Source organism: Stenotrophomonas sp. JC08 (assembly GCF_052180205.1).
In the GTDB taxonomy this organism is placed as follows: Bacteria; Pseudomonadota; Gammaproteobacteria; order Xanthomonadales; family Xanthomonadaceae; genus Stenotrophomonas.
In genome coordinates, this window is the sequence record NZ_CP197473.1 from 2434580 (window position 1) to 2491244 (window position 56665).

The window sequence follows — 56665 nt, forward strand, 5'->3', positions numbered from 1 at the left end:
GGTCACGTCGACATCGCCGAAATCCGGAATCAGCTCGACGGTGGCAACGAAGTCGAACTCGCCCTCGCCCGCCTTGTCGATGCGCGGATTGCCGGCGATACGCAGCTCATGCTCGCGCAACGCCGCATCGAAAGTTTCCCGCAGCAGGCCTTCCACCGCCTCGGCGCGCACCTGCGGTCCGAAACGCTGTTCGATCACCTTGGCCGGCACCTTGCCCGGGCGGAAGCCCTTGATGCGCGCGGTGCGAGCGATCTCACCCAGACGGCCGTTGATGTGGGTCTGCAGGCGCTCCTCCGGCAGGGAGAAGGTCAGGCGGCGTTCCAGATTGCCGGTGGATTCGATCGAAGCTTGCATGTGGACTCCTGCCACCGGCGGCATCTTGGCCCCGGCTCGATGTGGTTGAAACGGATTATGAGTGGCGCACGTATCCACGCCAGCCCGTTAGTTTCGCCGATTCCGGCGAGCGCTTCCAGCCCACCGCAATGACCGCAATGCCGGAGGGGCATCGGGAAAGAAGACCGGACACATCCAAAGATGGTGCGAAAGGGGGGACTCGAACCCCCACGCCTTGCGGCACTGGAACCTAAATCCAGGGCGTCTACCAATTCCGCCACTTTCGCGCTGCCGATTCAGGCCGGCATTGTTGCAGGAGCCGCCTCAAAGCGGAAGGCCGCATCACAGCCTCCGCACTGGCCGGCAATGAAAAAGCCGCCAGATTGCTCTGGCGGCTTTTCAGTTTGGTGGGCCGTCAAGGATTCGAACCTTGGACCAATTGATTAAGAGTCAACTGCTCTACCAACTGAGCTAACGGCCCTGAAACTGGAGGTGTACAAGCTTTCGCCTGCAACACCGGTCGCACTGGATGCGGCTCCCTCACTTGAAGGGAAAACAGCCACCTGGCTGGCAGATGGCTGTCTTGTTGGTGGGCCGTCAAGGATTCGAACCTTGGACCAATTGATTAAGAGTCAACTGCTCTACCAACTGAGCTAACGGCCCCGAAAATCAGGGAGCGAATGTTACCGCACCCTTGTCTTTTTTGAAACCCCGAATTTGATATCGGCGCCTCATAAACCAGTGGGGTGGCTGAGGGGATTCGAACCCCCGACCACCGGAATCACAATCCGGTACTCTAACCAACTGAGCTACAGCCACCACTGAAAAACCGCCTACCGCTTGCGCCGATTGGCGCGCCCGACAGGAATCGAACCTGTAACCGCCGGCTTAGAAGGCCGGTGCTCTATCCAGTTGAGCTACGGGCGCTCTGACCGGATTGTCGCATTCCAACGCATGCCAGGGCATGTGATGGTCGGGGTAGAGGGATTCGAACCCCCGACATCCTGCTCCCAAAGCAGGCGCGCTACCAGACTGCGCTATACCCCGGCGGTGAATCTCCCGGGTTATCCCCGAAAGGCCGGCTATTGTGGGAACTGCGGCGCCATCTGTCAACGGCAAATTGCAAATTGTCCAATGCGGATATGCTTGCAACGCCTTCCATCCTTCCCGAAGCGGAGCAGTACATGCGTAGCGGCAACCCGGCCCTGTCCGAATCCACCTTCCTCGATCTTGGCAACGGCAGCGTGGTGTCACGCGGCGCCGATGCGATGAGCATCAACGGCACGGTCAACAAGACCGGCCTGCTATTGCTGCTGGCGGTGCTGACCGCGGCATTCGCATGGAACAACACCCTTACCAGCACCGGTGAACTGGCGCCGGCGGCGATGTTCTACCTGTGGGGCGGACTGATCGCCGGCCTGATCCTGTCGCTGGTGACGATCTTCAAGAAGACCTGGGCACCGGTCAGCGCGCCGCTGTACGCACTGGCTGAAGGTTTCTTCCTCGGCGCGATCTCGGCCGTATATGAAGCCCGCTTCGACGGCATCGTGTTCCAGGCGGTGATCCTGACGTTCGGCACGCTGTTCGCACTGCTGTTCGCCTATCGCAGCGGCCTGATCAAGGCCACCGAGAACTTCAAGCTCGGCGTGGTCGCGGCCACCGGCGGCATTGCGCTGGTGTATCTGGCCACGATCGTGCTGGGCCTGTTCAACATCCAGATTCCCTTCATCCATGAATCGGGCCTGATCGGCATCGGCTTCAGTCTGTTCGTGGTGGTGATCGCGGCACTGAATCTGGTGCTGGACTTCGACTTCATCGAAAGCGGCGTGGAAGCGGGTGCACCGAAATACATGGAGTGGTATGCCGCGTTCGGCCTGATGGTCACGCTGGTGTGGCTGTATCTGGAGTTCCTGCGCCTGCTGTCCAAGCTGCAGTCACGCGACTGAAAGCGACGGCAACAGGCAGCATCCGGGGCGCCGCAAGGCGCCCTTTTTTTGTCCGGCATGCCCCAAGGGCGGCAGACCTGCGGCACGTACTGTCCGCCCCGGCTGCGATGCCTTACTTCCACGTCACGGCGATGTCACGGCGCTGCCAGAAGGGCCGCTGCAACGCCCGGCGCACAGGCCGCCTGAAACAGAAACGGAGCGCCGAAGCGCTCCGTTTCCACAACCACAGTCTGCAGTCCGGCCGATCAGACGCGGCTGGCGATCGCCTTGGCGAACTCCATGGTGCTGCCGGTGCCGCCCAGATCGCCGGTCAGCGAATCCTTGGCCTCCATGGTCGCAACGATCGCCTTGCGCAGGCGCTCGGCATTCTGCGGCTGGCCGATATGGTCCAGCATCTGCGCCGCGCCCAGCAGCAGCGCGCACGGATTGGCCTTGCCCTGGCCGGCGATGTCCGGGGCGGTGCCGTGGACGGCTTCGAAGATCGCCACGTCGGCACCGATATTGGCACCCGGGGCCAGACCCAGGCCGCCGACCAGACCGGCGCAAAGGTCGGAAATGATGTCACCGAACAGGTTGGTGGTGACGATCACGTCGAACTGTTCCGGACGCATCACCAGCTGCATGCAGGCGTTGTCGACGATCATTTCCTGGAATTCGATTTCCGGGTACTTGGCGGCCACTTCGCGCGCCACGTCCAGGAACAGGCCCGAGGTCGACTTGATGATGTTGGCCTTGTGCACGGCGGTGACCTTCTTGCGGCCGGTGCTCTTGGCCAGCTCGAAGGCGTAGCGCACGATGCGCTCGGAGCCCTTGCGGGTGATGCGGGTGCCGGAGAACGCGGTCTCGCCGTCAGCCGACACTTCCTGGCCTTCGGCCAAGTAGGCGCCTTCGGTGTTCTCGCGCACGGTGATCACGTCGATGTCGTCGTAGCGCGCCTTGGTGTTCGGGAACGAGATCGCCGGACGCACGTTGGCGTACAGGTCGAACTGGCGGCGCAGGGCGACGTTGATCGAGCTGAAACCACCACCGACCGGCGTGGTCAGCGGGCTCTTCAGCGCGACCTTGTTCTTCTTGATCGATTCCAGCGTGGCGGCCGGCATCAGCTCGCCATGCTTTTCCAGCGCGGCCAAGCCGGCGTCGGCGTATTCGTAGGTCAGGCCGGCGTTCAGTGCATCAAGCACGAACAACGTGGCATCCATGATTTCCGGGCCGATACCATCGCCGCGGATAACGGTGATTGTCTGCGTCATTTTGGATATTCCAAACAGGGAGGAGAGGGGAAAACGCCATCCGGCTGCCCGGATACCGGCGCTATTGAAAAGGTTTCAGTCCGCAATTATGCCCGATCCCCTCCCCCGCCCCCAACTGGACCAAGGTCTGGTTCAGCTGTGATCGTGCCCGGCCGGTGCCTGGACGGCGCCGTTTTCGAGCTGATCGAGGAAGTCCACCGCCCGCCGCAGGTGCGGGATGACGATGGAGCCACCGACCACCAGCCCGACCGAGAAGGTTTCGAAAAACTCCTCACGGTTGACCCCGGCCTCCTTGCACTGGGCCACGTGGTAGCTGATGCAGTCGTCACAGCGCAGCACCAGCGAGGCCACCAGACCGAGCAGCTCCTTGGTCTTCACATCCAGCGCGCCGGCCTGGTAGGTCTGGGTATCCAGCGCGAAGAAGCGCCGTACCACCTGGTTGGGCTCGGCCAGGATGCGCTGGTTCATGCGCTGGCGGAACTCGGTGAATTCCGCCAACCGGTCGTTTTTTTCTTGTCCGCTCATGATCGTACTTCCCCTGGAAACGACTACCTTCCTTGGCGTCGCAGGTCCGGCTTCGGATGGCCCGGCCCGACCATCCCTGGCCGGGCATGCACCGTTGCAGGCGGCAGTGCCGCCTTAGCGCAACAGCTCATCCAGTTTGCCGGCGCGGTGCAGCGCCATCATGTCGTCGTAGCCGCCGACATGGACGTCGCCGACGAATATCTGCGGCACGCTGGTGCGACGCGTGAGCGTCATCATCTTCTCGCGCGCGGCCGGGTCCAGATCGATACGCACCTCGGTCCAGGTCTGGCCCTTGCTCTGCAGGAAGTTCTTGGCGGCCACGCAGTACGGGCACACGGCGGTGGAGTAGATGGTGATGGCAGCAGCGCCAGTGGCGGCATCCGGGGTCGAAAGGCTCACTCGGGAAACTCCTCGCATGGAATATTGTCTGCATATGGTAGCGGGCATGCGGATTTTCGATGTCACCGATGGAACACACCGGATTAACCTGCGCTTCACACCCGTCCGCCCCTTCCCCGCCATCCTCCATCCAGCCTTACCGGAGTTACCGCTTGCGCCCGTTGCTGCTTGCCACCGCCCTGACCCTGGCCATCGCCCTGCCCGTCGCTGCCCAGGACACCAAGCTGCCGGATATCGGCTCCTCGGCCGGCGAGCTGCTCACCCCCGCCCGCCAGGCCGAATACGGCGGCATGATGCTGCGCGAGCTGCGCAACTACGGTTACCTGCTGGATGATCCGCTGATCGATGACTGGCTGCAGACCATGGGCAGCGGCCTCGGTGCCAACAGTGCGCAGCCGCGGCAGACCTTCACCTTCTTCATGCTCAAGGACCGGCAGATCAACGCCTTCGCCACCTTGGGCGGCTACATCGGCATGAATGCCGGGCTGGTGCTGACCGCCGAGCGCGAGGACGAGGTGGCCGCGGTGCTGTCACACGAAATCGCCCACGTCACCCAGCAGCACGTGCTGCGCGGGGTCGAACGTGCCCAGCGCGACCAGATCCCGATCCTGCTGGGCATGCTCGCCGCGGTGGTGGCCGCGCAACAGGCCGGCGGCAATTCCGCCAGCGACGCGACGATGGCGGCCATCACCTCCGGCATGGGGCTGATGCAGCAGCGGCAGATCAACTTCACCCGCTCCAACGAATCGGAAGCCGACCGCCTGGGCATCCGCACCCTGGCCCACAGCGGCTATGACGTGGATGCGATGGCCGGTTTCTTCGAGCGCATGTCCGCGGCGATGCGCGGCAACGAGGGCGGCTACAGCACGCCGGATTTCCTGCGCACCCACCCGGTCAACATCACCCGCATCAGCGAAGCCAAATCCCGCGCCGAGCAGATGAAGAAGGACACCGTCCTGCTCACCACGACGACTCCCGGCGGCGTGCGCCAGGAGCGGGTGGACCCGACCCAGCCGGATATCCGCGATCCGCTGGCCACCGGCAACCCCCTGCTGCCCGGCGGGCTGCAGCTGTCGTTGCCACCCGCCGGCATGGCCCGGGGCGGAACCGGCCAGTTCGACTGGGCGCGCGAGCGCCTGCGCGTGCTCAGCGCGACAACACCCTCGGAGCTGGTGCACGAGTACGAAGGCCTGCGCCGCAGCCAGAAGGACGGCCTGAACGATCCGCAGCGCTACGGCGTGGCCATCGCCCGGCTGCGCGACGGCGGCGACAGCACCCGCCTGGCACTGGCCGACCTGCAGCAGCTGCAGCGTGAATATCCGGACAACCTGTGGGTGAACCTGGCACTGGCCGAAGCGGAATCGCGCAGCGGCATGCGCGGCGAGGCCAACCAGCGCTTCGAGGCGCTGCTGCAGCGGCTGCCGCGCAATCGCGCCGTGGCCCTGACCTACGCGCAGGCGCTCAACGAGCAGGGCGGCGAAGCGGCCGGCAAGCGTGCACAGGCCATGCTGCGGCCGTTGCTGGCGCGTTCCGGCGACGACCCGGTGTTCCAGCGCCTGTTCGCCCGCGCCTGCGAGCTGGCCGGCGACCCGGCCCGCGCCAGCGAGGCCTATGCCGAGGCCGCCTACCTGAACGGTCGCCCGGAACAGGCGCTGATCCAGTTCAACAACCTGCTCAAGCAGCCCGGGCTGGATTACGTCAGCCGGGCACGCATAGATGCCCGCATCGAGTCGATCATGCCCACCGTGCTGGAAATGCGCCGGCTGGGCGTGCGCGATCCGGACATGTCACGCAACTGAGCCCGCCCGCCAGCGCGCGGCGGTGTCACAAAGGCGTCATCAAACCGTAGTCTACTGGGCACACTCCAGTCTGATGGGCGCTACGGTAGATACTCGTGCAGAAACGTATCCTGATCGTCGATGATGAACCCGCGATCCGCGACATGGTCGCCTTCGCCCTGCGCAAGGGCGACTATGAACCCGTGCATGCCGGTGACGCGCTGGAAGCGCAGACCGCCATCGCCGACCGGGTACCGGACATGATCCTGCTGGACTGGATGCTGCCCGGCACCAGCGGCCTGGAGCTGGCACGACGCTGGCGCAAGGAGAACCTGACCCGCGAGGTGCCGATCATCATGCTCACCGCGCGCGGCGAGGAGAACGACCGCGTGGGCGGGCTGGAGGCCGGCGTCGACGACTATGTGGTCAAGCCGTTCTCGGCGCGCGAGCTGCTGGCACGCATCCGCGCGGTGATGCGCCGCACCCGCGACGACGACGAGGATGGCAGCGTCGCGGTGGGGCCGATCCGCATCGACGGCGCCGCCCACCGCGTGTTCGCCGGCGACACCCCGGTGTCGATCGGGCCGACCGAATACCGCCTGTTGCACTTCTTCATGACCCACCCCGAGCGGGTCTACAGCCGCTCGCAGTTGCTCGACCATGTCTGGGGTGGCAGCGTGTATGTGGAGGAGCGCACCATCGACGTGCATATCCGCCGCCTGCGCAAGACGCTGGAACCGTTCGGCGCGGAGAACATGGTGCAGACCGTGCGCGGCGCCGGTTACCGCTTCTCGGCTTCGACCTGAACCGGCGGATACCGCACGCGGCATTCACCCGACGGATCCTCCGCATCACCCGAGAACGCAATGCCCCGCCAATTCCGCTCCGCTTGGTTGAAGACGCTGGCCACCCTGGCCGCGCTGCTGTTGCTGGCCGGGTTGATCGGCGCCCTGCTGGACCATACCGGCCTGGCATTGGCACTGGCCGCGCTGGGCATCCTGGTCTGGCACTACTGGCGCCTGCGGCGGGTGCTGCTGCACCTGACCGCGCGCCGCCGCTGGGAAACCTCCCCGGGCAACGGCGTCTGGAACGAGCTGGACCGCCTGCTCTACCGCAACCAGCAGGAGATGCGCGCACGCAAGCGCCGGCTGGTGGAGATGCTGCGCAGCTACCGTGCCGCCGCCACCGCGCTGCCCGATGCGGTGGTGGTGGTGGACCGCAACACCCAGCGCGTGCAGTGGTTCAACGAAGCGGCCACCACGTTGCTGGGCCTGCGCCACCCGGCCGATATGGATGCGCCGCTGGTCGAGCGCCTGCAGCCGCTGCCGCTGGCGCACTGGCTGGCGGGCGGACGCAACGCCGAACCGATCCTGGATGCGAACTCGCCGGTCGACCCGGGCATCCGCCTGCACCTGCGGCTGATTCCCTATTCGGACCACCACTGGCTGCTGGTCGCCCGCGACGTCACCAAGCTGCTGCATCTGGAACAGGTCCGCCGCGACTTCGTCGCCAATGTCTCGCATGAGCTGCGCACCCCGTTGACCGTGGTACACGGCTATCTGGACATGATGGAGCCGGAGGACTTCCCCGACACCGGGCCGATGCTGGTGGAGATGCGCAAGCAGTCACAGCGCATGGCACAGCTAGTGGAAGACCTGCTGACGCTGTCGCGGCTGGAATCGCAGCAGCATACCGAGCTGGAAGCCGTGGGCATGGCCTCGATGCTGGCTTCGCTGCGGCGCGAAGCCGAGGCCCACAGCCAGGGCCGCCACACCATCACCGTCGAGGATCGCGCCGATCTGGATCTGGCCGGTTCCAACAAGGAACTGCACAGCGCCTTCTCCAACCTGCTGACCAATGCGGTGCGCTACACCCCGGCGGGTGGTCGCATCCACCTCGTTTTCGAGCGTGAAGGCAACGGTGCGGTATTGTCGGTGACCGACAGCGGCTACGGCATTCCCGCCACGCACCTGCCGCGCCTCACCGAGCGCTTCTACCGTGTCTCCAGCAGCCGCTCACGTGAGAGCGGTGGTACCGGTCTGGGCCTGTCCATCGTCAAGCACATCCTCGGCCTGCACCAGGCACGCCTGGAAATCCGCAGCGAAGTCGGCATCGGCAGCACGTTTTCCTGCCATTTCGACGCCGGGCATGTGCGCCCGCGTGCTCCCCTCCTTTCGATCTCGTCCAGCGAAGACTCCCCGGCATGACCCCTTCAACGCCCTCCGTTCCGTCCCCGTGCAGCAGCCCCGATCCGCTGCGTGATCCGACGCTGTACATCAACCGGGAGCTGTCGCAGCTGGACTTCAACTTCCGCGTGCTGGCACAGGCGATGGACGAGCAGGTGCCGCTGCTGGAACGGCTGCGCTTCCTGTGCATCTCCTGCACCAACCTGGACGAGTTCTTCGAGATCCGTGCCGCGGCCGTGCGCCACGCGCAGGAATTCGGCCTGCCGCCGGCCCCGGACGGCCTGAGCCCGCAGGAAATCCTGGCGGCCATCCATGTCCGCGCCGCCGAGCTGGTGGACCTGCAGTACCGCTGCTGGAACGAGACCCTGCGCTCGGCACTGGCCGATGCCGGTGTCGGCATCCTGTCCTCCTCGAACTGGACAACCCGCCAGCGCCGCTGGCTGCGGGCGTACTTCCGCAGCGAGATCATGCCGGTACTGTCGCCGCTGGGGCTGGACCCGTCGCATCCGTTCCCGAAGATCCTCAACAAATCGCTGAACATCGTCGTCGTGCTAAAGGGCACCGACGCCTTCGGCCGCACCGGCCACCTGGCACTGGTGCGCGCGCCGCGTTCGCTGTCACGCATCATCCAGCTGCCGCGCGCACTGGGCGGCTCGCACGATTTCGTACTGCTCTCGGCGGTGCTGTCGACCTTCGTCGAGGAGCTGTTCCCCGGCATGGAGGTGCTCGGCGCCTACCAGTTCCGCGTCACCCGCAATTCCGAGCTGGTGGTGGACGAGGAGGAAGTGGAGAACCTGGCGCTGGCGCTGCGTGATGAGCTGGCCGACCGTGGCTACCGGCCGGCGGTGCGGCTGGAGATCGCCCACGACTGCCCCAAGCCGATCGTGCAGACACTGCTGCAGAACTTCGGCCTGTCCGAGAACGCGGCCTACCGTATCGACGGCTCGGTCAACCTCAACCGCGTGATCCAGGTCTATGACCTGGTGCAGCGGCCGGACCTGAAATACCCGCCGATGACCCCGCGCGTGCTCAAGACCGCCGAGGGCATTTTCGAGCGCGCCGCGCGCAGCGACATCCTGCTGCACCACCCGTTCGATTCGTTCAGCACCGTGCTGGAGCTGATCCGCGAAGCGGCGACCGACCCGAACGTGCTGGCGATCAAGCAGACGCTGTACCGCACCGGCAAGGACTCGGGGATCGTCGAAGCGCTGATCCTGGCCGCGCGCAACGGCAAGGACGTGACCGTGGTGGTGGAGCTGCGCGCACGCTTCGACGAGGAGGCCAACCTCGGTCTGGCCGACCGCCTGCAGGATGCCGGCGTGCAGGTGGTCTACGGCGTGGTCGGCTACAAGACCCACGCCAAGATGCTGCTGATCGTGCGCCGTGAAGGCCGCAAGCTGCGCCGCTACGTGCACCTGGGCACCGGCAACTACCACAGCGGTACCGCGCGCGCGTACACCGACCTGAGCCTGATCACCGCCGATCCGGACATCGGCAACGATGTGCACCTGCTGTTCCAGCAGCTGTCCGGGCTGGCGCCGAAGATGAAGCTCAAGCGCCTGCTGCAATCGCCCTTCACCCTGCACCCGGGCCTGCTCAAGCGCATCGAACGCGAAACCCGGCTCGCCCGTGAAGGCAAGCCGGCGCGCATCATCGCCAAGATGAACGCACTCAACGAACCCCAGATGATCCGCACCCTCTACGCCGCCTCGCAGGCAGGCGTGCAGATCGACCTGATCGTGCGCGGCGCCTGCACCCTGCGCCCCGGCGTGGAGGGCGTATCGGACAACATCCGCGTGCGCTCGATCGTCGGCCGCTTCCTCGAGCACAGCCGCGTCTACTGGTTCGGCAACAACGGCGCGCCGGAGCTGTTCTGCGCCAGCGCCGACTGGTTGGAGCGCAACCTGCTGCGCCGTGTGGAGACCTGCTTCCCGATCCTCTCACCCGACATCGCCCAGCGGGTACAGCGCGAAACCCTGCAGAACTATCTGGATGACAACCTCAACGCCTGGGAGTTGCAGGCCGACGGCCGCTACCACAAGTGCACGCCGCAACCGGGCCAGCCGCCGCACTCTGCGCAGCAGGCACTGCTCGACGCTCTGTGAGAAGCGCTGAAATGGGAATGAACCGGGCCCGCTGGCCGTACCCGGGCGGGCTCCCGGCAAGCGGGTGCGCCACAAGCCGTTGAGCTGCCCTGGCAGGCCTGCCGGCTGTTCCTCTTCGGCCTGTGATGGACGCCAGCCCGCCCGTTCCCCCTCCTTGCCCGCGCCTGCCCTTACAATTCCGCCATGCCATTGTCCTCAACGACACTTCCGCCCCTGCAGGAAGGCGACCTGCTGGCCGCCATCGACCTGGGCTCCAACAGCTTCCATATGGTGATCGCCCGTTATGTGCTGGGGCAGTTGCGTGTGGTCGACCGCCTGCGTGAAAGCGTGCGCATGGCCGATGGTCTGGATGGCAGGGGCGGCCTCAGCGCCGACGCCCGGCAACGCGCACTGGAGTGTCTGGCGCGCTTCGGCCAGCGCATCCGCGACATCCCGCCGCTGCGGGTGCGCGCGCTGGCCACCAATACCGTGCGTCAGCTGCGCTCGCCGCTGGCCTTCCTGATGCCGGCGGAAACCGCGCTGGGTCATCCTATCGAAGTGGTCAGCGGACGCGAGGAAGCGCGCCTGATCTATCTGGGGGTCGCCCATGCGCAACCTCCGCATCCGGGCCAGCAACGGCTGGTGATCGACATCGGCGGCGGCTCCAGCGAGTTCATCATCGGCCGCGGTTTTGAAACCCTTGAACGGGAAAGCCTGCAGGCCGGCTGCATCGCCAGCACCCACCGTTTTTTCCCTGATGGAAAACTGAGCCGCAAGCGCTGGAAGGATGCATTGACCGAGATCGGTGCCGATTTCCAGCCGATCGCCGTCAAGTACCGCACCCTCGGCTGGAACGAGGCGCTGGGCTCGTCCGGCACGCACAAGGCCATCAGCGACATCTGCGCGGCGATGAAGCTGAGCAAGGGCGCGATCACCGCCGAGGCCCTGCCGCAACTGCGCGATGCGCTGCTGCGCGCCAAGCACATCGACGATATCGACCTGCCCACGCTGTCCAACGAGCGCCGCCCGATCTTCGCCGGCGGCGTGCTGGTGCTGGAAGCCGCCTTCCAGGCGCTGGGCCTGCAGAAGCTGCACGTCAGCAAGGCGGCGATGCGCGAAGGCATCCTCTACGACATCGTCGGCCGTGCCAGCGAGAACGACATGCGCGATGAATCGGTCGCCGCGCTGATGCACCGCTACGGCATCGACCCGGTGCAGGCCGGCCGCGTCAGTGCCACCGCCCAGCGCCTGTTCGAGCAGGTGATGGGTGGATGGAACCTGGACCCGGACGATGCGCAGATGCTGGGATGGGCCGCGCACCTGCATGAGATCGGCCTGGCCATCGCCCACAGCGGCTATCACACCCATGGCAGCTATGTTCTGGCCAACTCGGACATCGCCGGCTTCTCGCGGCAGGAGCAGCAGTTCCTGGCGGCACTGGTTCGCACCCACCGCCGCAACGTCCCCAAGACCGTGTTCGACGTGCTGCCCGACCGCCTGCTGACGACCGCGCGCCGTCTGGCGGCGCTGCTGCGCATCGCCGTGCTGCTGCACCGTGCCCACGAGTCCGACCCGATCCCGACGCTGGAACTGGCCGCCGATGGCAACCAGCTCAGCCTGATCCTGGACCAGGCCTACATCGATGCACGGCCACTGTTGCGCGCCGACCTGGCCGGCGAAGTGGACGGCATGACCGGGCTGGGCATCCGCTTCCACCCGTTCGTCACCTGAGAGTCCGGCTGCTGTCACACCGGCGGCATCCGGGCGACACGTTTCCGCCATGAAGCGCCGGCATCCTCCGGGTAAAACCGGGAGGCTGCCATGCGCTTTGCCATCGTCACCGAGACCTATCCGCCGGAAGTCAACGGCGTTGCCCTGACCGTCCAGGGGCTGGAACAGGGATTGCGCAACCGCGGCCATGCGGTGGAGCTGGTGCGTCCACGCCGGCACGCGGAGCAGGCGCTCGGGCACGAACTGCTGGTGCGTGGTGCCGCCCTGCCACGCTATCCCGGCCTGCGCTTCGGCCTGCCCGCACCGCTCACCCTGGCACGGCAGTGGCAGCGGCAGCGTCCGGATGCGGTCTACATCGCCACCGAAGGGCCGCTGGGCTGGTCGGCGCTGCGCTGTGCGCAGCGGCTGGGCATTCCCGTCGCCACGGGACTGCATACCCGGTTTGATGAATACCTGCCCGATTACGGCGCCGCACGCCTGCAGCCGGCGGCACTGGCGTGGATGCGACGCTTCCACAACCGGGGCCAGGCCACGCTGGTGCCGACCCGCGAGCTGCAACAGTTCCTGCAGCACAAGGGATTTGCCAGGGTGCGCCTGCTGGCACGCGCGGTGGATACCGGCCAGTTCGCTCCCCGGCGGCGCGACCCGCATCTGCGCCGGCAGTGGGGCATCGGCGACGACGGGCTGGCGGTGATCCATGTCGGCCGTATTGCCGCTGAAAAGAACCTGGAGCTGGCGGTCAGGGCCTTCCGCCGGCTGAAGCAGCTACGGCCCACGGCCCGCTTCATCTGGGTCGGCGATGGTCCGCTGCGCGGGAAACTGGCGCGCGACAATCCCGATTTCCTGTTCTGCGGCATCCAGCGCGGCGAGGCGCTGGCCCGCCACTTCGCCAGCAGCGACCTGTTCCTGTTTCCCAGCCGCAGCGAGACCTTCGGCAACGTCACCCTGGAAGCCATGGCCAGCGGCGTGGCGACCGTGGCCTTCAACTACGGCGCCGCACGCGAGCACCTGCGCAGCGGCCGGAGCGGGATCGCGGTGGACAGCGATGCGGCCTTCATCGGCGCCGCCCTGCAGCTGGCCGCCGACAATGAATTGCGTGCCCTGCTCGGCGCCAATGCCTGCCGCGCGGTGCAGCACCTGCAACCGGCGCAGGTGATATTGGAATTCGAAGCGCTGCTGCAAACGCTGGCCAGCCGGACCGGGGAGCATGACGATGCAGCGGCCTGACGGCATCGCCGCACGCGAGGTCCGCTGGTGCCGACGGGCCAACCGCTATGGTCGGCGGCGCGGCATCCGCTGGCTGTTCTCGGTGTTGAGCCGGCTCGGTGATGGCGTGTTCTGGTATCTGCTGATGGGTGCGCTGGTGGTGGCCGATGGCATGCACGGCCTGCAGGCGTCGATCCACATGGCCGCGACCGGGGTGGTCGCACTGACGCTGTACAAAACCCTCAAGCGCTGGACCCGGCGTCCGCGTCCATTCGCCGCCGACCTGCGCATCCGCGCCTGGGTGGCACCGCTGGACGAGTACAGCTTCCCCTCCGGGCACACCCTGCATGCGGTGTCCTTCACCGTGGTGGCGATGGCGTACTACCCGTGGCTGGCGCCCCTGCTGCTGCCCTTCACTGCGGGAGTGGTGCTGTCACGGGTGGTGCTGGGCCTGCACTACCCCAGCGATGTGCTGGCGGCGACCGGCATCGGCCTGCTACTGGGCGTGGCCTCCCTGCAGCTGTGGCCATGGCCGGCCTGATCCCCGGGGCTTGCACTACGCTGCGGCCCGCGTCCTACAATGCCGCGCATGACAACGCTGTTTATCTCCGACCTGCACCTGGACCCGAGCCGTCCTGCCATCACCGCGCTGTTCCTGGACTTCCTTCGCAACCAGGCTCGCCACGCCGAGGCGCTGTATATCCTCGGTGATCTGTTCGAAGCCTGGATTGGAGATGACACCCCCTCCAGCGCCGCCGATGACGTGGCCGCTGCATTGCACGAGCTGCATGAAAGCGGCGTGCCGGTGTTCTTCATCCGTGGCAACCGCGATTTCCTGGTCGGCGATGACTACGCCGCCCGCGCCGGCATGCGCATCCTGCCCGACCCGGCAGTGATCGAGCTGTACGGCAAGCCGGTGCTGTTGCAGCACGGCGACCTGCTGTGCACCGACGACACCGCCTACCAGGCATTCCGCACGCAGACCCGCGATCCGGCATTCCAAGCGCAGTTCCTGGCACAGCCACTGGAAGCCCGCATCGCCTTCGCCCAGCAGGCGCGGGCCGCCAGCCAGGCGCACCAGTCGGAGATGAAGAAGGACGACCAGGCCACCTTCGAGACCATCACCGATGTGGCACCGGCCGAAGTCGTCGCCACCTTCCAGCGTTATGGTGTGGACACCATGATCCACGGGCACACCCACCGCCCGGCGATCCACAGCGTGGACACCGGCACACGTACCTGTACCCGTATCGTGCTGGGGGACTGGTACGAACAGGGTTCGGTGCTGCGCGTGGATGCGGACGGCTTCACGCTGGACACGCTGGGCTGAGCCCCGGCTGCTTGTGGCCGATTGCTGGAACGGCAGCCTCACGGCTGCCGTTGCGGTTTCAGGGCGCCTCCACCGGCAGTGCCGGATCACGCGCACAGCCCCTGAGGGTTTCCGCCCCCAGTACAAATTCGGCGGTGTACGGATGGGTCAGGTCGGACATGCCGTCGGAGCAGGGCTCACGCTTGAGGGTCAGGCGGAACGCGTTTCCGCCTTCACCGCCCTGTACGCGCAGCAGGCCGTCATGCAGCTCGCGCACGCCCACGAAGTGGCGCGGGTTCTGCTGGGTGTCCGGCGTGGTGTAGGCCAGTGCCGCGCCATCCACGCGCACGCCCCAGAACGGCTCGGTGCCCGCGGCCTGCAGGACGGCGGGATAGTCATCGACGGCGGCGACCTCTGCGGCAGGTGCCGGTGATGTCTCCGCCGATGCGGCCGGCTCCACGGCCTGCGGCTTGCAGGCCACCAGCCCCAGCATCGGCAACAGCAGCAGGACAGCGGAATATTTCATGGCAACGCTCGTCATCGGATCGGGACGCCAGCCTATCGCGATATGCCGCATCGTCCCAACAGGCATGCACAACCCATCAAGATCCGCCGGCCGGGCACGGACAAGGCCCGCCTCCGGCCAAGCGCGACTCAACCGGCCTGTTCGACCAGGTTGGCCAGCTCGTCCTCGTCGAAACCGGCCAGCAGGCGCGCTTCGATATTGAACGGGCCGTGCAGGTAGCCGCCGGCGTATTCGCGCAACAGCTCCTTGAAGCGGGCCCGCGGCTCGACACCGACGCGCTCGCAATACCAGCGGTACCAGCGCGAACCGGCGGCGACGTGCGCCACTTCCTCGCGCAGGATCACCTCCAGCACGTCGGCGGTGGCCTCATCGCCGAGCGAACGCAGCTTGGCGATCATCGCCGGGGTCACATCCAGCCCGCGCGCTTCAAGCACGCGCGGCACCAGCGCCATGCGCGCCAGCCCGTCGTGCGCGGTCTTCTCGCACATTTCCCACAGGCCGTTGTGCGCGGGGAAATCGGCGTAGTCATGGCCATGGGCCAGCAGCCGCTCACGCAGCAGCAGGAAGTGGCGCGACTCGTCGTCCGCGCAGCTCACCCAGTCGGCGTAAAAGCTGCCCGGCAGGCCACGGAAGCGGTACACCGCGTCCCAGGCCAGGTCGATCGCGTTGAGTTCGATATGGGCGATGGCGTGGATGAAGGCCGCGCGTCCTTCCGCTGAACCGAGCCCGCGCCGCGGCAGCTCGCGTGGATGCACCAGCACCAGCTGCGGTGGCCGCCCCGGCATACGGATCGGCTGCGGATCAGGCGCCTGCGCCGGCAGTTTCAGCCCCCCGGCACGGAAACGCGCGGCGAAATGCTGGGTCAACGCGACCTTGCGCAGCGGGTCGGCCTCGGCCAGACACAACTGCGCGGCCTGCAGCAGATCATCCGCCGCAGGCAGTTCCGCGGCCGTGGCACCACCGGTCGGCATGGATCAGGCGCGGCGCTGGGTCTTGGCGTCGTCCGAGCGCAGCTGCTGGATGCGCTCGAAGTAGCCCGGCTCGATGCCGGTGACGTATTCGCCGTTGAAGCAGGACGAGTCGAAGGACTTCAGCTCCGGGTTGCCTTCGCGCACCGCCGCTTCCAGATCTTCCAGGTCCTGATACACCAGCCAGTCGCAGCCCAGGTGCCGTTCGATGTCCTCGATGCTGCGCTCGTGCGCGATCAGCTCTTCGGCGGCCGGCATGTCGATGCCGTAGATGTTCGGGTAACGCACCGGCGGCGCGGCGCTGGCCAGGTACACCTTGCGCGCCCCGGCGTCACGCGCCATCTGCACGATCTGCTGGCTGGTGGTGCCACGCACGATCGAGTCGTCGACCAGCAGCACCACGCGGTTGCGGAATTCCAGATGGATCGGGTTGAGCTTGCGGCGCACCGATTTCACCCGTTCGCCCTGCCCCGGCATGATGAAGGTGCGGCCGACGTAGCGGTTCTTGACGAAGCCTTCGCGGTACTTCACGCCGAGCACGTTGGACATCTCCAGCGCGGCATCGCGCGAGGTGTCGGGTATCGGGATGATGGTGTCGATGTCGTGGTCCGGGCGCAGGCGCAGGATCTTCTCGCCCAGCTTCTGGCCCATGCGCATGCGTGCCTTGTGCACGGAGACATTGTCGATCATCGAATCCGGGCGTGCGAAATACACGTACTCGAAGATGCACGGAGTCTGCTGCGTGGTGGTCGCGCAGACCTCGGAAAACAGCTCGCCGCGCTCGGTGATCACCAGCGCCTCGCCCGGGGCGACATCGCGCACGCGCTCGTAACCGAGCACGTCCAGCGCCACCGACTCGGAGGCGACGATGTACTCGTCCCCTTCAACATGGCTGCGCTTGCCCAGCACCAGCGGGCGGATGCCGTGCGGATCGCGGAACGCCACCAGTCCCAGCCCCAGCACCACGCTGACCACCGCATAGCCGCCCTGGCAGCGGCGGTGCACACCGGCCACCGCACGGATCGCCGCTTCCGGAGTCAGCATGCGCTGCGCGTCCAGCTCGTAGGCGAACACGTTCAGCAGCACTTCGCTGTCCGAATCGGTGTTGATGTTGCGGCGGTCGGCCTCGAACACCTGCTTGCGCAGGGCTTCGGTGTTGATCAGGTTGCCGTTGTGCGCCAGCGCGATGCCGTAAGGTGAGTTGACGTAGAACGGCTGCGCCTCGTCGGTGCCTTCCGAACCGGCGGTCGGGTAACGCACATGGGCGATGCCGACGCGGCCCTGCAGCACTTCCATGCGGCGCTCGTCGAACACGTCGCGCACCAGCCCGTTGGCCTTTTCCACGCGCAGGCGGGTGCCGTGTGCGGTGGCGATGCCGGCCGCGTCCTGGCCACGATGCTGGAGGACGGTCAGGCCGTCATAGAGCTGCCCGGCGACGTTCTGGTTGCCGACGATTCCGACGATGCCACACATGTTGCGCGATCTCCGCTGGGCGCTGTGGCCCGGTTAACGTGAAGGGGGCCGTGCCTGGCCGGGAGCCTCGACCCGTACCGGATCGGGGTGACCCGGGCGCACCTGCGCCGGATCGATATTGGAAGGCAGCGCCTTCGCCGGGTCCTGGTCGCCTGCATCAGGTGATTGACCACCGGCACCCAGCGCCCGGGTCACCACTTTCGACAGTCCGCCGCCCTTCATCATCTCGTTCAAGGCGGCATTATCGCCTGCCATGGGCAGCTTGCCCAAGTCCAACGACGCATTTTTATCGCCGCCGGCCGCCGGCAAGCCAGCCGGATCCGTCTCCGGGATGGAGAAATCCGGCAGCTGCCCGCGCATCCAGCTGGCCCCCGGCAGCAGCAGCGGCAACACCCGCGACTGCTGCCATGCCACCTCGCGCGGCAGCGGCGTGAACCCCATCAGCAGGATCAGCACGCAGCAGAAAAAGGTGCCACGCAGCACGCCCAGAGCGAGCCCCAGGCTGCGGTCGGCTCCGGTCAGACGGGTAGCCTGGATGGCGCCGCGCAGCAACATGCCGGCTAGCAGCATGGCCACCAGCACACCGACGAACACCATCACATAGCCGCCCAGATAATCGGTCATCGACGGCTGCACACCTTCGGCCAGCCAGTGCGCGGCGTGATCACCGAACTGGAACGCGGCCCAGCCCGACAGCAGCCACGACAGCGTGCCGATGACCGTGCCGACGAAGCCTTTCATCACTCCGAACAGCGCCGACACGCCGATCACCGACAGCAACAGGATGTCGATCATCTGCGACCCGCACGGCGCAGCGCGCCTGGCACCCGGCAGGTCGGTTCAACGCCCATCAGGGGTGCGGGCGGACCATGCCGGCAATGCCGATACGGGCGGCGACCTGGGCCTTGAGCTGCTCGGCGTCGGCGCGGCTGGCCACCGGCCCGACCCGCACGCGGCTGAGCACGCCGTTGTCGGTACGCACCTGTTCGACGAAGGCACTGAAACCGGCCGCGCGCACCTTGTCACGCAGCGCATTGGCATCGGCGGTCTGCGCGAACGCGCCCAGCTGCACCGCAAACCCCACCGAACTGGCGGCAGGCGCAGCCGGCTTGGGCGCCGGGGCCGGAGCGGGCGTGGCGGCGACCGGTTTGGCCGGCGCGGGCTTGGGCGCTTCCGGCTTCGGCTCGGGCTTCGGTGCTGCCGCCACCGGCTTGGCCGGGGCCGGCGGCAACGCTTCGGTGCGCACCGGCTGTGTGGCAGGAACACTGGCGACGGGGGCCGGTGCCGGCGCGGCGGCATCGGCATTGAGCACCACTACCTGCGCGTTGACGTCACTGCGCACCTTGCCCGCCTCCAGACGTACCAGCTCGGCCTGCGCGCGGTCCATGTAGGGGCCGATGCGCACCCGCCATGCCGGACGGCCATTGATGGTGTCGGGCTGGCGGAAACCGGGCAGGTTGGATTTGAGCAGATGCGCGATCACCGCATCGGCATCGGCCTCGCTGGCATAGGCGCCGAAGTTCACCGCGTAATCACCGGCAGCGGCGGCCGGTGGCAAGGCACTGCCGGTGGCTGCCGCAGCGGCGTTTTCAGGCTGCGCCGCCGGCATGCCCAGCGCACCACCTGCCGGAAGCGAGGGTGTCACCAGTGGCAATTCGCGGGTTTCGAACTGGCCTTCAGCCGGGGCGGCCGGTGCCCTCAGGGGCACGTCCTGCACGCCGCTGTCCGGCGCCGGCCCTTTCACCAGCATCGGCAGGAAAATCACGGCCAATGCCACCAGAACGATGGCCCCAATCAGTCGCTGTTTCAGAGGAGTTTCCACAGATGGCGTGCAAGCGGCTTGGCGGAATGTTCCGCGATTATAGGCGTCCTGTCCGCGTCCCGTTTTCAAACTGCTGAATGGAGCAGCGGCAATGCCTCGGCCACGGTGTGGAAGGAACCGAACACCAGCACGCGGTCCCCCGGGCGTGCCTGCGCCAGAGCCGCATCCAGTGCCTGCTCCACGTCCGCCGAGAGTGACGCGGCCGCCGCCGCGGTGTCCTGCAGGCGATCACGCAGCTGCGCGGCGCTCTGCCCGCGCACACCGTCCAGGCCGGCCAGGAACCACGCCTGCACCTCGTCCTGCAACGCCGTGACAACGCCCGACGCATCCTTGTCCGACAACGCCGCATAGACCGCCAGGGTGCGGCCGCTGGCCGGCCGGGCCTTGAGCGCGGCAAGCAGTGCGGCGGCGGCCTGCGGGTTGTGGCCCACATCCACCAGCACCTCCACACCGTCGCGCTGGAACGGCTGCAGGCGCCCGCTCACCCGCGCGGCAGCCACGCCCTGCGCCCACGCGGCCAGCGGCACGTCGCGGTCCAGCGCGCGCAGCGCGGCGATGGCGGCAGCGGCATTGGTCCGCTGCACCGGCGCCCACAGCGCCGGCTGCGGCAGGTCGATCCGGCAGGACACATCACGCCAGCACCAGCTTTCGTCATCGATCACGTCGGCGAAGAAGTCGCTGCCGAAGCGGATGGCGTTGGCGCCCAGCACATAGGCACGGCGCAGCACGCTCGATGGCGGATCGATCTCGCCGAGGATCACCGGCTTCCAGCCACGGATGATGCCGGCCTTCTCCGTGCCGATGGTTTCGCGGTCGCTGCCCAGCCAGTCGGCGTGGTCGATGTCCACCGTGGTGATCACCGACACATCGGCATCGACGATGTTGACCGCATCCAGCCGCCCGCCCAGGCCGACTTCCAGCACCACCAGGTCCAACCCGGCCTGTGCGAACACCCACAGCGCACACAGCGTGCCGTACTCGAAATAGGTCAGCGGCGTGTCGCCACGCGCGTCCTCGACCGCATTGAAGCCGGCCACCAGGCTGGCGTCATCGGCATCGACGCCGTTGATGCGCACGCGCTCGTTGTAGGCCAGCAGGTGCGGCGAAGTGTAGGCACCGACCGTCCAGCCGGCGGCACGGGCGATGGATTCGATGAAGGCCACCGTCGAGCCCTTGCCGTTGGTGCCGCCGACCACGATGCTGCGTTCGGCCGGCTGCCCCAGCCCCATGCGCCCGGCGACCTCACGCACACGCTCCAGCCCCATCGCGATGTGCTGCGGGTGCTGCTGTTCGATATGGGCGAGCCACTGCTCGAGCGTGGCGGGACGTGCGGAAGACATGCGAAGGACTCTCGGAGCTCGTGCGGGATGCCGGCCATCGGGCAGGCGGCGCGGGGCGCGCAGGAAAGGGGCAATGATACAGCCCGTCGTCCGCCCCGACCCGCCGTCGACACCGCGCCATCAACGCCCTGCAGGTATCCGCGATCCCGCCTGCTGGCGGTCAGGGCGTGGGCGCATCCACCGGCAGCGGCTGCTGCGTGGTGCGGTTTGCGCGCAGCTGTGCCAGCGAATGCCGGCAGACCTCCAGATCGCGCCCGCACAGCACGCTGCTGACCACAAACCGGTGCTGCCCGTTGTCGACCAGGCGATTGCGCACCAGCATCGTGCCGTCGAGCTGGAACAGGCTCAGACCTTCCTCGTCGCGCAGCCAGAAATTGACCAGATCGCCATAGCGACGGAACACCGCCTGCGGACCGATCACCGCGATCGCCTCGGAAATCTGCATGAAACCGATCGGCACCGGATCGGCCAGGAAACCCGCCACCCCCGCCGCGTCATCGCCCAGCCCGGCGGGCACCTGGCCGGTGCTGCGCTCGGCGAAGAACGGGTCCTGCACGCGGATACCGGTACGTGCCGGCACCGGCTCAGGCAAGGGGTCGAATACGAACGGCAGGCGGTAGCGGGGCTGCCCCCGGTACTGCGGCGCCACTACCCAGCCGCGCGCGGCCTGCAGCGCAACCGCATCCAATGCCACCACGCCCGAGGACCGCTCCACACGCGCATCGTGCACCCGGCCGCAGGCATCGGTCTCGATGATCACGTTGACGGTGTAATCCAGCAGCCGCCACAGCTCCTCCATCGGATAAAACGGCGCACGGTTGCTGGTCGCGGAGAACGGCGGGCACTCCGCCGCCATTCCCTGTTGCGCGTGGGCCGCCGACGGCAACGCCAGCAGCAAGGCCATCAGCCCGCCGGCGCGGGTGACGACACGGCGCATTACAGCGCGCGGTGCTTGGCTTCGCCGAAGAACGGAGTGTGGTGGGCGCAGTCGTTCAGGCGCACCACTTCCAGGTGCTCCACGTCCGGGCCTTCCAGCAGGTTCAGCGTGGTCGGTGCCTGGCGGAAGCTCCACAGCCTGGCGATCGGCAGGCCGAGGATCCTGCACAGGATCACCCGGTTGACCGCGTCATGGGCGACCACCAGCAGCGTGTCGTCTTCGCCGAGTCCTTCGGCGGCGGCGGTGAGCCCGCGCCAGCTGCGGTCCAGCACCTGCCGCAGCGATTCGCCGCCGGGCATCAGCACGGTGTCCGGTTCCTCACGCCAGGCACGCAGGCGCGCCGGGTCCTTGTCGTTGATCTCGCTGGCCAACAGGCCTTCCCATTCGCCATGGGCGATTTCCTGCAGGTCCGGATCGGTCAGCAGCATCGCTTCGCGGGCACTGCCGAGGGCGGCCTTGGCGGTGGCCTGCGCACGGCTTAGCGGCGAGGCGACGGCGCGGGTGATCTGCATGTCCGCCAGCCGTTCACCCAGCGCCTTGGCTTGGGCTTCGCCCACCGGCGAAAGGGGAATGTCGATCTGGCCCTGGTAGCGGCCTTCGGCGTTCCACGGCGTTTCGCCGTGACGGGCAAGCAGGATGCGCATGCAGCATTTCCATTGGAATGTGGGGAGCCGCCGGATGGACCGGGCGGGACGCGCATCATAGCCCGAGCCGGCGCTGAAGCCCGGCTCGGTTTCCTGCGTTACGAAGTTCTGTCTCCGGGAAGCCACGGCAGCGCCGTGACGGCAGGCACAAGCGCATCTTTCCGCGTGCCATGCCCGTCGCACCCGCCCATGTCATGGCGTGTTCCATGCGAGCGGTTCACCGGGCGGCGGCAGGCGTTACCATTCCGGCCTTCCGTTGATTATCTGGAATGACGTCCGCATGAGGGCCCGCACCTCCTTCGCCCCCGCAGCGGCATGAACACCCTCGCGTTTTCCCGCACCTGTGCACCTTCGCCGTGGAGCGAGCGCCTGCAGCCGTGGGCGGCAGCGTTGGCGAGCGCATTGCTGCACGTGCTGATGGTGCTGCTCCTGCTGCACTCGCAACCGCCACAGGTGAGCACGCCGCAAGGGGCCTCCAGCGGTGGCCGGGTCAAGGTGGATTTCGTCGGCGAACCGGCTCCCACGCCGCCCACCACGCCACCGCAGGACACACCCAAGCCCGTCCCCAGGCCCGCCACGCGCCCCAGACAAGACACCCGCAAACCGGTGCTCGAGGCCCGGTACGCCGAGCCGCCCGCCGCACCGGCACTGGTTGAGAACCGCGAGCCGCCCACGCCGGAACCGGCCCCGCCCTCACCGCCGGCCCCATCCGAGCCCGCCCAGCGCCGCCCGCAGACCTGGAGCGGTCGTCCTCCGGGCTGGGTCGACACCCAGAGCTCACCCGATGCCGGGCGCTCCCCGGGCCCAGCCGATCGCGGCGGCACCTACATCGACAGGGCTGCGGGAGAGCCGGCCATGCAGGTGGGCGGCTACCAGATCATCTATGAGCTGTTGCGCGAAACCCGGCTGCGTGCGTGGATGGCCGAGGGCATCAAGGAGCTGTCCATTCCGCTGCCGGGTACCCGCTATCTGATGGTCTGCCCGGCCGAAGTCGCGCTGCGGCGCGGCTCCAGCAGCTGCCGCCTGCTTCCTCCCGACTCGCCGGAACTGCAGTCCATCGGCGATGCCCGCGAGATCATCATGGTGATGAACGTGTACCGGCAGGGCGAGCTGGTCTGGCAAGGCCCCGGGCCGTACCGGTAGCCACCGGAACCGGAGCGTCATCCGGACTCCGGCCGGCACCTTCCGCCACGCACCGATGCATCACGCCTGACGCGTTTGCAGCCACTGCTGCAGGGTCGCCGCATCGAAAGGCCAGTCCAGCTCCCTGCCGGTCCCGTCACCGAATACCGGCACCCGCGTGCCGTAACGCGCCTCCAGTTGCGCGTCATCGTCGATGAACACGCTGTCGAACTCCGGCACCCGCGCCTGCGCCAGCACCTCCAGCGCAAGGTCACACAGGTGACAGTCATCGCGCTGGTACAGAACCCATCCACTCATCATCACATCCACCGGAAATGCTGCGCTGCGGGCAAGGGCCGCGGCGATCGGACCGTAGAATACCGGGCATCTTCCATGCAGTACGCAGAACCAGCATGTCCGTCAGTACGTTCGACCTGTTCAAGATCGGCATCGGCCCGAGTTCGTCACACACCGTGGGTCCGATGCGCGCCGCCGAGCGCTTCGTACACCGCTGGCTGCTGGATCCGGGCCGTCTGCCGGACACCGTGCGCATCCGCGCCGAAGTCTTCGGCTCGCTGGCGCTGACCGGCCGCGGCCACGGTACCGACACCGCCGTGCTGCTGGGGCTGGAAGGCAACCGCCCGAATCTGATCGACCCGGACATCATCCCGGCCACGCTGGCGCGCATCCGCGCCAGCAAGCGCATCAACGTGATGGGCCAGCATGAGATCGCCTTCGACGAGAAGCGCGACCTGGCCCTGAACAAGCGCCAGAAGCTGCCGTACCACACCAACGGGATGCGCTTCACCGCCTACGACGCCGACGACCAGGTCATCGCCACCCGCGATTACTACTCCGTCGGTGGCGGCTTCGTGGTCAACGAGGACGACGCCGCCGACGACCGCATCGTGCCCGACCAGACGCCGGTGCCCTACCCGTTCAAGAGCGGCGACGAACTGCTGGCGCAGGCCGCGCGCAGCGGCCTGAGTATCGCGCAGATGATGTTCGAGAACGAGAAATGCTGGCGCAGCGAGGACGATATCCGCGCCGGCCTGCGCGAGATCTGGGAGGCGATGCAGGCCTGCGTGACCCGCGGTATCCGTTCCGAAGGCACCCTGCCCGGCGGGCTGAAGGTCGGCCGGCGCGCACCGGCGCTGTACCGCGAGCTGTCCGCGCGCCCGGAAGCGGCGATGCGCGATCCGCTGACCACGCTGGACTGGGTCAACCTGTACGCGCTGGCGGTCAACGAGGAGAACGCCGCCGGCGGCCGCGTGGTCACCGCGCCCACCAACGGTGCGGCCGGCATCATCCCCTCGGTGCTGCACTACTACGACCGCTTCTGCCCGGGCAGCAACGAGCAGGGAATCTTCGACTTCCTGCTCACCGCTGCGGCGATCGGCATCCTCTACAAGGAAAACGCCTCGATCTCCGGCGCCGAAGTCGGCTGCCAGGGCGAGGTCGGCGTGGCCTGTTCGATGGCTGCCGGCGGGCTGATGGCGGCATTGGGCGGCAAGCCCGGGCAGATCGAGAACGCCGCCGAGATCGGCATGGAACACAACCTCGGCCTGACCTGCGATCCGATCGGCGGACTGGTGCAGATTCCCTGCATCGAACGCAACGCGATGGGTTCGGTGAAGGCGATCAATGCCGCACGCATGGCCGTGCGCGGTGATGGCAAGCACAAGGTGTCGCTGGACAAGGTCATCAAGACCATGCGCGACACCGGCCGCGACATGCAGGACAAGTACAAGGAAACCAGCCGCGGCGGCCTGGCGGTCAACGTCATCGAGTGCTGATCGCCGCGTCTTGCCATCGCGCCGGCCAGCATCACAGAATCCGGCCATCACCAGCACCACGCAGGGGAAAGGGATGCATACCGGGCAGGAGCCAGCTCACACACCGCCGCCGCTGGAACGCCCCATCCGTGCCCGGCCCGCACCACGCAACGGCGGACTCACGCTGACCCGGCTGGTGCTGGTGGCGGGCGCACTGCTGGTGCTGGCCTGGTTCATCGGTGAAAAGACCTCGGGAAGCTCCACTGACGGACAAACGCCTGCCGCTGCCGGGCCGGACACCTCGATTTCGCCCGGCATGGAAACGCGGTCGCGGGCACAGGTGGTGCAGAGTGAGAAATCCACCACGCTCAGGCAGGTGGATGACGCGCGCATGCAGGTGGACGGACACGGCACCGTACTGCGCATCGAAGGCGGCATCGGCCGGAATTTCGCCACCGACCTGCAGGCGGCACTGGCCGCCAACCCGTCGCTGCAGCGTATCGATATCACCAGCGGTGGCGGCTACTCCAAGCCGGGACTGGAAGCGGCGCGGATGATCCGCCGGCGCAACCTCATTGTCCGCGTGCAGTCGCACTGTGCCAGCATGTGCGTCGGGCTGTGGGCGGCCGCCGCGCAGCGGCAGATGGAACCGGACGCGCTGATCGGCCTGCACCAGTGGGACGCCCAGTGCGACGCCCGCCCCTCGCCGCAGCGCGAGGAATGCCACTACCAGATGCAGTTCGCCACCGACCACGCCTCAAGCTACGAGGCCTGGCTGCGCGATGCCGGTTTCAACCGCTACCTGCTGGACCTGCAGTCCCGCACCGCGGCCGAGGACATCGCCGTGCTCAACGTCCTGCAACTGTGGGAAAACGGCGTGGACTTCAGCGTGGTCGACCGGGAAGGTGCCCGCATGAGCCGAGCTGTGGTCCAGCAGTACCTGGTGGCGAAAGCCGCGACACGCCAAACCGGCGGGTAGCGAGTGTTGCGGCGCCGGCGGCTCAGGCACGGCTGCGCAGTTTCAATCCGCCTTCCAGCGCCAGCAGCCCCACCGCCAGCCAGATGGCGATGTAGGTGGGCCACTGGCCATCGCCCACGCTCTCACCCAGCAGCAGCGCGGCCAGCATCAGCAGCACCGGCTCGACATAGGTGAGCAGGCCGAACAGGCTGAAGGACAGCATCTTGGCCGCCAGCATGTAGCACATCAGCGCCACCGCACTGACCACCCCCAGCAGCGGAATCAACCCGTACAGCGCCGGCCGCTGTGCCAGCATCTGCGCCAGCGCCTGGCCATCGCCGATCGCCGCCCACCAGGCGACGGGCGACAACAGCACCAGCTCCACCCAGAAACCGCCCAGATGGGCCACGCCAAGATGGCGCCGCAGCAGGAAATAGGCCGGATAGCCCAGCGCCACCAGCAGCATTTCCCAGGACAGGCTCTGCTCACGCAGCAGCGCCCAGGCCACGCCGGCGGCGGCACTGGCAACGGCCAGCTTCTGCGGCACCGACAGCCGCTCGCCATAAAAAACCCGGCCGACCAGCACCATCACCAGCGGCAGCAGGAAGTAGCCCATCGACACCTGCAGCGCGCGCCCTTGCAGTGGCGCCCACAGGAACAGCCACAGCTGCACGCCCACCATCGCCGCACAGGCCGGCATCGCCAGCCACAGGCGGCGATCCTGGCGAATCCGCACCAGCGTCTGCCGGATCAACTGTGGTTCTCCGCCAACGTGCAGCATCACCGCCACCAGCGGTACCGCAAACAGCACCCGCCAGCCGAAGATGTCCATCCCCTGCAGCGGCACCAGCCACGGGCTGGCGTAGTACATCAGGCCAAACAGCAGCGAGGCCGCCAACGAAACCAGTACACCCTTGGACACGCCACTACCTGCAGGAAAGATCACCGCGGCAAGCCACCATTACCGGCCCATGCCAGCCGCAACGGGTGGTGATGGAGGCACGCAGGGCACGAGTGGGCGCCGGCTCGCGGATGCGGCACCGGCGCCATGATAGGGCGCAACCGGTTTCAGTTACCGGCGATGCGCAACACATCGTCCAGCAGCGCCGCCGCGGTCACTTCGGCACCGGCGCCCGGCCCCTGGATCAGCAACGGCTGCACGTTGTAGCGGTCACTGTGGATCGCCACCCGGTTGTCGGTGCCACGTCCTCCGGCCAGCGGGTGTTCGGCCGGCAGCGCACGCAGGCCGACGCTGGCACCGTGCCGGTCCAGCCGGCCGACAAAGCACAACCGCAGCCCTTGTGCCCGGGCCTGCAGCAGTTGCGCGGCCAAAGGCAGATCCAGCAGTTCCAGCGCGCCATCCACCGCCGAAGCCGGCAACGCCGCCAGCGCCGCGGGCACCAGCGACTCCACCTGGACCTGCTCGGCCTCCAGCGCCACACCGGCCGCCCGCGCGAGGATCAGCAGCTTGCGCCGCACATCCTCACCGGACAGATCGATACGCGGGTCCGGCTCGGTGTAACCGGCCGCCGCCGCTTCGCGCACGCAGGCCGAGAACGGCTGGCTGCCGTCATGGCGATGGAACAGCCACGCCAGCGAACCGGACAGCACGCCTTCGATGGAGTGGATGTGATCGCCGCCGGCCACCAGCGCGCGGATGCTGGCCAGCAGCGGCAGTCCCGCCCCCACGGTGGCGGCATCGCCATAGCGCGTGTTGGCGGCACGGGCCGCGGCATCGATCTGGCGCGCCCGCGCCAGCGCGGTGCCATTGCCCAGCTTGTTGGCGGTCACCACGTGGATGCCCTGCGCCAGCCAGTGTGCATGGTCGGCGGCGACCGCCTCGCTGGCGGTGGCATCGATGACGATATCGCCGGCACGCAGGTGCCCGAGCTGCTGCCGGTGCATCTGCCCATCACTGCTGCGCGCCGCTGCGCGGGCCTGTTCCAGCGCCTGCTCCGGCGCGTCGGCGCACGCCAATGCGATGCGCGAATTGGCCACCACCTCCAGCGCCGGCAGCACCAGCTGCCGCTGTTGCAAGGCCCGGTAGCGACTGACGAAGGCCGAGCCGACGGTGCCGGTTCCCAGCAGCGCCAGCCTCGTCTGTCCCACACTCACCGCACGCAACTGGGCACTCACGCATCCACCGTTTTTCGCTGGGCGTCACGCTTGCCGTTCTCAATCACCCGTGCGACACGGGCCAACCCGGCCTGCAGATCGGCCAGCAGGTCCTCGGTGCCTTCGATGCCGACCGACAGCCGCAGCAGGCTGTCGGAGATGCCGGCGTTGGCGCGCGCCTCGGGCGTCATCGCCGCATGGGTCATCGTGGCCGGATGGGCGACCAGGCTTTCCACGCCACCCAGCGATTCGGCCAGGGTGAAGTAGCGCAGGCCATCGAGGAACGCCTTCACCGCCGCCTGCGGATCGTCGCCTTCGCACGGGGCCAGTTCAAACGACAGCATCGCGCCGAAGCCCTTCTGCTGGCGCGCGGCCACCGCATGGCCCGGATGCGAGGCCAGCCCCGGGTAATAGACGTTGGCCACCGCATCGCTGCCCGCCAGCAGGTCGACCAGCGCGCGGGTGTTTTCCTGGTGGATGCGCAGCCGCGCGTCCAGCGTGCGCAGCCCGCGCAGGGTCAGGAAGGCGTCGAACGGCGAGCCGGTCAGGCCCAGCGCGTTGGCCCACCATGCCAGCTGCTGGTGCACCTCCTCCTCGCGCGCGATCACCGCGCCACCGACCACATCGCTGTGGCCGTTGACGTACTTGGTGGTCGAGTGCAGCACCACGTCCGCGCCGAAGGCGATCGGATTCTGCAGTGCCGGCGACAGGAAGGTGTTGTCCACCACCACCTTGGCACCGGCCTTGTGCGCGGCCTCGATGACGAAACGCAGGTCGGTGACGCGCAGCAGCGGGTTGGACGGGGTTTCCACCAGCACCAGCGCCGGCGACTGCGCCAGCGCCTCGGCCAGCGAACGCGGATCGGTCAGGTCGGCGGTGATCAGTTCGAAATGGCCCTTGCTCGCCAGCGCGTTGAACAGGCGCCAGCTGCCGCCGTAGGCGTCGTGCGGCACCACCAGCTTCTGGCCCGGCTTGAGCAGCGCGTTGAGCACCAGATTGATCGCGCCCATGCCGGTGGCGGTGATCACCCCGCCAGCGCCACCTTCCAGCTCGGCCAGCGCCTCGCCCAGCAGGTCGCGGGTCGGGTTGCCGCTGCGGGTGTAGTCGTACTGGCGCTTGTTGCCGAAGCCGTCGAAGCTGAAGTTGGACGACAGTACGATCGGCGGCGTCACCGCACCGAACGCGGTATCACGGTCAATACCGGCCCGTACCGCAGCGGTGGCACTGCTACAGGGAATATCGGAAGCGGCGGACAGGCTCATGCGGTTTCTCCGGGAAGGCGAAGGGCGTTGGCGAGAATCGCGTCGATGCGATCGGTTTCTTTGAGGAAGGCGTCGTGGCCATAGGGCGAACGCAGTACGCGCAGACTGCCGCGCGGGCCCAGCCCCTCGACCAGCGAGACGAGGTCGGACAGCGGCACCAGCCGGTCACCTTCAACCGCGACCACCAGCGTCGGCACGGCGATGGCGGCCGGATCGATGCGGTGCAGGTCGATGGATTCGGACAGGCGCAGGTAGGCGTTGACCCGGGTGCGGGCGACGTACTGCGCACCGGCGGCGTCCAGATAGTCTTCGGCGGCCACGCGCACGCGGCCATTGACCACTTCCGGCGCGGCGTCGAAGCGTTCACCGAATTCTTCAGGGGTGCGGTAGCTGAGCATCGCGAACTGCCGCGCCAGTGCCAGCCCGTGGCTCTCGGCGCACTGCAGCTGGCCCAGCGCGACCGCGCGGCGCTGCAACGCACGCCAGGCCGAGGCATAGGGATGCGGGCGGTGGGCGCCGCTGACCGCGATCAGGGTGTTCAGCCGCTGCGGATGGCGGATCGCCAGCTGCATGCCGACCAGCGCGCCGTAGGAGTAGCCGACATACCCGTGCAGACGCTCGATGCCCAGTGCATCGAGCAGCGCGGCGATGGCATCGGCCTGGTCGGCGGTGTCGATCGGCACATCCAGATCGCCGTCGGCACCGACGAAGTCGAAACCAAGCAGGCAACGCCGCTGCGGGTCCAGCGCACGGGTCGGACCGACCAGGCCATCGACCCAGCCCTTTTCAGCGAATTCGGCGTTGGCCGCCAGATGCCGGTGCGCGGAAATGCCACCGGCCACCAGCACCACCGGCGCATCCGCCGGGCCGACCCGCTCGTAACGCAGCTGCAGGGTGCGTGCTCCGGCATGCCGCATCGTCAGCTGTACCGTGACTTCGCCGCGCACGGCGGCAGCACCGGCTTCGGCATTGGACGGGGCGGCGACGGGAAATGTCTGGAGGGCGGCGGCGAAACTCATGGCGGTATCCGGTAAGGAGCGGCCATCGAGCTTTCGCGGAGCTCGCGTTCGACGTGCGGAGGCGCAGATCGAACCATCTTTTCGGCGGACGCGTGGTCCCCGCAGGATTTGGCACCAAACACAGGCGCTTGCGCGTCTGCTGGTTGCCCCGGCTTCAAAGGGCCTGTCCCTCTGCCGGTCTCGATGGTGGCGCCACGATGCCAGCCCTCCACCCACATGTCAATCTCTTTATTCGGATGGAGCGATGAATAGATTTCAGATGCAACCAAACAGGCACAATCAACGCCCCTGTTCCACCCTTCTCCACGTGTGTTCCACCCTTCTCCACGTGCAACGCCTCCTTGCCTCCTTCCTGCTCCTGCCCGGTATCGCCGTGACTGCCGCCGATGCCGCGCCCGCCTCGCGCTGGCGTCACGGCTGGGGGCTGGTCGAAACCGCGGCGCCCGCCCGGCACTCCAGCAGCCCGGCATTCGCCCGCCTGATCCTGGAACCACGTGCGGGCGGACACACCGTCATCGCCCGCAACCTGCTGGCCGGCCCGGTGCAGGTGCGCCTGCGCGGGCACAACGGCACGCTGGCAACACAGGCCGCTGCCCCGGTCGTGCTGCAGCCGGGCGAGCAGCGCGCCCTGCTATGGCTGCCCGGCGATGGCAGCCGGCAACAGCTGCTGCTGGACGCCTTTCCCGGCGTCCCGACCATCCGCGCCGACGATCATGTGTACCAGCTGCCGTTCCGCGCCGTGCCGGTGCGCGTCAGCCAGGCCTCCGGCGGCCATTACAGCCATACCGATGCGCAGAACCTGCATGCGGTCGATTTCCCCCTGCCGGAGGGAACCCCGGTGCTTGCCGCCCGCGCCGGCAAGGTGATGCAGGCCGTGAATGCGACCGCGGACCTGGGCAGCCTGATGCGGATCCTGCACGAGGACGGCAGCATGGCCGTCTATGCCCACCTGCAGGCCGGCAGCCTGAGGCTGCACCCTGGCCAGCGCGTGGAGGCCGGACAGTGGCTGGCCGCCTCCGGCAACACCGGGCGCAGCAGCGGGCCGCACCTGCATTTCGCCGTGCAGATCAACACCGGACTGGCCTTGACCTCGATCCCGTTCCGGATGGGCAGCGCGCGCGGCGAACTGCGGTTCCCGCGGACAACCCCCTGAGCCGCCGCCGATCCGGTTACGCGCTTGCGGGCGGGGCGGACCGGAAGGTGCCGGCAGGTATAATCGCCGGCTTATCCGTTTACTGATGCGCCCTCGCCGGCGCGCTCGCCATGTCCGAAGTCGCCTCCGAAGCCGCGCGTCGCCGCACGTTCGCCATCATTTCCCACCCTGACGCCGGCAAGACCACGCTGACCGAAAAGCTGTTGCTGTTCGGAGGCGCGATCCAGATGGCCGGCTCGGTGAAGTCGCGCAAGACCAGCAAGCACGCCACCTCCGACTGGATGGCGCTGGAAAAGGAGCGCGGCATCTCGGTGACCTCCTCGGTGATGCAGTTCCCCTACGAGGGCAAGATCATCAACCTGCTCGACACCCCCGGCCATGCCGACTTCGGCGAGGACACCTACCGCGTGCTCACTGCGGTGGACTCGGCGCTGATGGTGATCGACGTGGCCAAGGGCGTGGAGGAGCGCACCATCAAGCTGATGGAGGTGTGCCGCCTGCGCGACACCCCGATCATGACCTTCATCAACAAGCTCGACCGCGAGGGCAAGGACCCGATCGAGCTGCTGGATGAAGTGGAAACCGTGCTCGGCATCCAGTGCGCGCCGGTGACCTGGCCGATCGGCATGGGCAAGCGCCTGAAGGGCGTGGTCCATCTGCTCACCGGCGAAGTGCACCTGTACGAACCGGGCCGCAACTTCACCCGCCAGGACTCGACCATCTTCCCGTCCATCGACGCCCCCGGGCTGCTGGAGAGGATCGGCGAGAAGGTGCTGGCCGACCTGCGCGATGAACTGGAGCTGGTGCAGGGCGCCAGCCATTCGTTCGACCTGGACGAATACCTGGCCGGCAAGCAGACCCCGGTGTTCTTCGGCTCGGGCGTCAACAACTTCGGTGTGCAGCCGCTGCTGGACTTCTTCGTCAAGCACGCGCCGGCGCCGCAGGCCCGGGCCACCACCGGCCGCGACATCGCCCCGCAGGAGGACAAGCTCAGCGGCTTCGTCTTCAAGATCCAGGCCAACATGGACCCGCTGCACCGCGACCGCGTGGCCTTCATGCGCGTGTGCTCGGGCCGCTTCAGCGCCGGCATGAAGACCTTCCACGTGCGCAGCGGCAAGGAGATAAAGCTGGCCAACGCACTGACCTTCATGGCCTCCGACCGCGAGATCGCCGCCGAGGCGTGGCCGGGCGACGTGATCGGCATCCACAACCACGGCACCATCTCCATCGGCGACACCTTCACCGAAGGCGAAGCGGTGACCTTCACCGGCATCCCCAACTTCGCCCCGGAACTGTTCCGCCGTGCGCGCTTGCGTGACCCGCTCAAGCTCAAGCAGCTGCAGAAGGGTCTGGCGCAGCTGTCGGAGGAAGGTGCGACCCAGTTCTTCCGCCCGATCATGAGCAACGACCTGATCCTGGGTGCGGTCGGCGTGCTGCAGTTCGACGTGGCCGCCTACCGGCTGAAGGACGAGTACGGCGTGGAGGCGATCTTCGAGCCGGTCGGCGTGGTCACCGCGCGCTGGGTGCACTGCGACAACGCCAGGAAGCTGGAGGAGTTCCGCGAGAAGAACGCCAACAACCTGGCCATCGACGCAGCCGGCCAGCTGGTCTATCTGGCACCCACCCGGGTCAACCTGCAGCTGGCGCAGGAACGCGCACCGGACGTGCGTTTTGCCGCCACCCGTGAAGCAGCGCACACGGTTTCCGCGGACTAGGTCCAAACCAAGGCGTGCAGCCATGCGCCAACGCGGCCATGATAGGGGGGAGCGGGCTCCCCCTTCCGCGCCCCACATTGCCCATGACTTCTGCCGCTTCGATCCGCGAAGAAATCGCCAGCGCCCTGACCCACGGGCTGGCCGCCACTGCCGCCCTCGCCGGTGGCGCCGTACTGATCACCCTGGCCAGCATCTACGGTGACGGCTGGCAACTGGCCAGCGCCATCGTCTTCGGCGCCACCCTGCTGCTGCTGTACACCGCCTCCACGCTCTATCACGCGATCCAGCACCCGGTTTCCAAAGGCCGCCTGAAGGTCTTTGACCACTGTGCGATCTACCTGCTGATCGCCGGCACCTACACCCCGTTCACCCTGATCGGCCTGCGCGGCCCGTGGGGCTGGGGCATGTTCACCGCGATCTGGGTCCTGGCCTTTGCCGGAGTGATCTTCAAACTGTTCTACACCGGCCGCTTCAAGCGCCTGTCCACCCTGATCTACATCGCGATGGGCTGGCTGGTACTGGTGGCGATCAAACCGATGTGGCACTCGCTGGATGGCTTCACTCTCGGCTGGCTGTTCGCCGGCGGACTGTTCTACACCCTGGGCACGGTGTTCTACCACCGCGAACAGCTGCCCTATTCGCACGCGATCTGGCACATGTTCGTCATCGCCGGCAGCGTCTGCCACTTCGTCTCGGTGACCGCGCAGATCCTGTAGCCGGTATCGCCGGGTCCAGGCCGACGCCAACACATTGCCGACGCCGTCTGCACAACGGGCGAATATCCCTTTCGCACGTCCTCCACGAAGCGGCCGCCACCATGGGCCGCGTGAACACGACTGCGCCCACCGCCACATCGCCCGCATCACGCTGGAAGCGGCTGCGCCCGCGCAAGCCCGGCCGGCGCACGCTGATCGCCATCGGCCTCATGCTCGCGGCCATCGTCGTGCTGTTGCTGCTGTGGGACTGGAACTGGTTCAAGGGCCCGCTGGAACGTGCGGTGCAGGCGCGCACCGGTCGTGCGCTGCACATCGGCAACCTGGACGTCGACCTCGGCCGCACCAGCACCGTCTGCGGTGACCGCGTCACCTTCGCCAATGCCGCTTGGGCCAAGCAGCCACAGATGGCCAGCGCCGACCGGGTCGAGATCGACATCCGCCTGTGGCCGCTGCTGCGCGGCAGTGTGCAGCTGCCGGAAATACGCCTCACCCGTCCAGCGGTGCTGCTGCAGACCGCGCCACGCGAAGGTGAGCCGGGCAACTGGCGCTTCCTTGGCAATGGCGACGGAAAGACTGTTCAGCTGCGTCGCCTGTATATCAGCGATGGCCGACTGCAGTTCATCGATGCCCGTGACCGCACCGATATCGACCTGGCCGTCCACAGCGGCCAGGCCGACGCAGCCGATGCCGCACCGCCTCTGCTGATCCGGGGCAAGGGCCGGTGGCGCGGCGCCGCGTTCACCCTGAAGGACGACAGCGAATCGCCGCTGGAACTGAGCAACAGCGACCATCCGTTCCGTATCCACCTGGATGCACGCGCCGGTGCCCCCCATGCCATCGCCCGCGGCACGCTGACCAATCCGTTCCAGCTGCAGGTACTGGACCTGCAGCTCCAGCTCAGCGGCCAGGATATGGACGAGCTGTATCCACTGATCGGCCTGGCCATTCCCTCCTCGCCGCCCTATCGCCTTGAAGGTCGGCTCAAGCGCGACCATCAGCGCTGGCGCTATGAGAAATTCAGCGGCCGGGTCGGCGACAGCGACCTGGCGGGCGATGTCCAGGTCGATGTTGCCGGGAAGCGTCCGCGCCTGACCGCCAATCTATTGTCCAAACGCCTGGACTTCGACGATCTGGCCGGCTTCATCGGCGCACCGCCGAAGACCGGTGGCGATGAGTCGGCCAATGCGTCGCAGAAGGCACAGGCCGCACAACTCGCCGCCAGGCCCACGCTGCTGCCGGACACGCCCTACAACCTCGGCAAGCTACGCGCTATGGATGCCGACGTGCGCTGGAAGGCCGCGCACATCAATGCGCCCCGGCTGCCGCTGGACGACATGGATGCGCACCTGCTGCTGGACAACGGCCTGCTGCGGCTGGAGCCGCTCAATTTCGGCGTTGCCGGGGGGGATATCCGCAGCACGATCCGCATGGACGCACGCCGCCCGCAGATCGCCACCACCCTGACCGCCCACCTGCGCAAGATCCAGCTGGGCCAGCTGTTTCCCGATGCGGAACTGGTGGACCAGGCCTCCGGCGGGATCGGCGGCGAACTGCGCCTGAGCGGTACCGGCAATTCGATGGCCGCCATGCTGGGCAGCAGCAACGGCGATGTCGCCATCGGCATGGGCCGTGGCCATATCGGCAATCTGCTGATGGAACTGGCCGGGCTGGATATCGCCGAGTCGCTGAAATTCCTGCTCACCGGCGACAAGCAGATTCCGCTGCGCTGCGCCTTCGCCGATTTCGGCGTCCGCGACGGCCTGATGCAATCGCGCGCACTGGCCTTCGATACGACCGACACCTTGGTCATCGGTGAAGGCGACATCAGTCTGAAACAGGAAAAGCTCGACCTGCTGCTGCGTCCACGCCCCAAGGACATCAGTATCCTCGCCCTGCGCTCGCCGTTGCGCATCGGCGGCAGCTTCAAGGCCCCCGCGTTCCGGCCGGACTTCAAGGCGCTGGGTCTGCGCGGCGCCATCGCGCTGACGCTGGGCAGCATCACCCCGCCGGCGGCGCTGCTGGCCACGATCGAAACCGGACCGGGCAAGGATGCCGACTGCGGCGGCAAGTACGCCCGCTAATGCCGCGGCGGCACACCATCAGAAGCCTCAGCCGCCGGTGATGTACTGCTGCAGATGTCCCAGCTCCTGGCGCTGCTGTTCGATCACCGACTTGACCAGGTCGCCGATGGAAATCACTCCCACCACCGTATCGCCGTCCAGCACCGGCAGGTGGCGGATGCGACGATCGGTCACCAGTTCCAGGCATTCCTCCACGGAGACGGCCGGTGTCACCGTGACCAGCTCGGCGGTCATGATCTCGCGCACCGGCGTGGTGGCCGAGGAACGGTCCTTCAGCACGATCTTGCGGGCGTAGTCGCGCTCGGACAGGATGCCGACCAGGCGTCCGCCGGCCATCACCAGCAATGCACCGATGCTTTTCTGCGCCATCAGGCGCACGGCTTCGATCACCGGCGCATCCGGCGCTATCGCATGGACCTCAGGGGACTTGTTCCCGAGCAGCTGTCGAACGGTCTGCATTGCACTCTCCCGCACGATGGATGTCCGCCGATACTGCCACGTCCGCCGGGTACCAGGTGTCAACCAGGTAGAGCGGGCGCTGTTTGACTTCCATGTACAGGCGTCCGAGGTATTCGCCGATCAGTCCCAGCGCGATCAGCTGCACGCCGCCCAGAAACAGGATCACCGCCATCATCGTCGGCCAGCCCGCCACACGGTCCCCGTACAGCGCCGCCTTGCCGACCACGAACAGGGCAAAGCCGAATGCGGAAGTCGCCGTGAGCAGCCCCAGATAGGTGGCTGCCCGCAACGGCGCGGTCGAGAAACTGGTGATGCCCTCCAGCGCGAAGTTCCACAACTTCCAGAAGCCGAACTTGCTGCGCCCGGCGACACGCGGCACACGGTGATAGGGCAACGCCACCCTGCGGAAACCCACCCAGCCGAACAGGCCCTTCATGAACCGCTGGCGCTCGCGCAACTGCCGCAAGGCCGCCAGCGCACGCGGCGACAGCAGGCGGAAATCACCGGTATCAGCGGGAATCGGCGTCTTCGACAGGCGTCCGATCACCCGGTAGAACAGCGACGCGGTCACGCGCTTGAGCCAGCCATCGCCCTCACGCACCAGTCGCGTGCCATAGACATCGTCATAGCCTTGCCGCCACAACGCCACGAACTCGGGAATCAGCTCCGGCGGATCCTGACCGTCCGCATCAAGGATCAGCACCGCGCCATCCTCGACGAAATCCAGTCCGGCAGTGAGTGCGATCTCCTTGCCGAAATTGCGCGACAGGCGCAGCGTGGCCACGCGCGGATCGGCGGCGGCCAACTGCTGCATCACCGCCCAGGTGGCATCGCTGCTGCCATCGTCCACATAGAGGATGCTGCCCTCCACGCCCTGCAGCCGCTCCAGCTCGGTGCTGATGCGCGGATGGATCAACGGCAGCGCCTCCTGCTCGTTGAAGGCGGCGATCACGACAGTCAGACGGTTGTAGGTAGCCATGCCCGGGATTCTACGGAAAGCGCCTGGCGCGCAGCGTCAGTCCGCAGCGTCCAGATAGGCCGCACCGCCCAGCTGCCGTGCCTGCCGCTGGATCCAGGCGGCGCGCCGCTGCACGAACGGGCCGGGCCGGGTGGCACTGTAGCGCCGCGGCGACGGCAGCACCGCCGCCAGACGGGCACTTTCGGCGTCACTCAACTGCGCCGCGTCCTTGCCCCAGTACTGCCGCGATGCCGCCTGCACACCGTAGATACCGTCCCCGAATTCGGCCACGTTGGCGTACACCTCCAGAATCCGCTGCTTGGGCCAGAACAGCTCGATCAATACCGTGTACCAGGCCTCCAGTCCCTTGCGCAGCCAGCTCCGGCCCTGCCACAGGAACAGGTTCTTGGCGACCTGCTGGCTGATCGTGCTGCCGCCACGCAGGCGCTTGCCGCGCGCGTTGTGGTCCAGCGCCTTTTCGATCGCGTCCAGGTCAAAGCCCTTGTGCAAGGGGAAGCGCTGATCCTCGGCCGCCACCAGCGAGATGGGTACGCTGCGCGCCATCGCCTCCCTATCCACCCACTGGTACCGGATCCGGAAACCCCAGTCCCCCTGCGCCCAGGCCTCCACCTGGCGCAAGGCCATCACCGATGAGAACGGCGGATCGATGAAGCGCAGCGCCAGCACCTGGAGCACACTCAGCAGCACCAGCAACAACGGCGCCATCCACAGCCAGCGACGCAGACGCCAGCGCCTGCGTGGCGATGCAGCCCCCCGCTCCCCCACCTTGTGCTTGTCCTGTTCCGCCCCCATCCAAGCCTCACCTTTACCATCAGACGTCCGGCGCATTATCCGGCACCGGCGTCCTTCCCCGTACAGATACCCATCACCATGACCGACACCTCCGACCTGCTTGTCCGCTTCCTCCTGCCCGATGCGGGTGTCCGTGGCGTGCATGTACGGCTTTCCGGCAGTTGGCAGGAAATCCTGTCCCACGCCAGCTATCCCGCCAATGCCACGCAGCTGCTGGGCGAGGCCTGTGTCGCATCGGCGCTGTTCACCGGCCACACCAAGATCGATGGCCGCCTGTCGATCCAGCTGCGCAGCAGCTCGGCCCTGCGCACGCTGTTTGCCGAATGCACCGCCGCCGGCACCCTGCGCGGCATCGTCCAGCTGGAAGAAGGTCAGGATGCGCCTGCCGGCCTGCCCGCGCTGGGAGAGGATGCGCTGCTGGCCATCACCATCGAAAATCCCGGTCTGGATCCGCGCGAACCGCAGCGCTACCAGAGCATGGTGGCGCTGCAGGGCAGCTCACTGGATGAAGCGTTCGAAGATTACTTCCGCCATTCCGAGCAGCTCCCGACCCGCTTGCTGCTCGTGGCCGATGCCGACAAAGCCGCCGGCCTGCTGCTGCAGAAGCTGCCGGGAGATGAAGGCGACGAGGATGGCTGGATCCGGGCAGGTGCCCTGTTCGACACCCTCGGCCGCGAGGAACTGCTTGCCCTGCCCGCCAGCGAGCTGCTGCACCGCCTCTTCCATGAGGAAAAGCCCGAGCTGATGGCTGAAAAGCCCCTGCGCTTCGCCTGCTCCTGCTCACGCGAGCGGGTGGAGGGCATGCTGCAGTCGCTGGGAGAGCAGGAGGCGCTGGCCGCAGCCGAACCGACCGGCAAAGTGGAGGTGCGCTGCGAATTCTGCGGACAGGAATATCACTTTCCTTTGCAGGAAATCGGCGTATTGTTCTCTTCCACGCCCGCCAACCAGCCCGCTCCCGAGCGGCTTCAGTGACGGGATGCACAGGTTGCGCACTGGGGAGGGCGAAGACTTGTTAAGGATTCATAAACGACATACGATCAGATCTTCATCCGCCGGGAACTTGGCGGCCATTGGCCTGTCTTAAGTAGCGTCCATGAACATCTTCCTGCGCCTGCCACTTGCCCTGATGATCGCGCTGAGCGCGGTTACGGGCGTGCATGCGCAGAACAAGGCCAAGGCGACGGACACCGTCATTCCGGTCTGGAACCGTGGCAGCGGCAAGGTCGAGGCACTGCTGTATCTGGAACCGACCGGCGAACAGATGGCCGGCGCCCGCTGGCATTTCGGCCAGAACTCGCTGGATGCGGCCTTCGGCCTGTCTTCCGGTGACTCCCTGGGTCTGTTGTGCAACAGCAGCCGCGGCAACAGCATCGGCGCACTGGCCAGCCACTGCATGCTCGCCAGCCTCGGCGACGATGACGAAGCCACGCCTGGCCGGCACATCAGCGCCACCACCACCTTCAACCGCCCCGGCGGCCGTATCGGCCTGAGCGTGGGCAGCGGCCGTGATTCACTGCCTGCCTGGCTGTCCGGCAACACCCGCACGCCCGCCGCACGGGTGGAACAGAATGACCTTACCGTGTTCGGCCAGAAGAGCATCGGCCGCGAAGCCTTCGTCTCGATCGGCGGCACCTATGCCAAAGCCCGCCTCGTTCCCCTGAGCGATGCCAACCCGGCCATCGTGGACCAGTGGGACAGCAAGTCCCTGACCGTGGGTGGCGGCTACGGCGCCTTCAGCGCCAACGTCATCGGCCGCGTCATCGATGCCCCGGGCCAGAGCAAGTGGGAAGGCCTCGGCCTCGGCATCACCTGGCGCACCCCATGGAGCGGACAGCTGACCGTCGGCGCCGAGAACATCATCACCCGGGGCAAAAATCCGTTCTCTCCGCGCAACGAGAGCAACGACGACGGCGCCATCCCCTACGTCCGTTACGAACAGGACCTCTGAGGTCCCACCCGCGCAAGCACTGGAAAACGCCCCTCAACAGGGGCGTTTTTTGTTGCACCTGCAACAGACTTTGCCGAATTTCACCAAATCCAATGACTTTATTAACAAAGCTTTAATTTCATCGGATACGGAAGTACTATCGAGCCAGCCTCGTAATTTTGGGCCCGATTTTCGGCTCGTTGCGATGGCCATTCCACTTGAAACCACCAAGATCCCTTGGAAGAGAGAGAGCCCATGAATTGCAAGACCAACAAGCTGCGTGATGCAGTTGTACTTGCGCTGGTCGCAAGTGCCGGCACCGCAGGTGCCGCCTACGCCCAGGACGAAGCCAAGACCGGCGCCACCAACCTGGATCGCATCGAAGTCACCGGCTCGCGCATCAAGCGCGTCGACGTGGAAGGCCCGAGCCCGGTTACCGTCATCTCGCGTCAGGACATCGAAGCCGCCGGTGAAATCTCGGTCGCCGACTTCCTGCGCAACACCGTCTACAACTCCTTCGGTTCTGACCGTGAGTCGTCTGGTTCGGCAACCGGCTCCTTCGCATCGATCAGCCTGCGTGGCCTGGGTGCCGAATACACCCTGGTCCTGCTGGACGGTCGCCGCATGACCAAGTCGGCATCCCAGGATGGCGGCGCCGCGAACATCAACCTGATCCCCACCGCTGCGGTTGAGCGCATCGAAATCCTGCGTGAAGGCGCTGGTGCGGTGTACGGCTCCGATGCCATCGGTGGCGTGGTCAACGTCATCCTGCGCAAGGACTATGAAGGCCTGACCTTCTCCGCTGGCTATGAAGCTCCGAAGGTTGGCCCGAACGGCAACACCGGCAGCATCGCCGGCGGCATCAGTTCCGACCGCGGCAACGTCACCTTCGTCCTGGATCACCAGGAGCGCGAGATGATGTACAACCGTGACATCAAGGACATCGTCACCGGTGCCGGCCTGGCATGGGGCACCAGCTCCTTCAACTCCTCGGCCAACTTCTTCAGCCCCTCCACCGGCCTGGTCGGTGTTCCGAACTGCGACACCTTCGAGAACAGCATCCGCGTCAACGCAGACCGCTGCGGCTTCGACCATGGTGCGACATCGGCCAACGAATCCTCGATGTCGCGTGACTCGTTGCTGGTCAACTCCAACTACCAGCTGACCGACAACACCTCGTTCTTCTTCCGTGCGATCGCATCGGATACCAAGAGCATGGGCGTGTATGCGTCGGCACCGGTAGACACCTACCCGACCATCTCCGCCAGCAACCCGTTCAACCCGTTCGGCGTGGACGGCACCCTGTACTACCGCTTCACCCCGCTGGGTACCCGCGATTCGATCCGCAAGGACAGCTACCGCGACTACTCGTTCGGTCTGCAGGGCAGCTTCGATTTCTTCAGCAAGAGCGCTGACTGGGAAGTCTTTGCCGGCCACGGCCGCGTCGCCCTGAGCAGCGTCAACTACAACTACGGTCTGGGCAGTGCGCTGCAGGACGCCATCGACGCGGGCAACTACAACCCGTTCGATCCGACCTCGGCCAGCGTCGCCGCCGCTGCACCGTCGGTTGGCCACACTGTTTATATTGAAAACGAACAGCGCACCGTCAACGTCGGCGGCAACATCTCGTTCGACCTGTTCGAGATCGGCGGCCGCCCGTCCGGCTTCGTGACCGGCTTCGAGTACCTGGACGACCGTCTGGTATCGGTCTATGACGCCCAGAGCGCTGCCGGCAACGTGTTCGGCTCCGCCGGTGCCGGCGCCGGTGGCTCACGCGCCTCCTACGCCGTCTACTTCGAAAGCCTGCTGCCGCTGCTGGACAACCTGAGCCTGACCCTGGCCGGCCGCTACGACTCCTACAACGACGTCGGCAGCAAGTTCTCGCCGCGTGCCTCGTTCGAGTTCCGTCCGCTGGATACGCTGCTGGTCCGCGGCTCCTGGGGCAAGGGCTTCCGCGCACCGACCCTGCCTGACCTGTACGGCGCTTCGTCCAGCACCAACCTGAACAGCCCGCCGCTGGCCTCGGCCGGCCACCCGGGTGGTGACGAGCTGGCCTGTAAGGCACTGCAGGCGGTACAGGCCACCCCGGGCAATGCCAACTACCAGCCGTATCCGGTCAATCCCTGCGCCTCGACCGACCAGTACCAGTGGCTGGTGTCGTCCAACCCGTTCCTGAAGCCGGAAGAGTCGGAAAACTGGGGTGTGGGCTTTGTGTGGAGCCCGCTTGATTCGCTGTCCTTCGCGGTCGACTACTACGATGTCGAGCTGAAGAACGTGATCTCCACGGTGCCGCGCGCGCTGGCATTCCGTTACGGCGACGAGGGCGTCCCGGGCTACGGTGTCGATCGTACCGGTGACATCATCGCCCCGAACGGCGCCGTCCTGCCGGGCGTGCCGCAGCAGATCCTGCTGCCGATCGACAACGGTGCCGTGCAGACGGTACGTGGTATCGATTTCGAAGGCTCCTACCGCTTCGAAACCGCGGCGGCTGGCAACTTCACCACCAAGCTGTCGTGGTCGCACCAGCTGGAATACGACTTCACCCCCATCGCTTCCTCCACGCTGGAGCGCGCCGGAACGGCAGGCCTTCCGCAGGACCGCGGCCAGCTGATGCTGGGCTGGGACAAGGGTGACTTCGCCGCCTCCGCCATCGCCAACTACATCGGCGACTCCTCGGATGGCACGCCCGCCAAGTCGCTGCCGTCCTGGACCACGTTTGACCTCCAGGCCAGCGTGGCACTGCCGTGGAATGCCAAGGTCACCCTGGGTATCCGCAACGTCGGCAACAAGATGCCGCCGTTCAATGCCACCCTCTACGGCTTCCCGTACTACGACAACTCGCTGTACAACATCTGGGGTCGCACCCCGTACATGCGCTACGAGCAGAATTTCTGATCCAGCGCTTCCCGTTTGAAGCACCACAGCGACCCGCTTAATGCGGGTCGCTTTTTAAGAGATTTCCGGCATATCTGATGAAAGCCCCAGCTCCGCCCAGGCATCCCGCTGATCCCGGCATCGACTGGCAGGCACACCCGGACCCTGGCATCGAAAAGCTGCTGCAGTCATCAGACGCCGGCACCATCAGCAGCGCACTGCTCCACCCAAGAATCAAGAACGATCCCTACGCATGGCTGCGTGCACTGGATCGCCTGCTGCAGTTGCAGCCCGGCAATCATCAGGCGTTCGACCACTGGGCCCAGGCCATGCTTATGGGCAACCGCCCCACTGCGGTCTGGGAACGGCTGCGCCATGCCATGCAGGCCGGCACGCTGGAGGACAGGCATTACCTCCTGGCAGCGCAGGTCGCACAGGTGATCGGCGACAGGGAATCGGCGCAATCGCTGTTCCTCCAACGCCTGCAGATGCACGAGGCCGATGCCGACACCTGGCAGAAGTATGTCGAGTTCATCGCGCCCCATACCCCTCCGGATGATCTGCAGCCTCGACTGCTGAGCCTGCTGCAGGAAGCCGGCGATGCCTATGCGGAGGAAAAGCTCAGGTTCTCGCTGTCCAGTGCGCTCCTGCGCACCGACCCCGGAAAGGCGTTCTCCTGGGCATCTTCGGCACAGGACCTCAAAAGACAGCGCCTGCCCGTATGGCAGGAAGAGGAGCTGCGCCGGCGTCTTCTGAATGACCGGCAGTGGGCCCGGTACTCCAAGGATGTCCCGGTCGAGCCGGCCCGGAAAGTCTTCATTGTCGGCATGCCACGCAGCGGCACCACGCTGCTCAGCTCACTGCTTGGCGCCCACTCCGCCATGAGCAATGTCGGTGAACAGAACCTGGTGCCCTCCCTGGCCAGCCATGCCGGGCAAACACCCATTGCCACTGCGTTCGCGGACTTCGCGGGGAAATGGTATGCCGCGGCCACCGCCGATCTGTGCAGGGAAGGCGGAATTTCCGTCGACAAGCTTCCCGCCAACATCGAATACTGCGGCTTCATCCTTTCCTGTTTTCCTGATGCGCGGATCATCCATATGCAGCGCGATGCACATGACTGCGCTGTTTCGATCCATCTGCGCGACTTCGATTTCGGCTGCAGTTACTCGACGAGCCCCGCGACCATCGGCCGCTATAGCGCACTGGCCTCGGACCACGCACAGCGTCTTGCGCAGCTGCATCCGCAAAGAATGATCAGCGTCGCGTTCGAGGCCCTGTTGGCTGATCCGGAGAACATCCTGGAAAGAACACTGGCCCGCCTCGGACTGCCATACGAGGGGCAGATGCTGGACTTCTGGAGGAAGCGGCAGAGCACTGCCACCTTCAGCGAATCCCAGGTACGACAACCCCTCAACAGCAAGGGTCGCGGCATCGCGATCCGCACAGGAACAGCGGCCGCCGGATTCCTCGCCCGCTACGACCAGGCATTTTCAGAAGGCTCCCCATGACTTCCTCAACGCCTCCGGCATCCGGCCCCAACGAGCACTGGACGAAACTCTGGAAAGCCGGAGTGCTGCATTCATGCAACGCCGCGATGGGCGGGAACTATGACGGCAGCATCCGCGATTTCTGGACCATGCAATTCAACGCCATCGGTCCGGGGAAAAGTGTTCTCGACCTCGGTACCGGCAACGGCGCCCTGCTGCTGCTGGCACGGGAAACATGGCCTGACCTGGTGTTGCACGGCATCGACAGCGCACAGATCGACCCGGCCAGAGACATGCAGCACAGCCGGATCGACTACCGCGATATCCACTTCCATCCCGGCTGCTCGATGGAGGCAATGCCCTTTGCCGACGGCAGCATGCAACTGGTCACCTCCCAGTACGCGTTCGAATACGCCACATTGCCCACGGCACTGGCCGAGGTGCTGCGCGTGCTGGATCCGGAGCGCGGGCGTATCGCCATGGCCATCCACAGTGACCACTCCGAAATCGCGAAGATGACCGCCCGCCAGCTGCAGGGGCTGGAGCTCATCTTCGGGCAGCTCGGCATGTTCGACAAAGCGATGCGCCTTTCAGCTGGACTGCTGCAGAAGATGCAGGGCGGCCCGGATAATGCCGAGAACGCACGACTGGAGTTCAACACGGCCGCCCAGGCCATGATGTCCGCACTCTCCGCACCGGATTCCGCACCGGTCATCGACAAGGCCGGACAGCTGTTGCAGTCGGCGCTGTCGCATCTTCCACACGCACCCGCCATGGCCCTTGAGTCACTGGTCCGCGGCCGCGAGCAACTCCTGCATGAACATAAACGTCTGCAGGAAATGGCCGCTGCTACCTATGACAGGCCGCGCCTTGATGCCCTGATCGAGAGATTGCGGGCAACAGGCATGCAGGTTGAACCGGGAGTGCTGCAACAGGCCGGAATGACAATGGGCTGGACCTTGGTGGCGCACCGTGGATGAAGCCGAACTCGCCCGCAAGCTCCACCAGACAGGGCACTTGCAAGAGGCGCAGGCCGCCTACGTGCAGGCGATCAAGGCGTTCCCGCTGGATGCCGGCTTGCTGCGCGACTTCGGCGTGCTGCTGATGCAGGCACGACGCCCTGCCGATGCACTTGAGCAGTTCGGAAAAATTCCGGCACAGCATCCGGCATATCCACTCTCCCTTGTGCCCAGGGCGCTTTGCGAGCGGGAAACAGGGAGAACAGAAAACGCCTTTGCCAGCGCGCAGGAGGCGATCGTCTCCACCCCGTTGGATCCGGTGGGCTGGCTCCTTCATGGCAGCCTGCTGGTGCGTAGAGGTGGACTGGAAGAAGCGGACAGGTCACTGCGCCGCTGTCTGCAGCTGGCACCCGGCTTTGGCGAAGCACACCACTTCCTGGGCGAGTGCCTGCAACGGCAGGGCCGCTATCGCGAGGCCATCGAGCACTACCAGAAAGCACTTGTGCAAAGGCCGCAGGAAGCACTGAACATCGCCCAATGCGCCGAGCTCATGGGCTCGATGACAACCGCCCGCCAGTATTACGAGAAGGCGGTCAGCGTGCTTCCCCGCCATGTCGACGCGCATGCCCGCCTGCTGCACCTGTTGGCCAGCCTGTGTGATTTCCCGGCCCGCGAATCTGTCAAAGCCACAATCGACGCACTGCTCTCCACCCCGCTGCAGCCAGGCGATGTGCCCGAGCCATTCCTGCTCTGCTACCAGAATCTGTCCGCTTCCGCATACCGCAAGGTCCTGGAGAACTATGCAGCACAGTTCCCAGCGCCCGCCGCCCCCATCCACTCCAATGATTCCCCTCGCCGCGATGGGCGCATGCATATCGGCTATCTGTCGGCGGATTTCGACAACCATGCGATCAGCCACCTGGTCTGCGACCTGTTCGCCGCACATGACCGGCAGCACTTCAAGGTATCCGGCTTCTCCCTGCGTCCCTCGACAGCTGCGCCGGTATCGCCCGCAGACAAGGGATTTGACGGCTTTTTCGACCTCCACCATCTTGCCGATGCCGAAGCCGCCGCACTGATCGCCCGCGAACAGATTGACGTGCTGATTGATCTGGGCGGCTACACCCTGGGGGCACGCCCCTCCATCCTGGCGTTGCGGCCGGCCCGCATCCAGTTGGGATGGCTGGGCTTCATCAGCCCGCACCAGGCGAGCTGGATGGATGGATTGATCCTGGACACGGTCGTACAACCGCCAGATACGGACTGGCCGTTCTCCGACCGTGTCATCCACATGCAGTCGCCGCTGCTGCCGGGAGTCGCAGCACCCGCAGCCACCGGGCTGACCCGCGCCGACTTCGGCCTGCCAGCGGATGGGCCGCTGCTGATCAGCCTCAACAGCACCTACAAGCTCAGTGCCGGATTGATATCGGCCTGGGCCGCCATCCTGTCCGCGTGCCCATCCGCCAATCTGGCCGTCTATGCGCCCGCCCATGCCCGCGAAGGCATCAGCGCGCACTGGCTGCGCAGCGGTGGAGATCCAAAGCGCCTGCTGTTCGTCGACAAACTCGATCACGCCATGCATCTGGCGCGGATGCAGTGCTGCGACCTCATGCTCGACGCCTTCGACTACAGCGCCGGCGCCACCGCGATGGATGCCGTGGCCGCAGGCCTGCCCAACCTGTGCCTCGTTGGCGACACGCCAGCGGCACGCATGTCCGCCAGCATCAATCACCATCTCGGTCTTGATCGGCTGATGGCCACCAGCATTCCCGACTATATCGACAAGGCGATCGGCATCATCACGCAGCCAGGCGCACTGCTGGCCATGCGGGCGATGCTGGCCTCATCCGGCAAACGCCTGGAGCTGCTCAATCCACGCCGGGCAGCCAGCGAAATCGAGGCCATCTGCCGTGACCTGCTGCAGCCGGAGGTACTGGATGACAAGTCCTGAAGCACTGCTTGCCGCCACGCGGCAACAGGCCCAGCGGGGCAACCTTGCCGGCGCGATCGCCGGCTACGAGTCGTGCCTGCAACAGCAGCTTCCCGTTCACCAGGAGTATGCCGGGCTCCTCTATCAGCACGGGCATTCCAGCCGGGCCGCACAGGTGATCACGGCGGCACTGGAGACCGCTCCGGAAGATGCGCATCTGTATTTCCTGCGGGCACTGGCATTGATCGCCGGCAGACAGTCGACCGCCGCGCTGGCCGACCTGGATACCAGCCTGCAGATCAGCCCGGACAATCTGGCGGTATTACGCCAGCGCGCAACCCTGCTGGCACAGCTGGACCTGCTTGACGCGGCACTGGCGGATTTCCAGAAAATCCATCAGCTGGCACCCCACGATGGCGACGCACTCGGCAATTGCGGCATCATCCACCTCCGCCGCAACGAGTACACACAGGCAGCCGGACTGCTCGAGCTGTACCTGCAGCGCTACGCCCGCAACCCGCAGATAGTCCGCAGCCTGGCCAACGCCTATCGGTCGATGGGAAACCTTGAGCGGGCATTGCCCATGCTCGCAGGCCTGGATGCACAGTTTCCCCAGGTCGATGCCGTGCAGACCGACTACGCCCTTGCGCTGCTGGCGGCACGGCAATTCGACCAGGCACAGCACCTGTATCAGACGGTGGCAAAGCGCTCACCCGGTGACCAGTGGGCGCTTTCCGGGCTCTATATCGTCAGCGCAGCCCGCTGCGATACCAGCGCTGCGCGCAGGCTCATGCCCCCGGATCTGGTCCTGCCTGCAGATGACGGCAACCTGCTGGATCGGGACGTGCTGAAGACACAGATCCTCTCGCACCCCCGCCTGCGCTGGGAGCCTGCCGGGAAATCGACCACAGGTGGCCAGCAGACCACCCTGCTTGAGCTGGATACAACCGCCTTCAAGCCGCTGTCGACACTGCTTCACCAGCGCGTCGAACAGGCGTTTTCAACGTTTGATCCGCTTGCCAGTGAAGGCACCGCCCACCCATGGTTCGGCGGACGCCCGGCAAAGTGGAAACTGCAGGTATGGGCCACCGTGCTGCACGGCGAGGGCGGTCACCAGCGCCCCCACATCCACCCCGCAGGTTGGCTGAGCGGCGTCTATTACCTCGACAGCGGCGACCCCCATCCGGGCGAAGGCATGCTGGTGTTTGGCCACCCACCCGATGAACTGCAGCTGCCAGCGCCGCAGGATGACTTCAGCCATCAACCGCGGAGCGGACAGCTGCTGTTCTTCCCGTCCTTTTTCCTGCACCACACCACGCCGTATACAGGCAGCACCGCCCGCATCAGTATCGCGTTCGATGTGGTTCCGGTTTCCTAGACGGGAATCAACGTCTCGATGACGTGTTCGACGTAGGCCTCGAAATCCTCGCGGGCCTGCTTGGGCTGCTGCAGCTGCAGCGACAGCTGCAGGAAGCCGACGTAGGCGGCGTAGGCCAGGCGTGCGCGATGACGGGCGTCGGTGGAACTGAGCCCGGCCTGGCGGAACGAGGCGATCAGGTATTCCATACGCCGCTGCGAGACGCGGTCGATGACCGGGCGCACCATCGGGTTGTCCAGTGCCTTGAGCAGTTCGCTGTAGATGATGTGCGGGGTGACTTCGTGGGCGACCAGCTGGAACAGCGCGCGCAGCCGCGTACGCGGGTCGGGCACCTCTTCCAGACTGCCGAACACCTGCTGCTGCTCCACCACTTCCCAGCGCTCCAGTGCCGCCTGCAGCAGCGCGTCGCGCGAGGGGAAGTGCCAGTAGAAGCTGCCCTTGGTGACACCCAGGCGACGGGCCAGCGGCTCGACCGCCACCGCGCCGACACCCTGTTCGGCAATCAGATCCAGTGCCGCCTGCGCCCAATCGTCGGCACTGAGCCGGCTGTGACGGCCGCCACGGGAATCTGCCGGAAGATTTGATGAGTCGTTCATGTGCCGATTTAACCATACGGCGGAGATTGGTTGCAGTATGCAATGCAATCCTGAACCGGGCTACCGGCTCGGGTGCCCTTCCGGGAATCCCTTGTTTTCCGCGACTTTCCGCCATCCATACGCAAACGTATTGACAGGCGCGCCACGGCATCCATACCATCGGGTATGGAAAATTCATCCTCCCTTTCCCAGACCAGCGAAGACATCGTGCTGCATGGCGCCCACGGCATTGCCCTGGGCGCGTCGCGCACGACCGGGCGCCGTCCGCCGATCCTGTTCGCGCATGGCTTTGGTCAGACCCGCGGCGCTTGGGCCGCAGCTGCCGAAACACTGGCGACCGCCGGTCATGCCACATTGCGTTATGACGCGCGCGGCCATGGCGATTCGGACTGGAACCCGGCGGACACGCCCTATCACGGTGACCAGTTCACCGATGACCTGATCGTGGTCGCCGGTGAACTGCCGACGCCGCCGGTGCTGGTCGCCGCTTCGATGGGCGGCCTGTTCGGACTGATGGCCGAAGCGCGCTGGCCCGGGCTGTTCTCGGCGATGGTGCTGGTGGACATCACCCCGCGCTGGGAAACCGGTGGCGTGGAGCGGATTCTGGCGTTCATGAGCGCCCATCCACACGGCTTCGCCTCGCTGGAAGCGGCCGCCGACAGCATCGCCGCGTATATGCCGCACCGCCCGCGCAAGAGCGGGGATTCCCTGCGCGCCCTGCTGCGCCCGACGCAGGATGACCGCTGGAACTGGCATTGGGACCCGCGCCTGGTCGATGAGCTGGCGCGCGACAGCGAGCAGCACCAGGACGCCATCGCCGCAGCCGCGCGCAAGGTGCGCTGCCCGCTGCTGCTGATCAGCGGTGGCCGCAGCGATCTGGTCTCGCCGCAGACCGTTGAAGAATTCATGGCGCTGGTGCCGCATGCGCAGCACGTGCATCTGCCCGACGCCACCCATATGGTCGCCGGCGATGACAACAACGCGTTTACCGCCGCCGTGTTGAACTATCTGGACGCACTGCCTTCGGCTGCCGCGTCCGCCCGAACCGAGCACGTTACCGGAGCAAGCCTATGAGCATCGTCCTTCCTTTCCTGGCCCTGCTGCTTGCAGGTGCCTTCGTCGCCTACCACCGCATGCGGCTGGTCGTCTGGACCCTCGCCAGTGCGGTGCTGCTGGCCGCCTGCTGGTTCGCCGGCGTCAACCAGACCGCGATCATCGTCGCGGTGGCCATCCTTGCACTGGTCAGCGTGCCGGTGCTGCTGCCGTTCCTGCGCAAGCCGCTGATCACCGCGCCGTTCATGGGCGTGTTCCGCAAGGTGCTGCCGCCGCTGTCCAAGACCGAGCGCATCGCGCTGGAAACCGGTTCGGTCGGGTTCGAGGGTGAGCTGTTCACCGGTGATCCGGACTGGAACATCCTGCTCAACTATCCCAAGCCGCAGCTCACCGCCGAAGAACAGGCCTTCCTCGACGGCCCGGTCGAAGAACTGTGCCGGATGACCAACGATTTCGAAATCACCCACGTGCATGCCGACCTGCCGCCGGAGATGTGGGACTTCATCAAGAAGAACAAATTCTTCGGCATGATCATCCCGAAGGAATACGGCGGCCTGGGCTTCAGCGCGCTGGCCCACCACAAGGTGATCCAGAAGCTGGCCTCGGTATCGAGCGTGGTCAGCTCCACCGTCGGTGTGCCCAACTCGCTGGGCCCGGGTGAGCTGCTCAACCATTACGGCACCCAGGAGCAGAAGGATTACTACCTGCCGCGCCTGGCGATCGGCCAGGAAGTGCCCTGCTTCGGCCTGACCGGCCCGTTCGCCGGTTCCGATGCCACCTCCATTCCCGACTTCGGCATCGTCTGCAAGGGCATGTGGAAGGGCGAGGAAGTGCTGGGCCTGAAGCTGACCTTCGACAAGCGCTACATCACCCTGGCCCCGGTCGCGACCCTGATCGGCCTGGCCTTCCGCATGTACGACCCGGACGGCCTGCTGGGTGACACCTCGGACATCGGCATCACCCTGGCGCTGCTGCCGCGTGACACCGATGGCGTGGAAATCGGCCGCCGCCACTTCCCGCTGAACTCCACCTTCCAGAACGGTCCGATCCGCGGCAAGGACGTGTTCATCCCGCTGACCCAGCTGATCGGCGGCGCCGAGAAGCGCGGCCTGGGCTGGAACATGCTCAACGAGTGCCTGGCCGTGGGCCGTTCCATCACCCTGCCCTCCACCGCTTCCGGCGGTGCCAAGGCCGGCGCGGTGGTGACCGGCGCGTATGCGCGCATCCGCAAGCAGTTCGGCCTGTCGGTCGGCCGCTTCGAGGGCGTGGAAGAAGCGCTGGCGCGCATCGGCGGCAAGGCCTACAAGATCAGCGCGCTGTCGCAGGCCACCGCCGCGGCGGTGGACCGTGGCGACGTGCCGTCGGTGCCGTCGGCGATTGCCAAATACCACTGCACCAACATGAGCCGCGAAGTCATCGCCGATGTGATGGACGTGATCGGCGGCAAGGGCATCATCCTTGGGCCGCGCAACTTCGCCGGCCGCAGCTGGCAGGCCGCGCCGATCGCCATCACGGTGGAAGGTGCCAACATCATGACCCGCTCGCTGCTGATCTTCGGCCAGGGCGCGATCCTATGTCACCCGTGGGTGCTGAAGGAAATGAAGGCCGCGCAGGACGAGGACCGCAAGGCCGGGCTGCGCGAGTTCGACCAGGCGCTGTTCGGGCACGTGCGCTTCGGCATCTCCAACGCCGTGCGGTCGCTGTGGTTCGGCCTGACCGGTGCCCGCTTCGGTGCGGCGCCGGGCGATGCCTACACCCGCCGCTACTTCCGCAAGCTGGACCGTTACTCGGCCAACCTGGCGCTGATGGCCGATATCTCGATGATGACGCTGGGCGGCAAACTGAAGTTCAAGGAGTCGCTGTCCGGTCGTCTGGGTGATGTGCTCAGCCACATCTACATGACCAGCGCCATGCTCAAGCGTTACCACGACGAGGGCGCACCGGCGGCCGACCAGCCGCTGCTGGCCTGGGCGTTCCACGACAGCGTGCACAAGATCGAGGAATCGCTGTCGGCTGCCCTGCGCAACTTCCCGATCCGCCCGATCGGCTGGCTGATGTGGGCGCTGATCTTCCCGCTGGGCCGTCGCGCCGAGGCCCCGGGCGATCGTCTGAGCCGCCGCGTCGCCGCCTCGCTGATGTCGCCGAACGAAGCCCGCGAGCGCCTGGCCCACGGCGTGTTCCTGACCCCGTGCGAGAACAACCCGGGTGGCCGCATCAACAGCTACCTGGTCAAGGCGATCATGGCCGAGCCGGTGGAGCGCAAGTTCCTGAAGGCACTCAAGACCAAGGGCATCGAGGCGCTGACCTTCGCCACCCAGCTGGACGAGGCCGTGGCCGAGGGCGTGATCACCCAGGACGAGCGCAAGCTGCTGGAGGAGCTGCGTGAGATCACCATGGACACGATCACCGTGGACGACTTCGACACCCACGAGCTGCGCTCGGCCGGCTATTACGACCTGCCCGGCAAACAGCGCCCGCAACAGGCCGCCTGAGCCGGCAACAATGTGACAACAACGGCGGGCCAGGTGCCCGCCGTTTTCATATCAGGACGCATCGACATGACCGCTCCGCTGCTTTCGCTGTACCGCCGCTTCAGCCGCTGGCCGGCCGGCAACTGGCTGTTCTCACGCGCGGTGTGCTTCAAGGCGCCGTACTTCGACAGCATCTCGCCGCGGATCACCGTGCTGGAGCCGGGCCGCTGCGAAGGTGTGATCCGCCAGCGACGCCGCATCAGCAACCACATAGGCACCGTGCATGCGATCGCCATGTGCAACCTCGCCGAACTGGTCGGCGGGGTGATGGTCGATGCCAGCTTGCCGGCCGACATGCGCTGGATTCCCAAGGGCATGGAAGTGAAGTACCAGGCCAAGGCACGCGGCGTGCTGAAGGCGGTGGCGACGCCCGCACAGCCGATCAGCAGCGCAACCAGCGGCTACGACCTGCCGGTCAATGTCAGCGTGACCGATGCGGCGGGCGTGGAAGTATTCCAGGCGACGATTGCGATGTGGGTATCACCGCGCAAGGGCTGAGCCGCCACGTCGACCTTCTGGGCTACAGCGCGCGCAGCCCCAGCGCCACCATCGCCGGCAGCGCCTGGATGAAGAAGATCCGCCGGTTGACGCTGATCGCCCCGTAGCTGCCGGCGACCACCACGCAGAGCAGCGCGAACGTCACCAGCACCGGCTGCTCCAGCAGCAACCCGGCCACGATCCCGGCGGCGAGAAAGCCGTTGTACAGGCCCTGGTTGGCGGCCAGCACGCGGGTGATCTGCGCCTTTTCCGGCGTGTTCCGAAAGGTTCTCAAGCCCAGCGGCCGGGTCCACAGGAACATCTCCAGCACCAGAAAGTAGCCGTGCAGGACGGCGACCAGCACCGTCACCAGCAACGCGGTCAGCGCAATCGGAGTCATCGGCATCGATCCGGTTGGGATGGCGTGAGCATAGCCGGCCCGGCAAGCCGCCAGCGTCTGCCCGTTACGCCGGATCGGCGGGGGCGTTGACCGGGGCTTCGTCCGGCAGGGTCCGCTGCGCGCGGATCACCCGGATCGCGCCGATCGTCATGCCCGCCGCCACGCCCACGCCGGCCAGGAACACCAGATGCGAGCCCATGCTGGCCAGCAGCTTGTGCAGCCAGACGAAAGTCAGGTCGCCACCGCGGTAGACCACCGTGTCGATCACCGCCTTGGCCTTGTAGCGGGACTCGCGGTTGACCCGCGTGTACAGCGTCTCGCGCGCCGGTTTGGCCAGCGAGAACTCGCCGGCACGGGTCATCACCTGCACTACCGCCACCAGCAGCGGCAACGGCGAGGCGGCCAGCAGCGAGAAACCGAGCAGGATCGCCAGCGCCGGCAGCAGCAGCAACGGCGCGATGCCGTAGCGGCGCATCAGCCAGCGGGTCAAAAACAGCTGCACGAAAATCGTCAGCACATTCACCGCAAGATCGATGTTGGCGTAGTACGCCGTGCGCGCCGCATCCTCGGTGAAGAAACGGCGCGCGATGGCGGCCTGCTCGTTGTACAGGAAGGTGCCCACGCCGACGCCGAAGAACATCAGCACCGCCAGTGCGCGCAGCAGCGGATCGCTCCACACCAGCCTCAGCCCGGCCAGCACCGAGCCGCCCATCGCCTGCTCGCCGCTGGCATCACGCAGCCGCTGCTCACGCTGCAGCGCGAACTTGCGCAGTTGCAGGATCGCGAACAGGCACATGCCAAGGAAGGCGGCAGATACCAGCAACAGGTTGCCCACGCCGATCTTCTCCACCAGCAGGCGGGTGATCAGCGGCCCGGTCAACGCGCCGATGGTGCCGCCGGCGCCGATATAGCCGTAGACCTTCTTCGCGTCCTGGTTGGAGAACACGTCGGCCATGTAGCTCCAGAACACCGACACCGCGAACAGGTTGAACACCGCCACCCAGATGAAGAACGCCGCACCGCGCCCCGGCAGCTCCTCGCGGAACGCCCAGTAGAAAAACAGCAGGCAGCCGATGAAGGCCAGGTACATCACCGGCAGGAATACCCGCCGCGGGTAGCGCGACACCAGCGCGCCATACACCGGCTGCGCCAGCACCATGCACACGAAGGTGCCGGTGAACAGCACCTGCAGGGTGAAGTCACCCAGGCTGATGCCCAGCTGCGCGGCCCACTGCACCAGCCCGGCCGGGAACACCGCCAGCACGTCGTCCGAGGCGCCCATCGCATCACGCACCGGGCGCAGCAGGTAATAGCCGGTCAGCAGGCAGAAGAAGTACAGCAGCGACCACCACAGTGCCGGAGCTTCCACTCCAAGCAGGGAAATCACCTGGCGCAAGCCACCGCGCGCGGGAGGGGAAAGCTTGCTCATACGTCTGACTGCACCACGGGTGGGGGAACCGGCACGCCGGTTCCACGGCGTGGGCGCAACTTATCCGATGCACTGCAACATCGCCAGTGCAACAGGTCTCGCCGATCCGCAACGGGCCGTTCTATGCTGTCGGCGGGAAAGGGGGAAACCGTGGACGCGTTCGATTACATCATCATCGGTGCCGGCTCGGCCGGCTGCGTGCTGGCCAACCGGCTCAGCGCCGATCCGCAGCTGCGGGTATTGCTGGTCGAGGCCGGCCCGCGCGACTGGCACCCGTTCATCCACATGCCCGCCGGCATTGCCCGCCTGGTCAACAACCGCAAGCTCAACTGGAGCTACGACACCGAGCCGGAGCCGGCGCTGGGCAACCGCCGCCTGTGGTGGCCGCGTGGCAAGGTGCTGGGCGGTTCCAGCTCGATCAACGCCATGTGCTACGTGCGCGGCGTGCCCGGCGACTACGACCGCTGGGAACAGGCCGGCGCCACCGGCTGGAACTGGGACAGCGTGCTGCCGTGGTTCCGCCACAGCGAAGGCAACGCGCGCGGCGGCGATGCCCTGCACGGTGCCGATGGCCCGCTGCAGGTGGCCGACCTGCGCCACGTCAACCCGCTCAGCCACGCCTTCATCGAAGCCGGGCAGCAGGCCGGCTACCGGCTCAACAACGACTTCAATGGCCCGCAGCATGAAGGCGTGGGCCTGTACCAGGTCACCCAGAAGGACGGCGCCCGCTGTTCATCGGCCGCCGCCTACCTCACGCCGGTGCGCCGGCGCCGCAACCTGCAGGTACTCACCGCCGCGCAGGTCGCACGGGTGCAGATCGAAAACGGGCGCGCCACCGGCGTGGTGCTGCGCGTGGGCGGCCGCCCGCAGACGCTGCGGGCCACGCGCGAAGTCCTGCTCAGCGCGGGCGCGATCAACTCGCCGCAGCTGCTGATGCTCTCGGGGATCGGCCCGGCCGGACATCTGCGCAGCCACGGTATCGATGTGCGTGTGGATCTGTCCGGGGTCGGCACCAACC

Annotated in this window: 50 protein-coding genes, 6 tRNA genes and 1 riboswitch (2 of these 57 cut by a window edge); of the genes, 27 read left to right on the forward strand and 29 right to left on the reverse strand. The window is 66.5% G+C overall.

Annotated features, from left to right (window positions below):
• From tig to ACSBPQ_RS11230, 7 genes are all read right to left on the reverse strand, one after another.
• On the reverse strand, positions 1 to 354 hold the start of the coding sequence (gene tig, locus ACSBPQ_RS11200) for a trigger factor (RefSeq protein WP_442682224.1). 942 nt of this gene lie to the left of the window's left edge; 354 of the gene's 1296 nt are visible here — the first part of the coding sequence; the start codon lies at positions 352 to 354; the stop codon falls past the left edge of the window.
• A 181-nt stretch (positions 355 to 535) separates the two neighbouring features.
• Positions 536 to 620, reverse strand: a tRNA-Leu gene (locus ACSBPQ_RS11205).
• Positions 621 to 738: 118 nt separating this feature from the next.
• Positions 739 to 814: transfer RNA gene (locus tag ACSBPQ_RS11210), tRNA-Lys, on the reverse strand.
• Positions 815 to 920: 106 nt separating this feature from the next.
• Positions 921 to 996, reverse strand: a tRNA-Lys gene (locus tag ACSBPQ_RS11215).
• Between the two features lie 79 nt (positions 997 to 1075).
• Positions 1076 to 1152, reverse strand: a tRNA-His gene (locus ACSBPQ_RS11220).
• Positions 1153 to 1183: 31 nt separating this feature from the next.
• A tRNA-Arg gene (locus ACSBPQ_RS11225) sits at positions 1184 to 1260 on the reverse strand.
• A 43-nt stretch (positions 1261 to 1303) separates the two neighbouring features.
• Positions 1304 to 1380: transfer RNA gene (locus ACSBPQ_RS11230), tRNA-Pro, on the reverse strand.
• 137 nt (positions 1381 to 1517) lie between these two features.
• On the opposite strand from ACSBPQ_RS11230, the gene ACSBPQ_RS11235 reads away from it, so the two are divergent.
• Positions 1518 to 2279, forward strand: a complete 762-nt coding sequence (locus ACSBPQ_RS11235) for a Bax inhibitor-1/YccA family protein (protein WP_442682225.1) — start codon at positions 1518 to 1520, stop codon at positions 2277 to 2279.
• A 245-nt stretch (positions 2280 to 2524) separates the two neighbouring features.
• Here the strand turns inward: ACSBPQ_RS11235 and ACSBPQ_RS11240 are convergent, their stop codons facing one another.
• The 3 genes from ACSBPQ_RS11240 to grxC all read right to left on the reverse strand — a co-directional run bounded on the left by ACSBPQ_RS11240 (position 2525) and on the right by grxC (position 4453).
• A complete protein-coding gene (locus tag ACSBPQ_RS11240) occupies positions 2525 to 3529 on the reverse strand; it encodes an isocitrate dehydrogenase (RefSeq protein ID WP_442682226.1) in 1005 nt (334 codons plus the stop codon).
• Positions 3530 to 3661: 132 nt separating this feature from the next.
• Entirely contained in the window at positions 3662 to 4054 is a 393-nt protein-coding gene (locus ACSBPQ_RS11245; protein ID WP_442682227.1) for a carboxymuconolactone decarboxylase family protein, read from the reverse strand.
• A gap of 114 nt (positions 4055 to 4168) precedes the next feature.
• Entirely contained in the window at positions 4169 to 4453 is a 285-nt protein-coding gene (gene grxC, locus ACSBPQ_RS11250) for a glutaredoxin 3 (RefSeq protein ID WP_442682228.1), read from the reverse strand.
• Positions 4454 to 4605: 152 nt separating this feature from the next.
• On the opposite strand from grxC, the gene ACSBPQ_RS11255 reads away from it, so the two are divergent.
• From ACSBPQ_RS11255 to lpxH, 8 genes are all read left to right on the forward strand, one after another.
• Complete coding sequence (locus ACSBPQ_RS11255) at positions 4606 to 6252, forward strand: M48 family metalloprotease (protein WP_442682229.1); 1647 nt, start codon at positions 4606 to 4608, stop codon at positions 6250 to 6252.
• Between the two features lie 95 nt (positions 6253 to 6347).
• Positions 6348 to 7037, forward strand: a complete 690-nt coding sequence (phoB, locus tag ACSBPQ_RS11260) for a phosphate regulon transcriptional regulator PhoB (RefSeq protein WP_442682230.1) — start codon at positions 6348 to 6350, stop codon at positions 7035 to 7037.
• Between the two features lie 60 nt (positions 7038 to 7097).
• A complete protein-coding gene (gene phoR / locus ACSBPQ_RS11265) occupies positions 7098 to 8438 on the forward strand; it encodes a phosphate regulon sensor histidine kinase PhoR (protein WP_442682231.1) in 1341 nt (446 codons plus the stop codon).
• A complete protein-coding gene (gene ppk1, locus ACSBPQ_RS11270) occupies positions 8435 to 10522 on the forward strand; it encodes a polyphosphate kinase 1 (protein WP_442682232.1) in 2088 nt (695 codons plus the stop codon). Before phoR ends, ppk1 begins: the two co-directional genes overlap by 4 nt.
• Before the next feature lie 189 nt (positions 10523 to 10711).
• Positions 10712 to 12232 carry an exopolyphosphatase gene (gene ppx / locus ACSBPQ_RS11275; protein ID WP_442684572.1) on the forward strand — a complete coding sequence of 507 codons (1521 nt, stop codon included), beginning with the start codon at positions 10712 to 10714 and terminating at the stop codon, positions 12230 to 12232.
• A gap of 90 nt (positions 12233 to 12322) precedes the next feature.
• Positions 12323 to 13459 carry a glycosyltransferase family 4 protein gene (locus ACSBPQ_RS11280; protein ID WP_442682233.1) on the forward strand — a complete coding sequence of 379 codons (1137 nt, stop codon included), beginning with the start codon at positions 12323 to 12325 and terminating at the stop codon, positions 13457 to 13459.
• Positions 13446 to 13979: a phosphatase PAP2 family protein gene (locus ACSBPQ_RS11285; protein ID WP_442682234.1), complete on the forward strand. Its 534-nt coding sequence runs from the start codon at positions 13446 to 13448 to the stop codon at positions 13977 to 13979. Before ACSBPQ_RS11280 ends, ACSBPQ_RS11285 begins: the two co-directional genes overlap by 14 nt.
• 48 nt (positions 13980 to 14027) lie before the next feature.
• Positions 14028 to 14768, forward strand: a complete 741-nt coding sequence (gene lpxH, locus ACSBPQ_RS11290; protein WP_442682235.1) for a UDP-2,3-diacylglucosamine diphosphatase — start codon at positions 14028 to 14030, stop codon at positions 14766 to 14768.
• Positions 14769 to 14826: 58 nt separating this feature from the next.
• Here the strand turns inward: lpxH and ACSBPQ_RS11295 are convergent, their stop codons facing one another.
• The 8 genes from ACSBPQ_RS11295 to ACSBPQ_RS11330 form a co-directional block, all read right to left on the reverse strand.
• On the reverse strand, positions 14827 to 15273 hold the full coding sequence (locus ACSBPQ_RS11295; protein WP_442682236.1) for a COG3650 family protein: 447 nt from the start codon (positions 15271 to 15273) through the stop codon (positions 14827 to 14829).
• Between the two features lie 128 nt (positions 15274 to 15401).
• On the reverse strand, positions 15402 to 16244 hold the full coding sequence (locus tag ACSBPQ_RS11300) for a ferritin-like domain-containing protein (RefSeq protein WP_442682237.1): 843 nt from the start codon (positions 16242 to 16244) through the stop codon (positions 15402 to 15404).
• Between the two features lie 3 nt (positions 16245 to 16247).
• On the reverse strand, positions 16248 to 17714 hold the full coding sequence (gene purF, locus ACSBPQ_RS11305; protein WP_442682238.1) for an amidophosphoribosyltransferase: 1467 nt from the start codon (positions 17712 to 17714) through the stop codon (positions 16248 to 16250).
• Between the two features lie 33 nt (positions 17715 to 17747).
• On the reverse strand, positions 17748 to 18509 hold the full coding sequence (locus ACSBPQ_RS11310; protein ID WP_442682239.1) for a CvpA family protein: 762 nt from the start codon (positions 18507 to 18509) through the stop codon (positions 17748 to 17750).
• Positions 18510 to 18564: 55 nt separating this feature from the next.
• Entirely contained in the window at positions 18565 to 19536 is a 972-nt protein-coding gene (locus ACSBPQ_RS11315; protein ID WP_442682240.1) for an SPOR domain-containing protein, read from the reverse strand.
• Positions 19537 to 19601: 65 nt separating this feature from the next.
• Positions 19602 to 20876, reverse strand: coding sequence for a bifunctional tetrahydrofolate synthase/dihydrofolate synthase (folC, locus tag ACSBPQ_RS11320; RefSeq protein WP_442682241.1), 1275 nt, complete (start codon positions 20874 to 20876; stop codon positions 19602 to 19604).
• A gap of 160 nt (positions 20877 to 21036) precedes the next feature.
• Positions 21037 to 21813, reverse strand: coding sequence for an energy transducer TonB family protein (locus ACSBPQ_RS11325; RefSeq protein ID WP_442682242.1), 777 nt, complete (start codon positions 21811 to 21813; stop codon positions 21037 to 21039).
• Complete coding sequence (locus ACSBPQ_RS11330; protein WP_442682243.1) at positions 21813 to 22457, reverse strand: histidine phosphatase family protein; 645 nt, start codon at positions 22455 to 22457, stop codon at positions 21813 to 21815. The genes ACSBPQ_RS11325 and ACSBPQ_RS11330 overlap by 1 nt, the downstream gene beginning before the upstream one ends.
• A gap of 315 nt (positions 22458 to 22772) precedes the next feature.
• On the opposite strand from ACSBPQ_RS11330, the gene ACSBPQ_RS11335 reads away from it, so the two are divergent.
• Positions 22773 to 23600, forward strand: a complete 828-nt coding sequence (locus ACSBPQ_RS11335) for a type II toxin-antitoxin system RelE/ParE family toxin (RefSeq protein WP_442682244.1) — start codon at positions 22773 to 22775, stop codon at positions 23598 to 23600.
• A 60-nt stretch (positions 23601 to 23660) separates the two neighbouring features.
• On the opposite strand, the gene ACSBPQ_RS11340 is transcribed toward ACSBPQ_RS11335, so the two are convergent.
• Positions 23661 to 23897 carry a glutaredoxin family protein gene (locus tag ACSBPQ_RS11340; RefSeq protein ID WP_442682245.1) on the reverse strand — a complete coding sequence of 79 codons (237 nt, stop codon included), beginning with the start codon at positions 23895 to 23897 and terminating at the stop codon, positions 23661 to 23663.
• Between the two features lie 95 nt (positions 23898 to 23992).
• On the opposite strand from ACSBPQ_RS11340, the gene ACSBPQ_RS11345 reads away from it, so the two are divergent.
• On the forward strand, positions 23993 to 25375 hold the full coding sequence (locus ACSBPQ_RS11345) for an L-serine ammonia-lyase (protein ID WP_442682246.1): 1383 nt from the start codon (positions 23993 to 23995) through the stop codon (positions 25373 to 25375).
• A 73-nt stretch (positions 25376 to 25448) separates the two neighbouring features.
• Positions 25449 to 26333 (forward strand): hypothetical protein, encoded by an 885-nt coding sequence (locus tag ACSBPQ_RS11350; protein ID WP_442682247.1) that lies wholly within the window; start codon positions 25449 to 25451, stop codon positions 26331 to 26333.
• A gap of 22 nt (positions 26334 to 26355) precedes the next feature.
• On the opposite strand, the gene rarD is transcribed toward ACSBPQ_RS11350, so the two are convergent.
• From rarD to metX, 4 genes are all read right to left on the reverse strand, one after another.
• Positions 26356 to 27234, reverse strand: a complete 879-nt coding sequence (rarD, locus tag ACSBPQ_RS11355) for an EamA family transporter RarD (RefSeq protein ID WP_442682248.1) — start codon at positions 27232 to 27234, stop codon at positions 26356 to 26358.
• A gap of 146 nt (positions 27235 to 27380) precedes the next feature.
• Positions 27381 to 28448, reverse strand: a complete 1068-nt coding sequence (locus ACSBPQ_RS11360; protein ID WP_442682249.1) for a homoserine dehydrogenase — start codon at positions 28446 to 28448, stop codon at positions 27381 to 27383.
• Complete coding sequence (locus ACSBPQ_RS11365) at positions 28445 to 29689, reverse strand: O-succinylhomoserine (thiol)-lyase (RefSeq protein WP_442682250.1); 1245 nt, start codon at positions 29687 to 29689, stop codon at positions 28445 to 28447. The genes ACSBPQ_RS11360 and ACSBPQ_RS11365 overlap by 4 nt, the downstream gene beginning before the upstream one ends.
• Complete coding sequence (gene metX, locus ACSBPQ_RS11370) at positions 29686 to 30708, reverse strand: homoserine O-succinyltransferase MetX (protein ID WP_442682251.1); 1023 nt, start codon at positions 30706 to 30708, stop codon at positions 29686 to 29688. The genes ACSBPQ_RS11365 and metX overlap by 4 nt, the downstream gene beginning before the upstream one ends.
• Before the next feature lie 70 nt (positions 30709 to 30778).
• A riboswitch (SAM riboswitch) is annotated at positions 30779 to 30898 on the reverse strand.
• Between the two features lie 183 nt (positions 30899 to 31081).
• Between metX and ACSBPQ_RS11375 the strand changes: the two genes are divergently transcribed.
• From ACSBPQ_RS11375 to ACSBPQ_RS11390, 4 genes are all read left to right on the forward strand, one after another.
• Positions 31082 to 31861 (forward strand): M23 family metallopeptidase, encoded by a 780-nt coding sequence (locus ACSBPQ_RS11375; protein ID WP_442682252.1) that lies wholly within the window; start codon positions 31082 to 31084, stop codon positions 31859 to 31861.
• 110 nt (positions 31862 to 31971) lie between these two features.
• On the forward strand, positions 31972 to 33576 hold the full coding sequence (locus ACSBPQ_RS11380) for a peptide chain release factor 3 (RefSeq protein ID WP_442682253.1): 1605 nt from the start codon (positions 31972 to 31974) through the stop codon (positions 33574 to 33576).
• Between the two features lie 83 nt (positions 33577 to 33659).
• Positions 33660 to 34292 carry a PAQR family membrane homeostasis protein TrhA gene (trhA, locus tag ACSBPQ_RS11385; RefSeq protein ID WP_442682254.1) on the forward strand — a complete coding sequence of 211 codons (633 nt, stop codon included), beginning with the start codon at positions 33660 to 33662 and terminating at the stop codon, positions 34290 to 34292.
• Positions 34293 to 34393: 101 nt separating this feature from the next.
• Positions 34394 to 36373 carry an AsmA family protein gene (locus tag ACSBPQ_RS11390; RefSeq protein WP_442682255.1) on the forward strand — a complete coding sequence of 660 codons (1980 nt, stop codon included), beginning with the start codon at positions 34394 to 34396 and terminating at the stop codon, positions 36371 to 36373.
• Between the two features lie 27 nt (positions 36374 to 36400).
• Here ACSBPQ_RS11390 and ACSBPQ_RS11395 read toward each other — a convergent pair whose 3' ends face one another.
• Genes ACSBPQ_RS11395 through mtgA form a run of 3 tightly spaced genes read right to left on the reverse strand, consistent with a single transcriptional unit; the run spans position 36401 to position 38603 of the window.
• On the reverse strand, positions 36401 to 36832 hold the full coding sequence (locus ACSBPQ_RS11395) for a CBS domain-containing protein (protein WP_442682256.1): 432 nt from the start codon (positions 36830 to 36832) through the stop codon (positions 36401 to 36403).
• A complete protein-coding gene (locus tag ACSBPQ_RS11400) occupies positions 36792 to 37811 on the reverse strand; it encodes a glycosyltransferase family 2 protein (protein WP_442682257.1) in 1020 nt (339 codons plus the stop codon). The genes ACSBPQ_RS11395 and ACSBPQ_RS11400 overlap by 41 nt, the downstream gene beginning before the upstream one ends.
• Positions 37812 to 37847: 36 nt before the next feature.
• Positions 37848 to 38603 carry a monofunctional biosynthetic peptidoglycan transglycosylase gene (mtgA, locus tag ACSBPQ_RS11405; RefSeq protein ID WP_442682258.1) on the reverse strand — a complete coding sequence of 252 codons (756 nt, stop codon included), beginning with the start codon at positions 38601 to 38603 and terminating at the stop codon, positions 37848 to 37850.
• Between the two features lie 78 nt (positions 38604 to 38681).
• On the opposite strand from mtgA, the gene hslO reads away from it, so the two are divergent.
• The 7 genes from hslO (at position 38682) to ACSBPQ_RS11440 (ending at position 49161) form a co-directional block, all read left to right on the forward strand.
• Positions 38682 to 39575, forward strand: coding sequence for an Hsp33 family molecular chaperone HslO (gene hslO, locus ACSBPQ_RS11410; RefSeq protein ID WP_442682259.1), 894 nt, complete (start codon positions 38682 to 38684; stop codon positions 39573 to 39575).
• Positions 39576 to 39729: 154 nt separating this feature from the next.
• Positions 39730 to 40551, forward strand: coding sequence for an XOO1806 family protein (locus ACSBPQ_RS11415; RefSeq protein WP_442684573.1), 822 nt, complete (start codon positions 39730 to 39732; stop codon positions 40549 to 40551).
• 234 nt (positions 40552 to 40785) lie between these two features.
• A complete protein-coding gene (locus ACSBPQ_RS11420; protein ID WP_442682260.1) occupies positions 40786 to 43425 on the forward strand; it encodes a TonB-dependent receptor plug domain-containing protein in 2640 nt (879 codons plus the stop codon).
• A gap of 77 nt (positions 43426 to 43502) precedes the next feature.
• On the forward strand, positions 43503 to 44915 hold the full coding sequence (locus ACSBPQ_RS11425) for a sulfotransferase (RefSeq protein ID WP_442682261.1): 1413 nt from the start codon (positions 43503 to 43505) through the stop codon (positions 44913 to 44915).
• A gap of 128 nt (positions 44916 to 45043) precedes the next feature.
• Positions 45044 to 45874 (forward strand): class I SAM-dependent methyltransferase, encoded by an 831-nt coding sequence (locus ACSBPQ_RS11430; RefSeq protein ID WP_442682262.1) that lies wholly within the window; start codon positions 45044 to 45046, stop codon positions 45872 to 45874.
• 61 nt (positions 45875 to 45935) lie between these two features.
• On the forward strand, positions 45936 to 47804 hold the full coding sequence (locus ACSBPQ_RS11435; protein WP_442684574.1) for an O-linked N-acetylglucosamine transferase, SPINDLY family protein: 1869 nt from the start codon (positions 45936 to 45938) through the stop codon (positions 47802 to 47804).
• On the forward strand, positions 47791 to 49161 hold the full coding sequence (locus ACSBPQ_RS11440) for a 2OG-Fe(II) oxygenase family protein (RefSeq protein ID WP_442682263.1): 1371 nt from the start codon (positions 47791 to 47793) through the stop codon (positions 49159 to 49161). The genes ACSBPQ_RS11435 and ACSBPQ_RS11440 overlap by 14 nt, the downstream gene beginning before the upstream one ends.
• Here the strand turns inward: ACSBPQ_RS11440 and ACSBPQ_RS11445 are convergent.
• Entirely contained in the window at positions 49158 to 49757 is a 600-nt protein-coding gene (locus tag ACSBPQ_RS11445) for a TetR/AcrR family transcriptional regulator (RefSeq protein WP_442682264.1), read from the reverse strand. The two genes, ACSBPQ_RS11440 and ACSBPQ_RS11445, sit on opposite strands and share 4 nt — an antisense overlap.
• Positions 49758 to 49922: 165 nt before the next feature.
• On the opposite strand from ACSBPQ_RS11445, the gene ACSBPQ_RS11450 reads away from it, so the two are divergent.
• The 3 genes from ACSBPQ_RS11450 to ACSBPQ_RS11460 all read left to right on the forward strand — a co-directional run bounded on the left by ACSBPQ_RS11450 (position 49923) and on the right by ACSBPQ_RS11460 (position 53839).
• On the forward strand, positions 49923 to 50831 hold the full coding sequence (locus tag ACSBPQ_RS11450; protein ID WP_442682265.1) for an alpha/beta fold hydrolase: 909 nt from the start codon (positions 49923 to 49925) through the stop codon (positions 50829 to 50831).
• Positions 50828 to 53302 (forward strand): acyl-CoA dehydrogenase, encoded by a 2475-nt coding sequence (locus ACSBPQ_RS11455; protein WP_442682266.1) that lies wholly within the window; start codon positions 50828 to 50830, stop codon positions 53300 to 53302. The genes ACSBPQ_RS11450 and ACSBPQ_RS11455 overlap by 4 nt, the downstream gene beginning before the upstream one ends.
• A 66-nt stretch (positions 53303 to 53368) precedes the next feature.
• Positions 53369 to 53839: a hotdog fold domain-containing protein gene (locus ACSBPQ_RS11460; RefSeq protein WP_442682267.1), complete on the forward strand. Its 471-nt coding sequence runs from the start codon at positions 53369 to 53371 to the stop codon at positions 53837 to 53839.
• Between the two features lie 22 nt (positions 53840 to 53861).
• Here ACSBPQ_RS11460 and ACSBPQ_RS11465 read toward each other — a convergent pair whose 3' ends face one another.
• Both ACSBPQ_RS11465 and ACSBPQ_RS11470 read right to left on the reverse strand, forming a co-directional pair.
• Positions 53862 to 54218 (reverse strand): DUF1304 domain-containing protein, encoded by a 357-nt coding sequence (locus ACSBPQ_RS11465; RefSeq protein ID WP_442682268.1) that lies wholly within the window; start codon positions 54216 to 54218, stop codon positions 53862 to 53864.
• 64 nt (positions 54219 to 54282) lie between these two features.
• Positions 54283 to 55647, reverse strand: coding sequence for an NTP/NDP exchange transporter (locus tag ACSBPQ_RS11470; RefSeq protein ID WP_442682269.1), 1365 nt, complete (start codon positions 55645 to 55647; stop codon positions 54283 to 54285).
• Between the two features lie 150 nt (positions 55648 to 55797).
• On the opposite strand from ACSBPQ_RS11470, the gene ACSBPQ_RS11475 reads away from it, so the two are divergent.
• Positions 55798 to 56665, forward strand: partial view of a GMC family oxidoreductase gene (locus ACSBPQ_RS11475; RefSeq protein WP_442682270.1) — the 5' portion only. The gene runs 734 nt beyond the window's last position; 868 of the gene's 1602 nt are visible here — the first part of the coding sequence; the start codon lies at positions 55798 to 55800; its stop codon lies beyond the right edge, outside the window.

What these genes read in the sequence shown, in the direction of transcription:
- ACSBPQ_RS11235 (WP_442682225.1), top strand. Translation starts at nt 1,518, where the DNA reads ATGCGTAGCGGCAACCCGGCCCTGTCCGAATCCACCTTCCTCGATCTT.
- ACSBPQ_RS11240 (WP_442682226.1), bottom strand. Translation starts at nt 3,529, where the DNA reads ATGACGCAGACAATCACCGTTATCCGCGGCGATGGTATCGGCCCGGAA.
- ACSBPQ_RS11245 (WP_442682227.1), bottom strand. Translation starts at nt 4,054, where the DNA reads ATGAGCGGACAAGAAAAAAACGACCGGTTGGCGGAATTCACCGAGTTC.
- phoR (WP_442682231.1), top strand. Translation starts at nt 7,098, where the DNA reads ATGCCCCGCCAATTCCGCTCCGCTTGGTTGAAGACGCTGGCCACCCTG.
- ppk1 (WP_442682232.1), top strand. Translation starts at nt 8,435, where the DNA reads ATGACCCCTTCAACGCCCTCCGTTCCGTCCCCGTGCAGCAGCCCCGAT.
- ACSBPQ_RS11280 (WP_442682233.1), top strand. Translation starts at nt 12,323, where the DNA reads ATGCGCTTTGCCATCGTCACCGAGACCTATCCGCCGGAAGTCAACGGC.
- ACSBPQ_RS11285 (WP_442682234.1), top strand. Translation starts at nt 13,446, where the DNA reads ATGCAGCGGCCTGACGGCATCGCCGCACGCGAGGTCCGCTGGTGCCGA.
- lpxH (WP_442682235.1), top strand. Translation starts at nt 14,028, where the DNA reads ATGACAACGCTGTTTATCTCCGACCTGCACCTGGACCCGAGCCGTCCT.
- ACSBPQ_RS11295 (WP_442682236.1), bottom strand. Translation starts at nt 15,273, where the DNA reads ATGAAATATTCCGCTGTCCTGCTGCTGTTGCCGATGCTGGGGCTGGTG.
- ACSBPQ_RS11300 (WP_442682237.1), bottom strand. Translation starts at nt 16,244, where the DNA reads ATGCCGACCGGTGGTGCCACGGCCGCGGAACTGCCTGCGGCGGATGAT.
- purF (WP_442682238.1), bottom strand. Translation starts at nt 17,714, where the DNA reads ATGTGTGGCATCGTCGGAATCGTCGGCAACCAGAACGTCGCCGGGCAG.
- ACSBPQ_RS11310 (WP_442682239.1), bottom strand. Translation starts at nt 18,509, where the DNA reads ATGATCGACATCCTGTTGCTGTCGGTGATCGGCGTGTCGGCGCTGTTC.
- folC (WP_442682241.1), bottom strand. Translation starts at nt 20,876, where the DNA reads ATGTCTTCCGCACGTCCCGCCACGCTCGAGCAGTGGCTCGCCCATATC.
- ACSBPQ_RS11325 (WP_442682242.1), bottom strand. Translation starts at nt 21,813, where the DNA reads ATGCGCCGTGTCGTCACCCGCGCCGGCGGGCTGATGGCCTTGCTGCTG.
- ACSBPQ_RS11330 (WP_442682243.1), bottom strand. Translation starts at nt 22,457, where the DNA reads ATGCGCATCCTGCTTGCCCGTCACGGCGAAACGCCGTGGAACGCCGAA.
- ACSBPQ_RS11335 (WP_442682244.1), top strand. Translation starts at nt 22,773, where the DNA reads ATGAACACCCTCGCGTTTTCCCGCACCTGTGCACCTTCGCCGTGGAGC.
- ACSBPQ_RS11340 (WP_442682245.1), bottom strand. Translation starts at nt 23,897, where the DNA reads ATGAGTGGATGGGTTCTGTACCAGCGCGATGACTGTCACCTGTGTGAC.
- ACSBPQ_RS11345 (WP_442682246.1), top strand. Translation starts at nt 23,993, where the DNA reads ATGTCCGTCAGTACGTTCGACCTGTTCAAGATCGGCATCGGCCCGAGT.
- ACSBPQ_RS11350 (WP_442682247.1), top strand. Translation starts at nt 25,449, where the DNA reads ATGCATACCGGGCAGGAGCCAGCTCACACACCGCCGCCGCTGGAACGC.
- ACSBPQ_RS11365 (WP_442682250.1), bottom strand. Translation starts at nt 29,689, where the DNA reads ATGAGCCTGTCCGCCGCTTCCGATATTCCCTGTAGCAGTGCCACCGCT.
- metX (WP_442682251.1), bottom strand. Translation starts at nt 30,708, where the DNA reads ATGAGTTTCGCCGCCGCCCTCCAGACATTTCCCGTCGCCGCCCCGTCC.
- ACSBPQ_RS11380 (WP_442682253.1), top strand. Translation starts at nt 31,972, where the DNA reads ATGTCCGAAGTCGCCTCCGAAGCCGCGCGTCGCCGCACGTTCGCCATC.
- trhA (WP_442682254.1), top strand. Translation starts at nt 33,660, where the DNA reads ATGACTTCTGCCGCTTCGATCCGCGAAGAAATCGCCAGCGCCCTGACC.
- ACSBPQ_RS11390 (WP_442682255.1), top strand. Translation starts at nt 34,394, where the DNA reads ATGGGCCGCGTGAACACGACTGCGCCCACCGCCACATCGCCCGCATCA.
- ACSBPQ_RS11395 (WP_442682256.1), bottom strand. Translation starts at nt 36,832, where the DNA reads ATGCAGACCGTTCGACAGCTGCTCGGGAACAAGTCCCCTGAGGTCCAT.
- ACSBPQ_RS11400 (WP_442682257.1), bottom strand. Translation starts at nt 37,811, where the DNA reads ATGGCTACCTACAACCGTCTGACTGTCGTGATCGCCGCCTTCAACGAG.
- mtgA (WP_442682258.1), bottom strand. Translation starts at nt 38,603, where the DNA reads ATGGGGGCGGAACAGGACAAGCACAAGGTGGGGGAGCGGGGGGCTGCA.
- hslO (WP_442682259.1), top strand. Translation starts at nt 38,682, where the DNA reads ATGACCGACACCTCCGACCTGCTTGTCCGCTTCCTCCTGCCCGATGCG.
- ACSBPQ_RS11415 (WP_442684573.1), top strand. Translation starts at nt 39,730, where the DNA reads ATGATCGCGCTGAGCGCGGTTACGGGCGTGCATGCGCAGAACAAGGCC.
- ACSBPQ_RS11420 (WP_442682260.1), top strand. Translation starts at nt 40,786, where the DNA reads ATGAATTGCAAGACCAACAAGCTGCGTGATGCAGTTGTACTTGCGCTG.
- ACSBPQ_RS11425 (WP_442682261.1), top strand. Translation starts at nt 43,503, where the DNA reads ATGAAAGCCCCAGCTCCGCCCAGGCATCCCGCTGATCCCGGCATCGAC.
- ACSBPQ_RS11430 (WP_442682262.1), top strand. Translation starts at nt 45,044, where the DNA reads ATGCAATTCAACGCCATCGGTCCGGGGAAAAGTGTTCTCGACCTCGGT.
- ACSBPQ_RS11440 (WP_442682263.1), top strand. Translation starts at nt 47,791, where the DNA reads ATGACAAGTCCTGAAGCACTGCTTGCCGCCACGCGGCAACAGGCCCAG.
- ACSBPQ_RS11445 (WP_442682264.1), bottom strand. Translation starts at nt 49,757, where the DNA reads ATGAACGACTCATCAAATCTTCCGGCAGATTCCCGTGGCGGCCGTCAC.
- ACSBPQ_RS11450 (WP_442682265.1), top strand. Translation starts at nt 49,923, where the DNA reads ATGGAAAATTCATCCTCCCTTTCCCAGACCAGCGAAGACATCGTGCTG.
- ACSBPQ_RS11455 (WP_442682266.1), top strand. Translation starts at nt 50,828, where the DNA reads ATGAGCATCGTCCTTCCTTTCCTGGCCCTGCTGCTTGCAGGTGCCTTC.
- ACSBPQ_RS11460 (WP_442682267.1), top strand. Translation starts at nt 53,369, where the DNA reads ATGACCGCTCCGCTGCTTTCGCTGTACCGCCGCTTCAGCCGCTGGCCG.
- ACSBPQ_RS11465 (WP_442682268.1), bottom strand. Translation starts at nt 54,218, where the DNA reads ATGACTCCGATTGCGCTGACCGCGTTGCTGGTGACGGTGCTGGTCGCC.
- ACSBPQ_RS11470 (WP_442682269.1), bottom strand. Translation starts at nt 55,647, where the DNA reads ATGAGCAAGCTTTCCCCTCCCGCGCGCGGTGGCTTGCGCCAGGTGATT.